The organism is Oricola indica (assembly GCF_019966595.1).
Lineage (GTDB): Bacteria > Pseudomonadota > Alphaproteobacteria > Rhizobiales > Rhizobiaceae > Oricola > Oricola indica.
The window spans coordinates 113,478-169,361 of the sequence record NZ_JAINFJ010000007.1; the positions used below are offsets into that span (position 1 = coordinate 113,478).

Annotated in this window: 60 protein-coding genes (1 of these 60 cut by a window edge); 18 read left to right on the top strand and 42 right to left on the bottom strand. The window is 62.8% G+C overall.

The features are described from left to right. The first annotated feature begins 226 nt into the window (after positions 1-226). The gene (locus LC343_RS17450) at positions 227-790 is read left to right on the top strand and encodes a DUF6101 family protein (RefSeq protein ID WP_223478446.1); all 564 of its coding nucleotides are present in this window, start codon (positions 227-229) and stop codon (positions 788-790) included. Between the two features lie 3 nt (positions 791-793). Here the strand turns inward: LC343_RS17450 and ubiA are convergent, their stop codons facing one another. Beyond that, the gene (gene ubiA / locus LC343_RS17455) at positions 794-1,762 is read right to left on the bottom strand and encodes a 4-hydroxybenzoate octaprenyltransferase (protein ID WP_223478447.1); all 969 of its coding nucleotides are present in this window, start codon (positions 1,760-1,762) and stop codon (positions 794-796) included. 107 nt (positions 1,763-1,869) lie between these two features. Here ubiA and purD point away from each other — a divergent pair, with 107 nt between their 5' ends. Both purD and LC343_RS25380 read left to right on the top strand, forming a co-directional pair. Next, on the top strand, positions 1,870-3,150 hold the full coding sequence (purD, locus tag LC343_RS17460; protein WP_223478448.1) for a phosphoribosylamine--glycine ligase: 1,281 nt from the start codon (positions 1,870-1,872) through the stop codon (positions 3,148-3,150). Between the two features lie 164 nt (positions 3,151-3,314). Further along, entirely contained in the window at positions 3,315-3,506 is a 192-nt protein-coding gene (locus tag LC343_RS25380) for a DUF6455 family protein (protein ID WP_428982601.1), read from the top strand. A gap of 1 nt (position 3,507) precedes the next feature. On the opposite strand, the gene LC343_RS17470 is transcribed toward LC343_RS25380, so the two are convergent. Beyond that, positions 3,508-4,302 carry a tRNA1(Val) (adenine(37)-N6)-methyltransferase gene (locus tag LC343_RS17470; protein WP_223478449.1) on the bottom strand — a complete coding sequence of 265 codons (795 nt, stop codon included), beginning with the start codon at positions 4,300-4,302 and terminating at the stop codon, positions 3,508-3,510. A 7-nt stretch (positions 4,303-4,309) separates the two neighbouring features. Then, entirely contained in the window at positions 4,310-4,531 is a 222-nt protein-coding gene (locus tag LC343_RS17475) for a putative signal transducing protein (protein ID WP_223478547.1), read from the bottom strand. Positions 4,532-4,673: 142 nt separating this feature from the next. Between LC343_RS17475 and LC343_RS17480 the strand changes: the two genes are divergently transcribed. The 4 genes from LC343_RS17480 to moaB all read left to right on the top strand — a co-directional run bounded on the left by LC343_RS17480 (position 4,674) and on the right by moaB (position 9,077). Beyond that, complete coding sequence (locus tag LC343_RS17480; protein ID WP_223478450.1) at positions 4,674-5,690, top strand: polyprenyl synthetase family protein; 1,017 nt, start codon at positions 4,674-4,676, stop codon at positions 5,688-5,690. Positions 5,691-5,803: 113 nt separating this feature from the next. Then, entirely contained in the window at positions 5,804-7,594 is a 1,791-nt protein-coding gene (locus tag LC343_RS17485; protein ID WP_223478451.1) for a tetratricopeptide repeat protein, read from the top strand. Between the two features lie 29 nt (positions 7,595-7,623). Further along, on the top strand, positions 7,624-8,523 hold the full coding sequence (locus LC343_RS17490) for a 4-(cytidine 5'-diphospho)-2-C-methyl-D-erythritol kinase (RefSeq protein ID WP_223478452.1): 900 nt from the start codon (positions 7,624-7,626) through the stop codon (positions 8,521-8,523). Further along, the gene (moaB, locus tag LC343_RS17495) at positions 8,520-9,077 is read left to right on the top strand and encodes a molybdenum cofactor biosynthesis protein B (protein WP_223478453.1); all 558 of its coding nucleotides are present in this window, start codon (positions 8,520-8,522) and stop codon (positions 9,075-9,077) included. Before LC343_RS17490 ends, moaB begins: the two co-directional genes overlap by 4 nt. On the opposite strand, the gene LC343_RS17500 is transcribed toward moaB, so the two are convergent. Further along, positions 9,074-9,601 carry a glycosyl transferase family 2 gene (locus tag LC343_RS17500; RefSeq protein ID WP_223478454.1) on the bottom strand — a complete coding sequence of 176 codons (528 nt, stop codon included), beginning with the start codon at positions 9,599-9,601 and terminating at the stop codon, positions 9,074-9,076. The two genes, moaB and LC343_RS17500, sit on opposite strands and share 4 nt — an antisense overlap. 142 nt (positions 9,602-9,743) lie before the next feature. Here LC343_RS17500 and LC343_RS17505 point away from each other — a divergent pair, with 142 nt between their 5' ends. Together LC343_RS17505 and rnhB are read left to right on the top strand one after the other, a co-directional pair. Beyond that, a complete protein-coding gene (locus tag LC343_RS17505; protein WP_223478455.1) occupies positions 9,744-10,907 on the top strand; it encodes a PA0069 family radical SAM protein in 1,164 nt (387 codons plus the stop codon). Positions 10,908-11,074: 167 nt separating this feature from the next. Beyond that, positions 11,075-11,755 carry a ribonuclease HII gene (gene rnhB, locus LC343_RS17510; RefSeq protein WP_223478456.1) on the top strand — a complete coding sequence of 227 codons (681 nt, stop codon included), beginning with the start codon at positions 11,075-11,077 and terminating at the stop codon, positions 11,753-11,755. A 55-nt stretch (positions 11,756-11,810) separates the two neighbouring features. Here rnhB and LC343_RS17515 read toward each other — a convergent pair whose 3' ends face one another. The 9 genes from LC343_RS17515 to LC343_RS17555 all read right to left on the bottom strand — a co-directional run bounded on the left by LC343_RS17515 (position 11,811) and on the right by LC343_RS17555 (position 18,732). Beyond that, entirely contained in the window at positions 11,811-12,293 is a 483-nt protein-coding gene (locus tag LC343_RS17515; RefSeq protein ID WP_223478457.1) for a F0F1 ATP synthase subunit B, read from the bottom strand. Between the two features lie 10 nt (positions 12,294-12,303). Continuing rightward, positions 12,304-12,873, bottom strand: a complete 570-nt coding sequence (locus LC343_RS17520) for a F0F1 ATP synthase subunit B (RefSeq protein WP_223478458.1) — start codon at positions 12,871-12,873, stop codon at positions 12,304-12,306. Between the two features lie 94 nt (positions 12,874-12,967). Continuing rightward, a complete protein-coding gene (locus LC343_RS17525) occupies positions 12,968-13,195 on the bottom strand; it encodes a F0F1 ATP synthase subunit C (RefSeq protein WP_133283461.1) in 228 nt (75 codons plus the stop codon). A gap of 61 nt (positions 13,196-13,256) precedes the next feature. Beyond that, complete coding sequence (locus LC343_RS17530; RefSeq protein WP_223478459.1) at positions 13,257-14,009, bottom strand: F0F1 ATP synthase subunit A; 753 nt, start codon at positions 14,007-14,009, stop codon at positions 13,257-13,259. 32 nt (positions 14,010-14,041) lie between these two features. Further along, a complete protein-coding gene (locus tag LC343_RS17535) occupies positions 14,042-14,452 on the bottom strand; it encodes an AtpZ/AtpI family protein (protein ID WP_223478460.1) in 411 nt (136 codons plus the stop codon). A gap of 220 nt (positions 14,453-14,672) precedes the next feature. Continuing rightward, on the bottom strand, positions 14,673-15,851 hold the full coding sequence (locus LC343_RS17540) for a cell wall hydrolase (RefSeq protein WP_223478461.1): 1,179 nt from the start codon (positions 15,849-15,851) through the stop codon (positions 14,673-14,675). Between the two features lie 126 nt (positions 15,852-15,977). Beyond that, positions 15,978-17,408 carry a ribosome biogenesis GTPase Der gene (gene der, locus LC343_RS17545; protein WP_223478462.1) on the bottom strand — a complete coding sequence of 477 codons (1,431 nt, stop codon included), beginning with the start codon at positions 17,406-17,408 and terminating at the stop codon, positions 15,978-15,980. Next, on the bottom strand, positions 17,405-18,076 hold the full coding sequence (locus LC343_RS17550; protein WP_223478463.1) for a tetratricopeptide repeat protein: 672 nt from the start codon (positions 18,074-18,076) through the stop codon (positions 17,405-17,407). The genes der and LC343_RS17550 overlap by 4 nt, the downstream gene beginning before the upstream one ends. A gap of 89 nt (positions 18,077-18,165) precedes the next feature. Then, positions 18,166-18,732, bottom strand: a complete 567-nt coding sequence (locus LC343_RS17555) for an NnrU family protein (protein WP_223478464.1) — start codon at positions 18,730-18,732, stop codon at positions 18,166-18,168. A gap of 49 nt (positions 18,733-18,781) precedes the next feature. On the opposite strand from LC343_RS17555, the gene LC343_RS17560 reads away from it, so the two are divergent. Then, positions 18,782-19,114 carry a TraR/DksA family transcriptional regulator gene (locus LC343_RS17560; protein ID WP_223478465.1) on the top strand — a complete coding sequence of 111 codons (333 nt, stop codon included), beginning with the start codon at positions 18,782-18,784 and terminating at the stop codon, positions 19,112-19,114. Positions 19,115-19,228: 114 nt separating this feature from the next. Continuing rightward, complete coding sequence (locus LC343_RS17565) at positions 19,229-20,077, top strand: YihY/virulence factor BrkB family protein (protein ID WP_338018597.1); 849 nt, start codon at positions 19,229-19,231, stop codon at positions 20,075-20,077. Here LC343_RS17565 and sbmA read toward each other — a convergent pair. After that, positions 20,066-21,361 carry a peptide antibiotic transporter SbmA gene (sbmA, locus tag LC343_RS17570; RefSeq protein WP_223478467.1) on the bottom strand — a complete coding sequence of 432 codons (1,296 nt, stop codon included), beginning with the start codon at positions 21,359-21,361 and terminating at the stop codon, positions 20,066-20,068. The genes LC343_RS17565 and sbmA overlap by 12 nt on opposite strands. Before the next feature lie 139 nt (positions 21,362-21,500). Continuing rightward, complete coding sequence (locus tag LC343_RS17575; protein WP_223478468.1) at positions 21,501-22,715, bottom strand: polyhydroxyalkanoate depolymerase; 1,215 nt, start codon at positions 22,713-22,715, stop codon at positions 21,501-21,503. 116 nt (positions 22,716-22,831) lie between these two features. Between LC343_RS17575 and LC343_RS17580 the strand changes: the two genes are divergently transcribed. Beyond that, on the top strand, positions 22,832-23,488 hold the full coding sequence (locus LC343_RS17580) for a glutathione S-transferase (RefSeq protein WP_223478469.1): 657 nt from the start codon (positions 22,832-22,834) through the stop codon (positions 23,486-23,488). Between the two features lie 17 nt (positions 23,489-23,505). Here the strand turns inward: LC343_RS17580 and pcaF are convergent, their stop codons facing one another. From pcaF to LC343_RS17605, 5 genes are all read right to left on the bottom strand, one after another. Continuing rightward, complete coding sequence (pcaF, locus tag LC343_RS17585) at positions 23,506-24,708, bottom strand: 3-oxoadipyl-CoA thiolase (RefSeq protein ID WP_223478470.1); 1,203 nt, start codon at positions 24,706-24,708, stop codon at positions 23,506-23,508. Positions 24,709-24,922: 214 nt separating this feature from the next. Next, on the bottom strand, positions 24,923-26,335 hold the full coding sequence (locus LC343_RS17590) for a sensor domain-containing diguanylate cyclase (protein ID WP_238484375.1): 1,413 nt from the start codon (positions 26,333-26,335) through the stop codon (positions 24,923-24,925). A gap of 209 nt (positions 26,336-26,544) precedes the next feature. After that, entirely contained in the window at positions 26,545-27,318 is a 774-nt protein-coding gene (locus LC343_RS17595; protein ID WP_223478471.1) for an ABC transporter ATP-binding protein, read from the bottom strand. A 36-nt stretch (positions 27,319-27,354) separates the two neighbouring features. Next, positions 27,355-28,161 carry an ABC transporter permease gene (locus LC343_RS17600; RefSeq protein ID WP_223478472.1) on the bottom strand — a complete coding sequence of 269 codons (807 nt, stop codon included), beginning with the start codon at positions 28,159-28,161 and terminating at the stop codon, positions 27,355-27,357. Continuing rightward, positions 28,158-29,141 (bottom strand): ABC transporter substrate-binding protein, encoded by a 984-nt coding sequence (locus LC343_RS17605; RefSeq protein ID WP_223478473.1) that lies wholly within the window; start codon positions 29,139-29,141, stop codon positions 28,158-28,160. The genes LC343_RS17600 and LC343_RS17605 overlap by 4 nt, the downstream gene beginning before the upstream one ends. Before the next feature lie 272 nt (positions 29,142-29,413). Here LC343_RS17605 and LC343_RS17610 point away from each other — a divergent pair, with 272 nt between their 5' ends. After that, the gene (locus LC343_RS17610) at positions 29,414-30,160 is read left to right on the top strand and encodes a sulfite exporter TauE/SafE family protein (RefSeq protein WP_223478474.1); all 747 of its coding nucleotides are present in this window, start codon (positions 29,414-29,416) and stop codon (positions 30,158-30,160) included. Between the two features lie 67 nt (positions 30,161-30,227). Here LC343_RS17610 and LC343_RS17615 read toward each other — a convergent pair whose 3' ends face one another. The 7 genes from LC343_RS17615 to LC343_RS17645 are packed head-to-tail and all read right to left on the bottom strand — an operon-like array spanning position 30,228 to position 36,616. Further along, positions 30,228-31,028, bottom strand: a complete 801-nt coding sequence (locus LC343_RS17615) for an alpha/beta fold hydrolase (protein ID WP_223478475.1) — start codon at positions 31,026-31,028, stop codon at positions 30,228-30,230. A gap of 35 nt (positions 31,029-31,063) precedes the next feature. After that, positions 31,064-31,525, bottom strand: a complete 462-nt coding sequence (locus LC343_RS17620; protein WP_223478476.1) for an SRPBCC family protein — start codon at positions 31,523-31,525, stop codon at positions 31,064-31,066. Beyond that, positions 31,522-32,508, bottom strand: a complete 987-nt coding sequence (locus LC343_RS17625; RefSeq protein ID WP_223478477.1) for an amidohydrolase family protein — start codon at positions 32,506-32,508, stop codon at positions 31,522-31,524. Before LC343_RS17625 ends, LC343_RS17620 begins: the two co-directional genes overlap by 4 nt. After that, on the bottom strand, positions 32,505-34,901 hold the full coding sequence (locus LC343_RS17630) for a xanthine dehydrogenase family protein molybdopterin-binding subunit (RefSeq protein ID WP_223478478.1): 2,397 nt from the start codon (positions 34,899-34,901) through the stop codon (positions 32,505-32,507). The genes LC343_RS17625 and LC343_RS17630 overlap by 4 nt, the downstream gene beginning before the upstream one ends. After that, positions 34,898-35,395, bottom strand: coding sequence for a (2Fe-2S)-binding protein (locus tag LC343_RS17635; protein ID WP_223478479.1), 498 nt, complete (start codon positions 35,393-35,395; stop codon positions 34,898-34,900). The genes LC343_RS17630 and LC343_RS17635 overlap by 4 nt, the downstream gene beginning before the upstream one ends. Further along, positions 35,392-36,264 (bottom strand): FAD binding domain-containing protein, encoded by an 873-nt coding sequence (locus LC343_RS17640; protein WP_223478480.1) that lies wholly within the window; start codon positions 36,262-36,264, stop codon positions 35,392-35,394. The genes LC343_RS17635 and LC343_RS17640 overlap by 4 nt, the downstream gene beginning before the upstream one ends. Before the next feature lie 31 nt (positions 36,265-36,295). After that, positions 36,296-36,616, bottom strand: a complete 321-nt coding sequence (locus LC343_RS17645; RefSeq protein ID WP_223478481.1) for an NIPSNAP family protein — start codon at positions 36,614-36,616, stop codon at positions 36,296-36,298. A 242-nt stretch (positions 36,617-36,858) separates the two neighbouring features. Between LC343_RS17645 and LC343_RS17650 the strand changes: the two genes are divergently transcribed. Further along, positions 36,859-38,229 (top strand): aminotransferase-like domain-containing protein, encoded by a 1,371-nt coding sequence (locus LC343_RS17650; protein WP_223478482.1) that lies wholly within the window; start codon positions 36,859-36,861, stop codon positions 38,227-38,229. Positions 38,230-38,302: 73 nt separating this feature from the next. Here LC343_RS17650 and guaA read toward each other — a convergent pair whose 3' ends face one another. After that, entirely contained in the window at positions 38,303-39,874 is a 1,572-nt protein-coding gene (gene guaA / locus LC343_RS17655; protein WP_223478483.1) for a glutamine-hydrolyzing GMP synthase, read from the bottom strand. A gap of 333 nt (positions 39,875-40,207) precedes the next feature. Then, positions 40,208-41,020, bottom strand: a complete 813-nt coding sequence (locus LC343_RS17660) for a hypothetical protein (protein WP_223478484.1) — start codon at positions 41,018-41,020, stop codon at positions 40,208-40,210. Positions 41,021-41,185: 165 nt separating this feature from the next. Here LC343_RS17660 and LC343_RS17665 point away from each other — a divergent pair, with 165 nt between their 5' ends. After that, a complete protein-coding gene (locus LC343_RS17665) occupies positions 41,186-41,476 on the top strand; it encodes a GIY-YIG nuclease family protein (RefSeq protein WP_223478485.1) in 291 nt (96 codons plus the stop codon). A gap of 304 nt (positions 41,477-41,780) precedes the next feature. Then, the gene (locus LC343_RS17670; protein ID WP_223478486.1) at positions 41,781-43,040 is read left to right on the top strand and encodes an MFS transporter; all 1,260 of its coding nucleotides are present in this window, start codon (positions 41,781-41,783) and stop codon (positions 43,038-43,040) included. A gap of 40 nt (positions 43,041-43,080) precedes the next feature. Here the strand turns inward: LC343_RS17670 and LC343_RS17675 are convergent, their stop codons facing one another. The 10 genes from LC343_RS17675 to katG all read right to left on the bottom strand — a co-directional run bounded on the left by LC343_RS17675 (position 43,081) and on the right by katG (position 51,657). Next, on the bottom strand, positions 43,081-43,587 hold the full coding sequence (locus tag LC343_RS17675; RefSeq protein WP_223478487.1) for a GNAT family N-acetyltransferase: 507 nt from the start codon (positions 43,585-43,587) through the stop codon (positions 43,081-43,083). After that, the gene (locus LC343_RS17680; RefSeq protein WP_223478488.1) at positions 43,584-44,192 is read right to left on the bottom strand and encodes a 5'-methylthioadenosine/S-adenosylhomocysteine nucleosidase; all 609 of its coding nucleotides are present in this window, start codon (positions 44,190-44,192) and stop codon (positions 43,584-43,586) included. Before LC343_RS17680 ends, LC343_RS17675 begins: the two co-directional genes overlap by 4 nt. Before the next feature lie 2 nt (positions 44,193-44,194). Beyond that, positions 44,195-44,641 (bottom strand): PaaI family thioesterase, encoded by a 447-nt coding sequence (locus LC343_RS17685; RefSeq protein WP_223478489.1) that lies wholly within the window; start codon positions 44,639-44,641, stop codon positions 44,195-44,197. A 31-nt stretch (positions 44,642-44,672) separates the two neighbouring features. Next, positions 44,673-45,380, bottom strand: a complete 708-nt coding sequence (locus tag LC343_RS17690) for a Crp/Fnr family transcriptional regulator (RefSeq protein WP_223478490.1) — start codon at positions 45,378-45,380, stop codon at positions 44,673-44,675. Between the two features lie 128 nt (positions 45,381-45,508). Further along, complete coding sequence (locus LC343_RS17695; RefSeq protein ID WP_223478491.1) at positions 45,509-45,988, bottom strand: TspO/MBR family protein; 480 nt, start codon at positions 45,986-45,988, stop codon at positions 45,509-45,511. A gap of 71 nt (positions 45,989-46,059) precedes the next feature. Further along, the gene (locus LC343_RS17700; RefSeq protein WP_223478492.1) at positions 46,060-47,346 is read right to left on the bottom strand and encodes an RsmB/NOP family class I SAM-dependent RNA methyltransferase; all 1,287 of its coding nucleotides are present in this window, start codon (positions 47,344-47,346) and stop codon (positions 46,060-46,062) included. A gap of 93 nt (positions 47,347-47,439) precedes the next feature. Then, positions 47,440-47,616: a hypothetical protein gene (locus LC343_RS17705; RefSeq protein WP_223478493.1), complete on the bottom strand. Its 177-nt coding sequence runs from the start codon at positions 47,614-47,616 to the stop codon at positions 47,440-47,442. Positions 47,617-47,705: 89 nt separating this feature from the next. Continuing rightward, the gene (locus LC343_RS17710) at positions 47,706-48,842 is read right to left on the bottom strand and encodes an MFS transporter (protein ID WP_223478494.1); all 1,137 of its coding nucleotides are present in this window, start codon (positions 48,840-48,842) and stop codon (positions 47,706-47,708) included. Beyond that, positions 48,839-49,363 (bottom strand): TetR/AcrR family transcriptional regulator, encoded by a 525-nt coding sequence (locus LC343_RS17715; RefSeq protein ID WP_223478495.1) that lies wholly within the window; start codon positions 49,361-49,363, stop codon positions 48,839-48,841. The genes LC343_RS17710 and LC343_RS17715 overlap by 4 nt, the downstream gene beginning before the upstream one ends. A 122-nt stretch (positions 49,364-49,485) precedes the next feature. Beyond that, entirely contained in the window at positions 49,486-51,657 is a 2,172-nt protein-coding gene (gene katG, locus LC343_RS17720) for a catalase/peroxidase HPI (RefSeq protein ID WP_223478496.1), read from the bottom strand. Between the two features lie 203 nt (positions 51,658-51,860). Here katG and LC343_RS17725 point away from each other — a divergent pair, with 203 nt between their 5' ends. After that, the gene (locus LC343_RS17725; protein WP_223478497.1) at positions 51,861-52,781 is read left to right on the top strand and encodes a hydrogen peroxide-inducible genes activator; all 921 of its coding nucleotides are present in this window, start codon (positions 51,861-51,863) and stop codon (positions 52,779-52,781) included. 82 nt (positions 52,782-52,863) lie between these two features. Here LC343_RS17725 and LC343_RS17730 read toward each other — a convergent pair whose 3' ends face one another. After that, positions 52,864-53,481, bottom strand: coding sequence for an MAPEG family protein (locus LC343_RS17730; RefSeq protein WP_223478498.1), 618 nt, complete (start codon positions 53,479-53,481; stop codon positions 52,864-52,866). Between LC343_RS17730 and LC343_RS17735 the strand changes: the two genes are divergently transcribed. Then, entirely contained in the window at positions 53,471-54,577 is a 1,107-nt protein-coding gene (locus LC343_RS17735; protein ID WP_223478499.1) for a hypothetical protein, read from the top strand. The genes LC343_RS17730 and LC343_RS17735 overlap by 11 nt on opposite strands. Before the next feature lie 24 nt (positions 54,578-54,601). Here LC343_RS17735 and LC343_RS17740 read toward each other — a convergent pair whose 3' ends face one another. After that, a complete protein-coding gene (locus LC343_RS17740; RefSeq protein WP_223478500.1) occupies positions 54,602-55,192 on the bottom strand; it encodes a hypothetical protein in 591 nt (196 codons plus the stop codon). A gap of 8 nt (positions 55,193-55,200) precedes the next feature. Further along, positions 55,201-55,884, bottom strand: partial view of an IMP dehydrogenase gene (gene guaB, locus LC343_RS17745; protein WP_223478501.1) — the 3' portion only. 819 nt of this gene lie beyond the right edge of the window; the window shows 684 of its 1,503 coding nt (coding positions 820-1,503); its start codon lies beyond the right edge, outside the window; its stop codon occupies positions 55,201-55,203.

Sequence of the window (55,884 nt, forward strand, 5' to 3'; positions counted from 1 at the left end):
CGTTGCGGGACTCGTCCGCATTTGAAACTGCATGATTCCAATTTGCTAACCATTTAAAAGATCAGCCTTTTTTAACGCTGTTTCTTAGCTCGTAGTCAGGGCACACCGTCTAGTGTGACATCCAAGCCGGCCGCCAGAACAACAATAATGGCCGGTGAACAGGGAACGAGGGACGCAGAGGCGAAAACGCCCGCAACTCTCAGGATGAACAGACGAGGCGTCAAACATGGCTACTGGTGCGCAACCGGTATGGGCCGGGCATGAATTCAGGCTCGACCCGGCAAAACTCCCGCAGAAACTGGTCTATGCGACCCGCAACGCCGCAGGCGATGTGGACATAACCGTGAACCAGAACGGCTGCGTGCTGAAACGCCAACTGGATGTCTCCGGCCTGCCGCTCAACATAGCCCTGCCGGTCAACGCCTTCTCCGGCGTCGCCGCGCGGGCCATGTATACCGGCCCGGAAAACGTTCTGGTCACGCTGGAACTGATGCATCACGATCCGGAACTTTGCGTGCCGCTCTTCGTCGGTCACGACCTCGAAGGCATCGCCAGGGACTGGCAGACATGGTCAGACCTTCTCGGCCTTCCGATGCTGATCGTCGACGAGGATGGCGTTACGCGTACGCTCGACGAAAGCGCGCGGAACGTCATCAAGGACAAGAGCCATGCGCGCCGGCACCACGCGATGTTCACCGAACGCCGCCCGCGCTTCCTCGCGCGTCGCCGCATGGGCACGCTCGGATGCCGTATGGTGCTCGACGGCGTCGAGATCATCGCGCGGGACTGAGCTTCAGGCGGCCAGTGCGCCGGCCAGGATGCCGGCAAAGATGAGCCAACCCACCACCGTGTTCGCCTTGAACAGTTTCAGGCACTGATCCGCATCGTCGATATCGAGGGTGCGGATCTGCCAGAGCATGTGCCCGGCTGCCGCCACGAGGCCGACAAAAGCGAGCAGCGGAAGGCCGGCCGCCCAAAAAGCTCCGCCGATCAGGAGGAGCGAGCCGGAATAGAGACCGAAGAGCCACGGCTTGGTGTTCTCGCCGAAAAGCCGCGCCGTCGAGCGGACGCCGACAAGCGCGTCGTCTTCCTTGTCCTGATGGGCATAGATCGTGTCGTAACCGATCACCCACAAAATCGAGCCGAGATAGAGCAGTGCCGGCGCCAGCGAAACCGAGCCGTAGATCGCGGCCCAGCCCATCCATGCGCCCCAGGAAAAGGCAAGTCCCAGAGTCAGTTGCGGCCAGTCGGTGATGCGCTTCATGAACGGGTAAACAGCGACCACGAGCAGCGAAAGAATGCCGAAGCCGATGGCAAAAAGGTTGAACTGGATCAGCACCAGGAAGCCGACAAGCGCCTGGCTCACGAGGAAAATCCAGGCCTGCCGGCGGGATACCTGTCCGGACGGCAGCGGGCGCGACCGGGTGCGCGCCACCTGGTCGTCGATCTTCTGGTCCACGAGATCGTTATAGGTGCAGCCCGCGCCGCGCATCGCGACCGCGCCGATCAAAAACAGGGCGAGATGCCAGGGGTCGGGAAACGGAGCGAAGGTCAGCGCCGTGTTTCCCGCGCCGGCAAGCCCCGCCATCGCCGCCGACCACCAGCATGGCCACAGCAACAGCCACCAGCCGATCGGACGGTCCCAGCGCGCCAGCTGGGCATAGGGCCAGTGGCGGCGCGGCAGCGCGCGATAGACCCAATGGCCCGACGGCGCATCGGCGACCCGGCCCTGACTTCCACGCGACTGGATGGTGTCCTGCATGGCCGCACTGGTGACAAGCCTGCGGACAAAGGTCAAGGGTCGGGCCCTGCGGCTTGACCGCGCGCGGCCCAGACCGTACCGCAACCGCATCGAAGACGGAGCGGACCATGAATGTTTTGCTGATCGGATCGGGCGGACGCGAACACGCGCTGGCGGCGAAACTGGCGGCCTCCCCTCTCCTCAAGACGCTGTTCTGCGCGCCGGGCAATCCGGGTATCGCGGACGTGGCCCAATGTGTCGTTCTAGACGTGACTGACCATGGCAAGGTGGTGGATTTCTGCCGCGTCAACGGCATCGGCCTCGTCGTCGTCGGCCCGGAGGCGCCGCTGGTGGACGGGCTCGCGGATTCATTGAAAGCGGTGGGCATCCCGGTTTTCGGTCCGAGCGCGGCCGCCGCTCAACTTGAGGGCTCCAAAGCCTTCACAAAGGCGCTGTGCGACCGGATGGACATCCCGACCGCGGCATACGGGCGGTTCAACAATGCGCCGAAGGCAAAGAACCACGTTCGCCAGCAAGGCGCCCCGATCGTCATCAAGGCCGACGGGCTCGCCGCCGGCAAGGGCGTGACCGTGGCCATGACGCTGGAGGAGGCCTTCGCGGCAATCGAGGATTGTTTCGAGGGCGCTTTCGGCGATGCGGGTGCGGAAGTCGTGGTCGAGGAGTTCCTGGAAGGCGAGGAAGCGTCCTTCTTCTGCATTTGCGACGGCGAGACCGCCCTGCCCCTGACGACCGCGCAGGACCACAAGCGCGTCGGCGAAGGCGATACGGGGCCGAATACCGGCGGCATGGGTGCCTACTCGCCGGCTTCGATCATGTCCGATGCGCTGATCGAGCAAACGATGGAGAGCATCATCCGGCCCACGATGCGCGGCATGGCGGAACAGGGCATGCCATTTACAGGCATTCTCTATGCCGGGCTGATGCTGACCGGTTCCGGCCCCAAGCTGATCGAATACAATGTCCGCTTCGGCGATCCGGAATGCCAGGTGATCATGCCGCGGCTGAAGGACGATCTGCTCGTCCTGATGAAAGCGGCCGCGGACGGCGTATTGTCATCGATGGGCGTGCATTGGCGCGACGAGGCGGCCGCCACCGTCGTGATGTGCGCACCGGGCTATCCCGCCTCGGCCAAAAAGGGATCCGTCATCTCGCTGCCCAGGGCGATCGACCTGCCGGAAGGCGTCACGATCTATCACGCCGGAACGGCAAAAAAGGGCGATGATCTCGTCGCCAATGGCGGCCGCGTCCTGAACGTCACCGCAACGGGCAAGACCGTTACCGCCGCTCTTGAAACGGCCTATCAGGCAGTCGACCTGATCGAGTGGCCGGAAGGCTTCTGCCGCCGCGATATCGGCTGGCGGGAGATCGCGCGGGAAAAGGAAGAGTAGGCAAGTCTCCGAACCGAATCCGCGATTTCCTTGTCTTAGATCAAAGAAGAACGCGCGAACGGCTGCAATTCTTTCGACATCGAATTCGAAAGGAATGTATTATGGGACTGTTGGCGAACATTGGCAAAAGAATGGACCGTCAGGCTCACCTGATGGGTGCGATGATGAAGCGCCTTGACGTTGATATTGAGTCGGTCGGCCTTGAGGGTGACGGCGCAAGGCTGCAATCCGCCGCCCGTTCCTGCCTTCTGTGCCGCAACAGCGATGTTTGCGAGCGCTGGCTTGAGGGCGCGGGAGATACCGCACCCGATTTTTGCCGAAACTCCCAGTTGTTCGCCCTGCACCGCAAATCGTGAACTACTGCCAGGGATTGAGCGCTGCCTTTCCATTCGTGATCGCATAGGCCCTCGCGGTGACCTTCCTGCCGCCGTCATCCTCATGCAGGAACAATGGCGGCGCCAACTCCATGGGCTTTCGGCTTCCCTTGATGCCGGAAACGACGATACGGATTGCCGGTTTCGATGCGCGGGGATGGATCGGCAGAACCGAAATCGCTCCGTAACGGCGCTTCATCGCCTCCAGTATCTCGACCACCGATTGCGGCCGCGCGATGATCGACAGTCCCGCGCCCGGCCGCGCGATGGCGCATGCGGTCTTGATCCAGCGGGTGAGAAGGTCCGGCCGCATGACATGCGCGCCGGCCTTTTCCGGATCAGGCGTGGCCCTGTCTCTCGGGTCGTTGAAGGGCGGATTGGCGATCACCCAGTCATGGCGTTCCCGCGGCAGGCCGGCGGCTTCCCGCGCCTTGCCGTCAAGCGAAACATCAGCCTCGATCACCTGCGCCCGGTCTCTCAGATGCTCGTTGCCTTCAAGCGCCAGCCCAGCGCGAGCGCATGCGGCCATCAGCGGAGATTTCTCGTAGAGCACCGCGGTCGCCCGAGGGTAGCGGTCGAGGGCGGCAAAGGCCGCCGCACCCGCCCCGGCGCCGAGATCGGCAAGCGTGCCGGAGAAGCCGTCAGGTAGGCTTGCCGCCAAGATCATCGCGTCGATGCCGGATCTGTGCGCGCCCTTTGCAGGCTGGACGAGGCGGAAGCCGTCGCGATGAAACGCATCGATGGTCGTCTCGATGCCGTCTATAACCGGCCCGGCCATATGCCGGTCAGCCTTTCAGTTCATTTTCGAGACCGGCATCGCGGAGAATTCGGCGCGCCTGCTCGATGCGATCGGCATCGACGAGAACGCGGCGCGGAAGGATGCCGAGCGAACCGTCCATGATCGACATGTTCTCATCGGCGACGAGAACCCCGATCCCCGCCTCGCGCATCAGCGACTCGACAAAAGACAGCGTGACGGGGTTGTTTGTACGCAACAGTTCTTCCATGACCCCCTGATAGGCCGCGCGGCGCGGCGCTACAAGATTTCTTCGCCGTTCTGTTGAAAACGAAGAGCCTAACGCGCCAATTCGCCGCTTGCCCGCCAAAAGCGGAATTCATAATGTGGCCCCGCAATCTGGAGACTTAGTTTTGGGCGTCGTCGTAGCACTGGGTGAAAACAAGAAGGAACCGGCGGGAATCAGTGATCTCGTCGATCTCGTCGCAAACGGCATGCAGCGGGTCAACGAACTGATCCTCTCCAAGGCCGGCTCCGATGTGGAGATGATTCCGGAAGTCGCCAACCACCTGATTTCGTCCGGCGGCAAGCGCCTTCGTCCGATGATCACTCTCGCCGCCGCCGACATGTTCGGCTACAGCGGCGAAGGCCATGTGAAGCTGGCGACCAGCGTCGAATTCATGCATACGGCGACACTCCTGCACGACGATGTCGTCGATGAGAGCGACATGCGCCGCTCCAAGCCGACCGCCCGCATGATCTGGGGCAACCAGGCGAGCGTCCTGGTGGGCGATTTCCTGCTCGGCCAGGCCTTCAAGATGATGGTGGAAGTCGGATCGCTCGACGCGCTGGACGTTCTTTCCTCCGCGGCTTCGGTGATCGCCGAAGGCGAGGTCATGCAGCTCGCCGCAGCCAAGAACCTCGAAACCACCGAGGACGAATATCTCGCGGTCATCAAGGCGAAGACGGCGGCACTTTTCTCGGCCGCGGCCGAGGTCGGCCCGATCATCGCCAATGCCTCCAAATCGGATCGTGCGGCACTGCGTTCCTACGGCCTCAATCTCGGCCTTGCTTTCCAGTTGGTGGACGATGCGCTCGACTATGGCGGCAACGCGAAAGACCTCGGCAAGAACACGGGCGACGACTTCCGCGAGGGCAAGATCACGCTTCCGGTGGTACTCGCCTACCGGCGCGGCACGGATACCGAGCGCGCATTCTGGAAGAACGCTATCGAGAACGGCGAGAACAACGACGCAGCCCTCGAGGAAGCCCGTGGCATGATGCTGAAATACGGTGCCTTGCCGGACACGATCCAGCGCGCGCGCCATTTCGGCGAGATCGCGCGCGACGCTCTGGCGCCGCTCAAACCGTCACCGCAGAAGAACGCACTTCTCGACGTGGTCGAGTTCTGCATCTCGCGGATCAACTGACCGGCGCGCCGGCCGATCCGGCCACGTTGCGCGGACACCATAAAAAGGCCATTCTCGCACGGTGATTTGGTGCGCGAACGCGCCATGAAACCGGCAACCCGGATTGGAATTCGATGAAACGGTCCTTCGCACTCCCCGCCCTTCTTCTCGCCGCCGGCCTCGCGGCCTTCCCGGCATCGGCCGAGCGGGGACCGAAAGACCAGCTTAGCCCGGCCGATTCGCTGTCAGGCGCCTTCCTTGCGGCGGCGACCGCACGTGCCGAAAACGACTTCGATGCCGCCGTCACCTACTATACCGAAGCGCTTCGCTACGACCCGGACAATGCCGCCCTCCAGCAGGAGTTGCTGCTCGCGCTTATCACCAATGGCGAGTTCGACGAGGCCCTGCCGATCGCGGAGAAACTCAAGAAGGATCCCCAGATCGAGCGCGTTTCGCGCGTTGTTCTCGGTATCGAGGCGATCCGCTCGCGGCGCCTCCTCCTCGCCGACAGCGCCCTGATCCTGACCTTCGAAAGCGATCTGGAACGGCTCCTGACCGGTGTGATGCGCTCCTGGGCGAAGCTCGGCGCGGGCGAACCCGACAATGCGCTCAAAACCATCGACTCACTCGAAGGGCCTGACTGGTTCGTTCTTTTCACCGCCTATCACGGGGCGCTCATCGCCGATGCGGCCGGGCGTGAGGATGACGCTATCGAGCGTTTCCGCTTCGGAATGGACAACACCGCCGGCGGCAGCGCCTCGCCGCAGACCTATATCCGGATGGCGGAAGCCTTTTCCGGTCTCCTCGCCCGTGAGGGCGAGATCGAGGAAGCCCGTTCCGTGCTCGACCGGGCTCTGGAGATCGCACCGGCCAATCCGGCGCTCCTGGCGCTGGCGCCGGAAGACGTCGATATCTCGCGCAAGGCATTGCGCATCGCCGATCCGGCATCCGGCGCCGCGGAGATTCTGTTCAATGTCGGCACCGCGATCAATCGCGACGGGGCCGAGAGTTTCGCAGCACTCTATCTGGAGATGGCGCGCGTGCTCGCGCCAAAAAATGCGCAGATCTATTTCGAACTCGGCGGAATTTCGGAGCGGCTCGGGCTGACCGAGCGCGCCATTTCCTACTACGAGCAAATTCCCGCGGATTCGTCCTACGGCCGGATCGCCCAATTGCAAAAGGGGCTGAACCTCGCGGATATCGACCGCAACGAGGAAGCAAAAGAAATCCTCGCGGCGGCCGTCGAGACCGACCCGGACGAATACAGGGGCTATCTCGCGCTGGGAGGCGTCTATGCCTCGCTCAAGGAGTACGAGGAAGCCGCAGCGCTCTACGAGCGCGCCATTGCCCATATCGACACCTCGGACTCGACCTTCTGGCCGCTCTATTACCGCATGGGCATCGCCTATGAGCGCATCAAGCAGTGGGACAAGGCCGAAGCCGCGTTCAAGCATGCGCTGGAACTGTCGCCCGACCAGCCGGATGTGCTCAACTATCTCGGCTATTCCTGGATCGACATGAACATCAATCTCGACGAAGGGCTCGAGATGATCCGCAAGGCGGTCGAGCGGCGACCGCGCGACGGCTATATCGTCGACTCCCTCGGATGGGTCTATTACCGGCTCGGACGCTTCGAGGAAGCGGTCACCGAACTGGAAAAGGCAACCGATCTGCGCCCCCGCGACGCCACGATCAACGATCACCTCGGTGATGCCTATTGGCGCGTCGGCCGGAAGCTGGAGGCCACCTATCAGTGGGAGCAGGCGCTCGGCATGGAGATCGAACCCGCCGATGCCGCGCACATCGAAGCGAAACTGGCCTCCAGCAAAACGCCGGGCGGCGAACCGCAGATCGCTGAGAGCCGTATCGACGATGGTGCGATGGGCAAGACCGCTGCGTCTCCTGATACCGGCAATGGCGGCTGACAACACCATTCCCCTGTCCGCCTGACGTCATGGGTGAACCTGTCTGGATTGACGCGCCGGCGAAGATCAATCTCGCCCTGCACGTTACGGGCCAACGCCCGGACGGCTATCACCTGATCGAAACGCTCGCCGTTTTCGCGGATATCCGCGACCGGATCGCGGTTGCGCTTGCGGAGAAGGACGGTTTCGTTGTCGAAGGCCCGGAAGCCTCGGCGCTCGCCGGAGAGGATCCGGCCAGCAATCTGGTGATCCGGGCACGCGATTTCCTGCGCGACATCGCAGACAAGGCCGGAATGACGGCCCCATCCGTCAATGTGCGGCTGGAAAAGAACCTGCCGACCGGTTCCGGAATAGGCGGAGGGTCCGCCGACGCGGCAGCGACATTGCGTGCCCTGTCGGCCTTGTGGTGCCTGGATGACCTCGAACAAACGATCCGGGACCAGGCGGTGAGCCTGGGGGCCGACGTGCCGATGTGCCTGGCGTCAACGCCCCTTGTCGCGCGCGGAATCGGTGAGGACCTGGAGCCGCTTTCCGGCATGCCGGCGCTGGACATCCTGCTCGTCAATCCGCGCCGCCACATATCCACGCCGGCAGTCTTCAAGGCGCTGGATCGGAAAGACAACGCGCCCCTTCCGCAGGCCAATATCGCGTACGGCCCTCATGGTCTCGCGGACTGGCTCGCGCGCGAAAGCCGAAACGACCTCGAAGCGCCGTCCGTCCGGCTGACGCCAGCCATTGGAGACTGCCTTGTTGCGCTGGACGCGACCAATCCTCTTCTGGCGCGCATGTCCGGTTCCGGAGCGACCTGTTTTGCAATCTATCCCGACGGCGATACAGCACGCGATGCGGCGTCACGTCTCTTGCGCGACCACCCGGATTGGTGGATCAAGACGGGCAGAACTGGCCCCTCAGGGAGAGAAGGCGAATGAGCCGCATCGACGAAAGCCGCCCATTCATACCGGTGCGCATCGCCGTACTGACGGTTTCCGACACACGTTCGCTGGAGGACGACAAGTCGGGAGCGACGCTTGCGGCACGTATCGAAAAGGCCGGCCACATCCTTGTGGACCGCGCCATTGTCACCGACGACCGCGACACGATAGCCGGCAAGGTTTCGGACTGGGCCTACAGCCCTGATATCGAGGCTATCATCACCACCGGCGGGACCGGTTTCACCGGCCGCGACGTGACCCCGGAAGCGCTGGAACCGCTTTTCGAGAAACGCATGGACGGATTTTCCGCCCTGTTTCACCGGATCTCCTTCGACAAGATCGGCACATCCACCATCCAGTCGCGGGCGACAGCCGGACTGATGCACCAGACCTTCGTCTTCGTGTTGCCCGGTTCCCCGGGCGCCTGCAAGGACGCCTGGGATGGTATTCTGGAGCCACAGTTCGACTATCGCCACATGCCCTGCAATTTCGTGGAGATCATGCCGCGCCTCGACGAGCACCTGCGGCGCGGCGGCGGAAAATCCGCCTAGGCTTTCGGCTTCGGCGGCATCGCGATTTCCGACTTGACCGGCCGAAGCGCCAGACCGCGCACGAGATCCTCGGCGTTTACCGCCCCGTCGGCCAGATTGGCCAGCGCCTGGGTTTTCGAGATCAGCAATCCACGTGACAGTGGGCCGCGCCTGCCCGTGATCGGGAAGAACACCCGCGACAGCCAATTGCCGGTTTTCGCCGGCGTAAAGCATGCGGCGGAAGCATCGGGTCGCATGATGTGATCCATCACGGCTCCGTTCCATCCATCCGCGAGCCGCGCGCCCGGCTCGATCACGATCAGCCAGTCGCCGCGGGCGCCGGATACGATGTCACGCAGAGGCGTCCCCGCCTCGACCGCGTTGCACCCGGCGGCATCCGCGATGGATGCCGTCGAATCGGTCGATGCGGCATCGACAACGATCACTTCCGAGATGTGCCCCTCGATCGCGTCATGCACCAATGGCGCCAGCGAATGCGCCAACAGATGTGCCTGATTGTGCGTGAAAAAAAGGATTGTGACCATCGTTCCCCCAATGCCGCTTGCTTAGAGCCTGTCGCGCCCGGAATGCAAGCGATCCGAATTTTGTTCTTGTATTGTTCTCTTTTTGCGAATAGGAATAAAGTCATCGAACGAAGCGATTCCATGACCCTCCGGGAGACATGAGATGGACGTGATTGCAGCAGCAGACAGGACGGCATTTTCGGGTTCGGCCGAACAGGGCACCGACAACGCGAATCGGTTGATCGCGCGGTCCGGATTGCGCGAACACGAGCACCGGACGCGCGGCCGTGCGAGCGCGGTCAATCCGTCGGGACGGTTCGAGCCGCTTTCCCGAAACGTCTTCGACGATGGCTGGAACAGCTTCGAGGATTTGCCGCCCTTCAAGACGGAGGTGCAGACCGAGCATGCGCGCACGATCATCACGCGCAACACCTCGCCGGACATTTCCTTCGACAGGTCGATCAATCCCTATCGCGGTTGCGAGCATGGCTGCGTCTACTGCTTCGCACGGCCGACCCATGCCTATATGGGGTTGTCGGCGGGCATCGATTTCGAGGCGAAACTGTTCGCCAAACCGGACGCGGCGAAGCTCCTGGAAAAGGAGATCACGAAGCCGGGCTACAAGGTGAAGTCGATCGCCATCGGCACCAACACCGATCCCTATCAGCCGATCGAGCGCGACTGGATGCTCATGCGCTCCATTCTCGAGGTCCTCGAGCGGCACAATCACCCCGTCGGCCTCGTCACCAAGTCGCATCTGGTCACCCGCGACGCGGACATACTGGCGCGTATGGCCGAAAAGGGCCTCGCCAAGGTGGCGCTATCGGTGACCACCATGGATCGAAGGCTGGCGCGCACGATGGAACCGCGGGCTTCGACACCGTCGAAGCGGCTAGAGGCGATCCGCATTCTCACGGATCAGGGCATTCCCACATCGGCGATGGTTGCGCCGATCATCCCGGGGCTCAACGACCATGAGATCGAGAAGATCCTCGATGCCGTCGCCGGCATGGGCGCACGCGAGGCTGGCTACGTGCTTTTGCGCCTGCCGCTGGAAGTGGCGCCCGTCTTCAAGGAATGGCTTCTGCGCCATTACCCGGAACGCTACCGGCACGTCCTGTCGCTGATTCGCTCGATGCGCGGCGGCAAGGATTACGACGCCGAGTGGGGAAAGCGCATGCGCGGGACCGGCCCCTATGCCTGGCAGATCGCCCGCCGCTTCGAACTGGCGAGCAAGCGTCTCGGGCTGAACGCCACCCGCCTGAAATTGCGCACCGACCTGTTCGAACCACCGAAACCGGAGAGTGAGCAACTCAGTCTCCTGTAATCTGTCGGTCGGGCCGACGTCCCCTCTCCATCCCCCGGCCCGCCCGACAGTGTGACCCCGAACCGATGCCTGCCTGATCCACCCCGCCCGGATCCAGTGCACAACGGGGTCAAGGCAAAGGGAATCGGGAGAGCGTGACAGAGTTTCGTGGTATGTGTCGCCGCACCATGACCACCACGAACACGCCTCCCGGTTCTCTCCTGCTTCCGCTCGATGGCATCGAACTGCCGCCGGTGCCGGATTTCCGAATCGAGACAGGCTACTGGAACGATGGCCACCGACATGTGGCCGGCGCGGACGAAGCCGGACGAGGCCCGTTGGCGGGGCCGGTCGTCGCGGCGGCCGTCATCCTCGACCCGGAGGACGTACCGGACGGGCTGAACGACTCCAAGAAACTAACGGCACGCGACCGGGACCGCCTGCATGACGAAATCATGCAGAAGGCCCTTGCGGTCAGCGTATCTAGCCGCTGTTCAAGTTCGATCGATGCGAGCAATATCCTGCAGGCGAGCCTCGCCGCGATGCACACCGCGGTCACGAGCCTGGCGCTCACGGCCGACAGCGCGCTGTTCGACGGGCGTGACATTCCACCCGGCCTGACGTTTCGCGCCCCGCCGCGCGCCGTGATCAAGGGCGACGGGCGGTCGCTGTCCATCGCCGCCGCCTCGATCATCGCCAAGGTAACGCGCGACCGCATGATGGTGCGGCTCGGCGCATACCATCCGCAATACGGGCTGGAACGGCATATGGGCTATGCCTCGAAGGCACATCGCGACCAGATCGCCGCGCATGGCGGCGTGGCCCGTGTCCACCGCTTCACCTTCGCACCGCTCAGGCACAACGCATAAAAAAGGCCGGGCTTTGCGCCCGGCCTGATCGATTTGCTGGAGAAGCTCCGGCGCGTCAGTTCATCCGCGTCTTGACCTCGTCGAGGGACTGCTTGAACAGATCGGTCGCTGCCTTGCCGGAAACCTTCTCGCCAAGGATCTGCGTCGCGGCGGCCAGCGCCATGTCGACAGCAGAGCCGCGGACTTCGTCCATGGCATCGGCTTCCGCCTGGGCGATCTTCTGCTCGGCCATTGCGGTACGACGGGTCACATATTCGTCCGTCTTCTGCTTCGCCTCGGCGGTGATCATCTCAGCCTCGCGCTTGGCCGCATCGACGATGTCGGAGGCTTCCTTCTCGGCTTCCTTGCGCTTCTTCTGGTATTCGGCCAGCAGGGCCTGCGCTTCTTCGCGCAGCTTGCGGGCTTCTTCCAGTTCGTTGCGGATCTTTTCCGCACGATTGTCGAGGGCAGTGGCGATCGTGCCCGGCACCTTCATGTAGATGACGATACCGAGGAAGATGACGAGAGCGATCAGCGCCCAGAATGTTGCGTCTGCCATGGTGCCTTCCTTAGCCTTCCGACGCTTTCAGCGCCTTGTCGATCTCGGCCTTGGTCACAGAGCCGCCGATCAGCTGTGAAACGATGGCTTCCGTGGTTTCGCCGGCGATCGAGCCGACATCGGCCATGGCCTTGTCCCGGATCTGGGCGATACGTGCCTCGGCTTCGGAAAGCTGCTCGGCCAGTTTCTTTTCGACCTTCTGGCGCTCCGCTTCCGCCGCGGATTTGGCGGTGTCACGGGCCTTGTTGCCGATCTCGTTGGCCGATGCCTTGGCTTCGGCGAGCTCCTGCTCGTAGGCGGCAATTGCAGCATCGGCCTCGGCCTTGAGCTCGTGCGCCTTGTCGAGATCCTGCGCGATCCGGTCCTGGCGCATCTCGAGAATGCCGCCAATACGCGGAACGATGACCTTGGACATGAACCAGTAGAGGAAGCCGAAGGTCAGCGCGAGCCAGAAGAGCTGCGATGCGAAAGTCGACGAGTCGAAAGGCGGGAAGCCTCCACCGTGACTTTCAGCGGCGCCGTGCGCCACTTCCGCAGCCCCGTGGGCGGCTTCCTGGGCTATTGCCTGGGTTACAAACATGGGCGTCCCTTAACGGAGATTGGCGCGGCAGTGCCGCGCTTTATCCTGGAGCGATCCGGCCGGGAGACCCGGCCGGTGTCATTGCGCGCTGCGATCAGACTGCGAAGAGCAGCAGGAGCGCGACGAGCAGGGAGAAGATGCCCAGAGCTTCCGTCACGGCGAAGCCGAAGATCAGGCGGCCGAACTGGCCGTCGGCAGCCGACGGGTTGCGCAGAGCGCCGGAGAGGTAGTTGCCGAAGATGGTGCCGAGGCCGATACCGGCTCCGCCCATGCCGAGGCATGCAATACCTGCACCGATGAACTTTGCTGCTTCCGCTTCCATGATGAACTCCTTTGGATGAGAAATTGCGGATGAACTTGGCGGCGCGCCGCCGGTTAACTGGTCAGTGGCTCGGGTGCAATGCGTCGTTGAGATACATGCAGGTGAGCACTGCGAAGACATAGGCCTGCAGGAATGCCACGAGGAATTCCAGGCCGGTAAGCGCGACCGTCATTGCCAGCGGCAGGATCGCCCCGCCAATGCCGAGCGCGCCCATGGCGGTCAGCGAGGTCACGAAGCCCGCGAAGACCTTCAGCGTGATGTGACCGGCAAGCATGTTGGCAAACAGACGGACCGAAAGGCTGATCGGGCGCGACAGGAAGGAGATGATCTCGATCATCACGACCAGCGGCACGAGGAGCCCCGGAACGCCTTCCGGCACGAACAGGCCGAGAAACTTGAGGCCGTGCTTCATGAAGCCGTAGACGACGACCGTACCGATCACGAGCATCGCCAGCGCGAAGGTCACGATGATCGAGGACGTCACGGTGAAGAAATAGGGGAACATGCCGAACAGGTTGGCGATCAGCACGAACATGAAGAGCGAGAAAACGAGTGGGAAAAAGCGCATTCCCTGCGTGCCCGCCGCGTCTCGTAGCATCGAGGCCACGAACTCGTAGGCCATCTCGGACATCGACTGCAGCCGGCCCGGCACGAGACCGCGATTGGCGGTGGTCAGATAGAGGAACGCCGAGGTCACGGCGACCGTGACGACCATGAACAGCGACACGTTGGTAAAGGACAGATCGAGACCGCCGACGTTTTCGATCGGAATGATCTTCGAGATCTGAAACTGGTGGATCGGATCGTTTGCCACCGAATACCCCTCGGTTGTCGCGCGTCGCGCGGCTATTCCTGATTCGAGCCCGGTTTGTCGCCGGACCGTGTGCTTTGCTCTGGATCTGCCACAAGACCGGCAGACCTCAGTACGTTCAATACGCCGGCGACGAAACCGAGGAGCAGAAACACGATCATGCCCCATGGCGCCGTTCCGGCCAGACGATCGATCAGGTATCCGATGCCCGCTCCGACCAGAATGCCGGCGATGAACTCGCTCGACAACCTGAGAGCGTTGGCGTAACCGGATCCGCCGCTCGTCCTGCTATCCCTTCTACCCTTGGCATCGGCTGCTGTCCTGGAGGCCAGTGCCGTATCCAACGCCTTTCGGCGGGTTTCGAGATCGCCAACCTCGCCGGCTTCGCGGTCCTCGTTATCCTGTGCGTTTCCGCCCGGCAGGTCTGGCGACTTATCGTGTGCCATCGGCCTTGTCGGGTTTGAACATCAGAATTACGGAGACCCCGGTGAAGTCGGGCGCAACATAGTTTCGCCACCTTGGCTAGTCAAGGCGCGTTTGCACATGCGAAAACAGTGTTTTTATGGTGTTTTTTCAGAGACTTACGACCATCATAGCAAATGGTCGCAGTCTCTTTTGCGGGCCATGGACGCCATATGACGCCGACTCCCGCGGCGCGAAGCGGTTTTAGCTCCAGCCGCCGCCATAGGTGCGGTAGAAGATATGCAGGCCGATACGTGTCTTTCGCTGCATCGAACGCGCCCAGCGCGGACGCACGTAAACCGCGTGATAATGAGTCGAAGATCCGACGTCCTCGAGCCAGATCTTGCCCGCGGACACGGCCATAGCGATGTCCTTCGCCGTTCTCCAGTGGCTCGGCGAGTTGATGCGTTCCTTCTTGCCGTCGCAGGCAAACGAGAACTGGCAACGATTGCGCCAGGTCACATTCTGGTAGACGACGCCGCACACGGTGTTGGGAAAAGTGGGGTTGCGCACGCGGTTGAGGATTACCTGCGCCACCGCGGCCTGCCCTTCCAGCTTCTCGCCGCGCGCCTCGAAGTAGATGCCCTCGGCGAGGCATTTCTGTTCCTTCGCGGTAAACACGACGGCGGGCAGCGGCGTACGCGCCCAGGGATGGTCGCTGCGCGGCACCGGCGGAATAAAGCGTCCGAGCTTGTCCGACTCAGGCTCTTTCAGCAGGCTTTGAAACGGCGACTGACGCGCGAAATCCGGCTTGGCCGGCGCATAGGCGGTCGCGAGCGAATCGGCTTGGTCGTTGGTAATCAGACTGGCGAGCATCACCGGCACTTGCGAATCGCGCGCCGGATCGGCGCGCTTGTGGAATGCTGTCGCTATCTGGATTTCCTTGCCGCCGATCTTCGGCTTGGCGAAGGCCATCAGGTTACTCCCGTCCGTGGGAGGACCGAACAGTCGGCTGTGGCGTTCCAGGACGGAACCCGCCGAGAAATCCCTGGGCGGTGCGCTCGGTGCGACGGTAACGATGCGTCCCGTCTTTTCGGCGCGGTTGATCCGCTCTTCGTCGGGGGTGGCGGCTTTCTCCGGCTTGAGCGGCGTCATGACAACGCGGCCGATGCCGGGCATGTCGATGCCGGATGACGCGATGGAACCCGTGACCGTCGGATCGACATCGAACATGGCTTCAGCCTGCTGAATGGACCCTGCCGCCGATTTGACCAGGAATGTACGCCAGCGCTCGCCGTTTCCGTCGCTACCCGCCAACAGGCCAGAAATATCCTGATAGGCGATCGTGGTCGGATTGGAGACAAAGAATGCGGTCGCCAGAACCACCGGCACCGAGAACCGGGCCATGAGGCGGCGGAGGCCGAAAGACGTCGATCTACCCACTGACAAACTCCGTGACTGACGCAACCCTACGTGAGGTTGGTCATCACAATGATGGATTAACCTTGATAGCGGGTTAATGGGCAGAACAAGGCGTCCGGATTCGGAACAGATCACCCGTGTTCGGGGTCAGCGCTTCTTCTTAGCGCGTCCCGCGAACGGGTTGTCGCTGGTGCGCGTCATCATGCGGATCGGCACGCCCGGCAGCTCGAAATCCTGCCGCAGCGTGTTGGTCAGATAGCGCAGATAAGAGGCGGGCATGGCGTCCGGCCTCGAGCAGGACAGGACGAATGCCGGTGGGCGCATCTTGACCTGCGTGATGTAACGAAGCTTGAGCCGGCGTCCCGCCACGGCGGGCGGCGGGTGGTGCGCGACCACGCCCTCGAGCCACCGGTTGAGACGGCCCGTGGAGATGCGTCGGTTCCAGACCTCGTGGGTGCTTGCGATCTCGGCCATCAGCTTGTCGAGACCGGCGCCCGTCTGACCGGAGATCGGGACCGCACGGATGCCGCGCACCTGCGGCAGCAGCCGATCGGTCTTCTCACGGAGATCGGCAAGCGCTTCCTGGCGGTTTTCGATCATGTCCCACTTGTTGAAGGCGATGACCGGCGCCCTGCCCTCGCGGATGATCAGATCGGCGATCTGGAGATCCTGTTTTTCGAAGGGGATCTGCGAATCCAGCACGACGACGACCACTTCGGCGAAGCGGATCGCACGCAGCGCATCGCCGACCGACAGCTTTTCCAGTTTTTCCTGAACGCGGGCCTTGCGGCGCAGGCCGGCCGTGTCGAAGAGCTTGATCTTGCGGCCCTTCCATTCCCAGTCGACGGAAATGGAGTCCCGGGTGATCCCGGCCTCCGGGCCGGTCAGCAGCCGGTCCTGGCCGATCAGCTTGTTGATCAGCGTCGACTTGCCCGCATTCGGCCGCCCGACGATGGCGATCCTGAGTGGCTTGGTGGCGTCGTAGGACGGGATTTCCTCATCGGTCTCGTCGGACACGTCCTCGCCGACAAGACCGCCTTCGGGGATATCTTCCTCGTCATCGTCGTCGGCCAGCGCGCGTTCTTCGCCGACAGCGGAAACAACGGCGTCACGCAAATCGGCGAGGCCAAGGCCGTGCTCGGCGGAAATGCCGACCGGTTCCCCAAGTCCGAGTTCGAACGCGTCGTAAAGGCCCGCCTCGGCTCCGCGCGCTTCCGCCTTGTTGGCGACCAGCACGACGGGTTTCCCCGACTTGCGCAGGATTTCGGCGAATGTCCGGTCGTCCGGGGTCAAGCCGGATTTCGCGTCGATGATGAAGAGCGCCACGTCCGCGTCATCGATGGCGTGCAACGTCTGCGAGCGCATGCGCCCCTGAAGCGTATCGGCATGCCCGACCTCGAGCCCCGCCGTGTCGATCACGTCGAAGACGAGATCATACAGCTTGGCGGAATGGAGGCGGCGGTCGCGCGTAACGCCAGGCGTGTCATCGACGATCGCGAGCTTTCGCCCGACGAGCCGGTTGAACAGCGTCGATTTGCCGACATTCGGCCGCCCCACGATGGCGACGGTAAAGCTCACCCTTCGGAGACCTCGCCAGAGGCAGTGATCAGGTCGAGCATGATGGCCGCGCGCTGCTGCGCATTGCGCGGCGCTGCCGGATCATCCGCGATCTGCTGGAACAGCACCTTGGCATCGGCGAGACGTCCTTCCTTCCAGGCTGCCAGACCAAGCGCCTCGCGGGCCGCGTGGCGCAATGGATTGTCATCGGAGGACAGGGCTTCGGCCCGTTGGGCCACGTCTGAAGCCGTGCCACTGTCGACGAGAATGAACGCGGCGCGAATATTCGCGATGTCGCGTACGGCAACAGGCGCAGAGCTATCCGCGGCAACGGCGTCGAACGCGGCGACGGCACCGGCTGAATCGCCCTTTTCCTGCAAGACCGTCGCTGCGCGCATGCGCGCAAGGACCGGATAGGCGCCGAACCCGTCGCCTTCCAACGCTTCGAGAGCGGCGAGCGCCTCGTCGGATTTGCCGTCATTTGCGAGATTGAGCGCTGCAAGGAACCGGTCGCCCGAGGCCGAGGCCTGGGTGTCGACATAATACTCATAGCCGCGCCATCCCGCCGTCGCGACCACGACCAGGATCGCTGCGCCAATGAGGATCGGGCCGAAGCGGTCCCAGAAACCCTTCAGGCGATCGGAGCGGAGTTCTTCCTCCACCTCGCGGATAAAACTGTCGTCGGACATGAATGCTGCCGTTTCTGTCTCTTGTCGTGCTGTGCGCTTTTATAAGTTTTGGCGGTAAAAGAAAGGGGTCGGAACGGACCGTGACGACCTCAAAGCGGAGAAACGCCGAACAGGTAGGCGTGAAGCTGCATGATGAACCAGACCGTGAGCACCGTGCCCACCGCGACCGCGATGATGTCATAGCGTGCCGATACTGTCCCGAAGACCGGATCGCCACGCCGCTTGACCGCGATCCGGTTCCACACCGCCCACGCCAGGAAGGACAGGAACAGGATCAGCGAAGCCGCGTCGCCATTGGCAAGCAGATGGGCGAAAGCCCAGACCTTCACGGCCGTTATCATCGGATGCTTGACCCGCTTCTTGATGTGTCCGGTCGGCAGATAGGCCGCGACGAGCAGGATCATGGCCACAAGCATGAACAGCATCACGATGTGCCGTATCCAGACGGGCGGCTCGTATAGAAACGCCGCATCGGGCCGTGCCTGGGCATATCCCCAGACGAGCAGGACGAAGCCCGCCAGGGAGACAAGCGAGTAGATGCCCTTCCAGGCATTTTCGCCGTATCGCGCGATCATCCGGTCGCGATATCCGGGGGCGACCATTCGCACGCTGTGAATGCCGAGAAACACGACAATGCCTGCAATCAACCAGATCACGAATTTGCTCTCCCTTGTTCCATGCACTTGATTTGCATAGCCTGTGCATATGGCAGTCGATCTGGCAAAGGCAAAGACACGACTGGCGGAAAAACAAGCCGAAATCGAGGCTTATTCCGCCCTGAGCGCCGACTCGCGCCAACCCGTGGAACTTGATCAGGTGGCCGTCGGCCGTCTTTCACGCATGGATGCGATGCAACAGCAGGCCATGGCCGAAGCGGCGGAGCGCGCCCGCAAGCGCGACATGATCCGTATCGAGATGGCGGAACGACGCATTGCTTCCGGCGACTACGGCTATTGCGAGGAATGCGGCAACGAAATCCCCGACGGCCGGCTCGCCATCGACCCGATGGCAACGCATTGCGTGAAGTGCGCGACATAGAAAGAGGGAACCGAACGCGCGCGCGCGAATTCTCCTCTCATGCATGGACGCGGTCATGGCGCCAATTCGCCTCTCGAAATCCCCCCACGCGGCTGGTTCGATATAGGAACCAGCGTGTTCCAGAAGGTCGGAGAAGACAATATCAGCCTGATAGCGGCCGGCATCGCTTTTTACGGCTTGCTTGCGGTTTTTCCCGGCATCACCGCCTGTATGGCGATCGCCGGGCTGGTGGCCGAGCCATCGACGATCGTTCACCAACTCGAGAGCTTCGGGCAGTTGCTGCCCCAGCAGGCGGCCGCAATCATCGTCGGACAGGCGACTGAGGTCGCCGGATCGCGCGAAGGCGGTCTGGGACTTGCCGCGCTGGCTGGTGTGCTGATCGCGATCTACTCGTCGTCCAAGGGCATTCGCAGCATTATCGCGGGGCTGAACGTCGCTTTCGACGTGAAGGAGCGCCGCAACATCATCAGCCAGTATTGGCTGACATTTGTCATGACGCTTTTCCTGATCGTCGGCTTTCTCGTCGCCATTGCAGCCACGATTGTCCTGCCGGCGATCTTCGCGGTGCTTCCGCTGGCGCGCGGGACCGAGACATTCGTCTCGTTCCTTCCCTGGCCGATCCTGCTGGCATTCGCGGTCCTTGGACTGTCGCTGATCTATCGCTTCGGGCCGAACCGTCCGAAGACGCGCTGGCGCTGGATCACGCCCGGCGCCGCCATCGCCTGTCTTCTGTGGCTCGGCGCGTCGGTGATGTTTTCCGTCTATGTGCGCAATTTCGCCAGCTACAACGAAACCTTCGGGTCTCTGGGCGGGGTGGTGATCCTGCTGATGTGGCTCTGGCTTTCGGCTTTCGTCATTCTGCTCGGCGCGGAGATCGACTCGGAAATGGAATCCCATGCCAAGACCGACCCCGTTGAGGGATCGGCCCCGTCGACCGGAAAGAGCGTGGGATCAGACGCCTGATCCCATGGTCTCCGTACCGTCGCCGTCCGGCGCGCCATGCATCTTCAGCCATTCCTTGTCGATGTCCGGCAGATCCTCGCCGGTGATGGCCGCCTCGAAGGCTTTCAGGCGTTTGTAGATCGACAGAAGTTCGACGATCGTCGTCCAGGAATTGACGAGATACTGGAACGAGTTCGAGACCTGATTGAATGCGGTCAGGACCTGCTGCATGATGCCGAACGTGAAGCCGACCGTGCCCGCTGCGACGATGGTGGGGATCAGCAGGAAATAGGCGAAAATGTTGTCGGCCTGCAGATAGAGCGAGCGGAACACGTTGAAATACATGTAGTGGAAATAGAGCCGGAAATAGTTCCGGCGGACGTGGCCGAACAGTTCGCTGACCGTCATTGGCTGCGCGCGATCGAAATCGTCCTCGCCGTAGACGAGTTCCTTGCGGTAGGCCGCCTCGACGCGCTGGTTGCGAAACTCCAGCCCCGGCAGCTTGATGCCGACCGCGGCAAGCAGCACCGTGCCAAAGGTCGACCAGAAGATCACAGCGATGAAGAGCGGTGCCGGAATGTCACCGACAATCGGCAATTCCGTGATGTAGCTGGACAAGGACCAGAGCAGCGGAAGGAACGCGATCAGTGTCATGACGGAATCGATCATCGACACGCCGAGCCCCTCCATGATGCCGGCAAACCGCATCGTGTCTTCCTGCACGCGCTGCGAGGCGCCCTCGATGTGGCGCAGCTGTTTCCAGCGGGCCATGTAATAGTCGTTCATCGCGGTGCGCCATCGGAAGATCCAGTGGCTGACGAGGAAGCGGGTCGCGACGAATACGAAAATCGCCATGAAGGCGATCGCCGCGAAAACCCCGATCAGATCGTAAAGCTGAACCGCCGTGACCGTCGAATCGTCCTCGAAGGCGTTTTGCACGAGGTCGAAGAACGGCCGGCGCCAGTTGTTCAGGGCAACCGATATCTGGACGCCGAAATAGGTGGTGAACAGGATCACCGACGAACCGATAATCGACCACCATTGCCAGGGATGCGGCGACCACTTGAACCAGAAGGCGGCGAAGATCACGACCGCGATTACGTAATAGAGGTAAAGCCAGAGGAAGGATGGCGACCAGAAGTACTGGATGCCGACAATGGTCTCGTCTTCCGGGGAGGCCACGCCGAGGCCGAGATACTGCCCCCAGTTATGCGCCCCTGCATACCAGAGCGTCATGGCGACGGCGGTCCAGAGAATGACCGACAGGAAGAACAGTTTCGGCTTCGGGAAAAAGGATTGGAACACGGAGCTGATCCTCAGTGTGCGGGAATGCGTTGATTCCGATAGTTAAAGCAAATCACGCGAAAAGCCATGTGGCATTGATCACGCGCTATCACGCTACGGTGTGGCGGGAGAATGGCAGCGGTCCCGATCGACGCGTTCGTCAGTCGGTGGCCAGGATCATGTTGCGCACGACAGGATAGATTTCGCGCTCCCAACGCTTTCCGTTGAAGACCCCGTAATGGCCGACATTGGCCTGCAGGTGATGGCGCTTGAGATGCGGCCGCAACGTGTTGCACAGATCATGGGCGGCGGATGTCTGGCCAAGCGCGCAGATGTCGTCTCGTCCGCCCTCGACCGTCAGCAGCGCGGTGTGGCGGATCGCGCCGGGATCGACCTTTTTCCCGCGATAGGTGAAGTCGCCGGTGGCGAGTTCGGCCTTGTGAAAAATCCGGTCGATCGTTTCGATATAGAACTCCTCGGTCATGTCGAGGACGGCAAAATACTCGTCGTAGAACGTCTTTATCTTCTCGGCTTCCTCCGTTTCACCCGCCGCAAGGTGATCGTACAGCTTGCGATGCGCGGAGGAGTGCCGGTCGATATTCATCGCCACGAACGCGGAGAGTTGGAGAAAACCCGGATAGACTCCCCGGCCACCACCCGCAAACCGCGCGGGGACCCGCGAAATGACCGAGGTTTCGAACCAGTCGAGCGACTTCGAAACCGCGAATTCGTTGACCTCGGTGGGGCTTTCGCGCGGATCGATCGGGCCTGCCATCAATGTCATCGAATGCGGCGTTGCCGGGTTCTTCTCCTCCGACATCACCGCGACGGCTACGAGCGCCTGAACGCAGGGCTGACAGACGGCGAGGATGTGCGCGCCGGGACCGATCTCCTCCAGAAAGCGGATGAGATAGTCCACATAGTCCTCGACACCGAAATCCCCGGCATCCAGCGGCACGTCGCGGGCATTCGTCCAGTCGGTGATATAGACTTCGTGATCCTGGAGAAGCGTCTTCACCGTGCCGCGCAGAAGCGTTGCGAAATGGCCGGACAAGGGTGCGACGACAAGCACGCGCGGCTGGCGGGTATCGACGTCCTTGGAGAATTTCAGCAGCTTGCCGAAAGGAAGGTCCAGCGCGACCTCCTCGGTCACCGGCACGTCCCTGTTGCCGACACGAACGCTCGTTATGCCGAATTCCGGGCGCTCATGGGTCAACCGGTAGCGCGAGATCAGTTCCCAGGCCGCAGCGAACCCGCGTATGGGCGAGCCCGGCGGCGCCGGTATGTGGCGATAGAGCCCGCCTGTCATGAAGTTCGCGAAATCGCGTATCGGAGTGAGGAAATCATCCTGCAACTGATAGGTCTGGTACAGCATTCGCGGCTTCCGGTCCTCGCCGATTATGTGCGCTGCAAAAAAGCTAGTGCAAATTCGTGTGCGATGCGAGAAGATTATGCCAGCACGGAATTGTCACAAAGGCTTACGGATAATCGATGAGCGGAACCGTCCTCACCATATCCTCCAAGAATTATTCCTCATGGTCTTTGCGCGGCTGGTTGCTGTGCAAGATGGCCGGCCTCGACTTCGAGGAGGAACATGCAGACCTCGACAGTCCGGAAATGCGCCAGGAGCTGCTGCTGCTTTCGCCTTCGGTGCTGGTGCCGCGGCTGAAAAATGAAGGCGTGACCGTGTGGGATACGCTGGCGATCGCAGAATATCTCGCCGAAATTCGCCCCAAGGCGGGCCTCTGGCCGTCCGACATGGTGGCGCGGGCGCATTGCCGGGCCATATCCGGCGAGATGCATTCGGGCTTCGCAAATCTGCGATCCGCCCTGCCGATGAACCTCAAGGCGCGGCACAAGTCCTTCAAGATATTCTCCGGCGCGCGGCCCGACGTGGAGCGCATCAAGGCGATCTGGCGCGAATGCCTGACGACATTTGGCGGACCGTTCCTGTTCGGCGTGAACCCGACCGTCGCCGACGCGATGTACGCGCCGGTCTGCACGCGGTTCCGGACCTATGCGGTGGACCTCGAGCCACCGCTGGACGCTTATTGCGAGACCATCTTCGACTGGCCGCTGATGAAGGAATGGGAAGACGGCGCCCTGGCCGAACCGGACGAGATCGTCGAACTCGAAGTGGAATTCTAGGCGCCGGACCGGACTGCCTAGATCGCCTCCAGCGCGACGGCGATGCCCTGCCCCACGCCCACGCACATCGTCGCCAGCGCGCGCTTTGCGCCGCGTTCGCGCATCTCGATCGCCGCCGTGCCGGTTATTCGCGCGCCGGACATGCCGAGCGGGTGGCCAAGCGCGATCGCGCCGCCATTCGGGTTGACGTGTTCGGCGTCTGTGGCGATGCCAAGTTCGCGCAGGACCGCGATGCCCTGGCTGGCAAAGGCCTCGTTCAGTTCGATGATATCGAAGTCCTGCGGCGTCAGGCCCAGCCGGGCGCACAGTTTCCGCGTCGCAGGCGCAGGGCCGATACCCATGATACGCGGCGGAACGCCGGCCGTCGCGCCGCCGACAATGCGCGCGATCGGCGTCAGCCCATGCTTTTTCGCTGCAGCCTCGGAGGCGATGATCATAGCCGCCGCACCGTCGTTGACGCCCGATGCATTGCCGGCGGTCACGGTGCCGTTGTCGCGAAAAGGTGTGCGCAGCCTGGCCAGCGCTTCCATGGATGTTTCGCGCGGATGTTCGTCGCGATCGACAAGAACCGGATCGCCCTTGCGCTGGGGAATTTCGACCGGGACGATCTCCATGGCAAGGCGGCCATTCTTCTGCGCGGCGGCGGCCTTGGCCTGCGATCGCAGGGCGAAGGCATCCTGATCCTCGCGTGACACGCTGAATTCCTCGGCGACGTTCTCACCAGTCTCCGGCATGGAATCGACGCCGTATTGCTTCTTCATGACAGGGTTGACGAAGCGCCAGCCGATCGTCGTGTCGTGGATCTCGGCATGACGCGAAAATGCGGCGTCGGCCTTCGGCATGACGAAGGGTGCGCGGCTCATGCTTTCCACGCCACCGGCGATGGCTAGGTCCATCTCGCCGGCCCGGATCGCCCGCGCGGCCATGATGACGGCGTCCATGCCCGACCCGCACAACCGGTTGACGCTGGTCCCCGGCACCGCGACCGGCAGGCCGGCAAGCAGGGAACACATGCGTGCGACGTTGCGGTTGTCCTCGCCCGCCTGATTGGCGCAGCCGTAATAGACATCCTCGACGGCCTCCCAATCGACGCCCGTGTTGCGCTCCATCAGCGACCGGATGGGCACCGCGCCAAGATCGTCGGTGCGAACCGAAGACAAAACGCCACCGAAGCGGCCGATCGGTGTGCGGACATAATCGCAGATAAAGGCGTCAGCCATTCGGGTCCTCCCTGGACGTTGATGCAACAGGCCATCGACCCGATAGCCCCGCAGCGTGCGACTTCCAATACCGGCTGAAATGCAACAAGTGAATGCTTGGAATTGTATTTTTTGTAACAGAACAATCGGCTACATTACGCGACACCGTTTAAGGTCCGAATTTGCCCGATAGCGCAGTCACCGGGTGGCCCGGGTTCCCTGGCGCGCTTCCGTTTCAGGCCGCGTTGACGTTGCGGGCTGCTTCTTTCCGCTTGGCGGAATAGTATTCCCGCTTCTCCGCATACATCAGTGAATCCGCACGCCGGATGACCGATTCCATGTTTTCGCCGGCTTCGCTGACAGCGGCGCCCAGTGCGATTTCCAGCGGCGCGTCGGAATAGAACTGGTTGTTGATCTTGCGGAGCTTCTGGATGTTTTCCACCATCACCGCAACTTCCAGCCAGCCGCTTCCGGGCATGAGAATCGCAAATTCGTCGCCGCCGATCCGGGCAGCGCAATTTGGTTGCGAAACCGCTTCGTTCAACACCTCGCCAAGCCTGCGCAACATGTTGTCGCCGGCCTCGTGACCGAGGCTGTCATTGGTTTCCTTCAGCCCGTTCAAGTCGATCAGGATCGCCGCAACCGGACGCAGCGGCTTTCTCTCGAGCCTGTTCAGTTCATCCGTATAGAAAGCGCGATTGTGCAGTTTCGTCAGGACGTCGTGCTTGCCGAGATATTCCAGATAGGCTTCCGCCTTCTTGCGGGCCGTGATGTCGGTCAGCGACACCTGGACGAGGGACCAGTCGTCTTCGTGACCGGGAAATACGGAAAACTGCAGCAGGACGTGGCGCTCCGTCCCGTCCAGAGCGTAGTTCACCACCTCCCTGCCGTGCAGCAGGTTGCCGTTCCACAACTCGATCAGTTGCTCGCGGAAATGTTGCTCCGTGTTGTCGCCGAAAATCTCTTGCTGCCGCTGAAGCAGCGTCTTGCGATCGGGCGCGCGGAAAAGTTCGAGCGTGGCATTGTTGACCCCGATGACCCGGACCTCGCTCATGCATTGGCGCACGAACTCCGGGTGTACATCCGTAAAGACACGGAAATCGGTGATCCCGCGTTCCCGGATTTCTTCCAGGAGCGTCTTGATCGCGCTGAAATCCTCGACCCAGAGCGAAACCGGGGAATGTTCGAAAATCCCTTCCGCGTATCGGCGCTGTTCTTCCGCGCGGCGACGCGCTTCCTCGCGCGCCGTCACGTCTTCGGTGGTCAGCAGGAGCCGGTCCATCGTCTCCTCGTGGCCGGGCAGAACGGAGCCGCGCAGCTGGATATCGAGACGACGCCCGGAGAGGGTGTAGTTGACGGCGTTGCTGGAAAACTCGCGCGCGCCATCCCAAAGCTGTGCCAGTTCCTCGATATGCGTGGTCAGCATGTCATCCCGGAACACCGAGTCGAGATTGGAGACCAGATGGTCCTGGTCCCTCGCCTCGAAGAGTTCGAGTGTCCGGCGGTTGACCTGCAGCACGCGGATTGCGCTGGAACAGTCGGCGACGCGGGAGAGATCTTCCTTCAGATAGGCACGAAGATCCTGCACGCCTTCAGCGCGCCATTTATCGAAGAAGGCCTTAACGCCGCTGAAATCCTCGATCCACATGGCGACAGGAGCAAGGTCGAAGACCTGCTCTTCATGAATGGCGCTGTTCACGTCGAAATCCCGTAGTTTCTGGTCAATGCAATCGTGACGGGAAAAGGTATCCAAGCCTTTAATTTATCGACTTCAGACAGCGGGAACTCACAGCAATATCTTGTCGCCATCCACATCACCAGGTGAACCGCTGCCACGCCGTCAATCCTGCCGATGGGTCAGGCGTCCAGCGTGTCGTGTATCGTGTCGCGAATCCTTTCGCGATCCACGTCACTGACGTCCGCAGACATCCTGAGATCGAGCGCGATCTCGGCTGGACGTTTCAGCACGACGATCCGGTCACCGATATCGAAAGCTTCGTCGATCGAGTGGGTAATGAAGACTGCGGTCTTGTTGTTTTCGCGGACGAGGCGCGCGAACTCGGTGCGAAGGCGTCTCGACGTGATTTCGTCGAGCGCCGAAAATGGCTCGTCGCACAACAGGAGCGGCGCATCGGTCGCGAAGGCCCTGCTGATGGAAACGCGTTGGCGCATGCCGCCGGAGAGGGCATGCGGATAGTCGTTTTCGTGTCCCTTGAGGCCAAGCGCATTCAGCCAGTAGAGCGCACGTTCCGTACGCTCGGCGGCCGATAGCCCCAGCGTCTCAAGCCCGAGTTCCACATTCTTCACGGCACTTCGCCACGGAAGCAGCCTGTCGGACTGGAAGACGATCGCCATCTTCCCGCGATACCAGTCGAATTCGCGGAATGGGGAGTGCCCCATGACCTCGACCCGGCCATCGGTGGGAGCCATCAGCCCGGAGATCATGTTGAACATGGTCGACTTGCCGCAACCGGTCTTGCCGAGCAGGGCGACGAGCGCGCCCTTATGGATATCGAGCGAGAGATCGTCTACCGCAACCAGATCGCCGAAGCGCTTCGTCACATTCTGGAACGCGATCTCAACTTCCGCACCCTCAGGCGCGCTGAAACGCATGTCGTCGAGGGATAACATATTGTCTACCTTCGCCAAATTCATGAAACCGGCCCCTTAGCTACGTTCGGATTTTGAACGATAGCGGAAAGCGAACTGCTCGAACTGCGACAGGATCCACTGGAACAGAAGCACGAAAAAGACCAATTGCAACGTCCAGGCCAGGGCGCCGGCCATGTCGAAAAGTTGCTGTTGCTGCAGCAGTTGATAGCCAACGCCGCCGGAAGACCCGACGAGTTCGGCGACGACAACGACGCGTGACGCGTTGCCCAGATTGACCTTCCATGCCGTGATGACTTCCGGAAGCACGGCCGGCAGCACCATCGCGGTGAAAAATTTCCAGCGCGACGGACGGAAGCTCATGACCATTTCCAGAAGGTCCTTGTCCATTCCGCGCAGCGCGCCAACGACCTGAAACGTGAAAGCCGGCAGCGTCGTCATCACCATGATGAAAATGATGCGGAATTCGACCCCGTGAAACCAGATAATCGCGAAAACGACCCATGAGAGCGCCGGGATACCCTGGAAAAAGGTCAGCGTCGGCGTCAAAAGCCGATCGGCCATTCGGGAGTTCGTGATAGCGACACCGAGAACCGCCCCGAGCAGGAAAGCGCCCGCTAGGCCGCCGAGGATACGCATCGCGGTCGCCAGAACCGACGAAAACTGGGACCAGGTCGTCAGGATATCCCACACCCTCGCAAAAACGTCGATCAGCGAGGGAAACAGGAAGGGCGGGAAAAACAGCGAGGCGACTTGCCACGCAGCGGCAATCAGAACAAAGGGTGCGGCGAGCCAGAAGGCCCACCGCACGGTATCGAATACCGAATCGGCATAGGATTGCCGATCGGAAGCAATGTCACTCATTCGCCGGATGCTCCGTAGATCGTGGCGTCTGTCGGCATCGCGGGCAGGTAATCCAGTTCAACGCCAACCTTGTACACGCTGCGGATTTCTTCCTGCATGTCCGCAGCCATCGCGACATTGAGCCCGAGCCGGTCATTCTGTTTGATCAGCGTGGTGTAGTTCTTGCGAACGTCGTCCGTCCCGTCACCCGCGATGATGGCCGCAGCCTCCTCGGGGTTTTCCATGACGAATTTGGCGGCATCCGAATAGGCGGCGTAGAGCGCCTCGACGGCTTCCGGGTTCTCAGCAACCCAATCGCGATGCGCGGCGACGCCGAGATACGGGATCTTTTCGGAGCCGGCGAACTCGGACCAGGCACCCTTGATGTTCAGGTCGATCGACCGGATGGCGTCATTCTGTGCAGACAGCGACGTGAAAGCCGGTTCCCACAGCTGGACGGCAGCGGCACGGTCCGCCATCGCATAACCGACGAGGCCGGGAGGCGCGGTGTTGACTGCAGTCACGGAAGAGAGATCGACGCCCTGCTGAGCGGCAAGCCACCTGAACATCTGGTAGTTGGTGGTTCCTGTCGCAGCGGCCAGATCCTTGCCGGCCAGATCCCCGAGAGACTGGACATCGTCACGCGTGGTCACCACGGCGCCCCAGTAATCGAAGAGGTTGAAGAGGTAAGTCGCCTCGACACCGCGCGCTTCGGCCAGGCCCACGGTCAACAGGGCGGCCGAACCGCCGACCTTGAACTCGCCAGAGTTGAACTGCGCGGCATAGGCGTCGGGCGTGCGCTGCTCGAAAGTGATCGAAAGACCATGCGCTTCATCGAAATTCTGGCTTTCGATGATCGGCGGCAGGAAGGCCCCCAGCGACGGCGGCCCGAACACCACGATGGAGACATCGGTGAGCGCGTCCTGAGCCGCTGCCGGGCCACAAATTGCAAGGCTCGCCGCGATTGCGGTGGCGGACATCAGGTGTTGAATGCTTTTCATATCTTCCTCCCTTTGCCACGCATTCGAAGGCCATGAAAGCGACCCGTCGCGCGTGATGATGAGAAACGTTACAGTCCGATTGCGCAAATTGTCAAATTAATTATAGTTCATTCCAGAAATTGGATCACAAAAATGATACAATCATGCTGCACATGCGAAGGTCAATTGAATCGAATTCCGATTTATCCAACTATTTCAAAGCCTGCGCTGTTCGCACGTGCCACATCACCTGCGTGGATAAATCAGATTGTCCTATCCCGGAATGATGCACAATGAGCGTCGGCATCGCCATCGCGGGCTTCGTTCTGCTGGCGATCGGGGCTGCGGTGAAGGGAATTCTCGGCATAGGCCTGCCGATGATCGCCATCCCCGGCCTCGCGCTTCTCGTGGGCTTGCCAAAGGCGCTGGCCATCGTCGCGTTGCCCGTGGCCGCGGCCAATCTGGTTCAAATCTGGCAGTTTCGCCGCGCCATGCCCGATCGAAAAATTCTCCTGCCGTTCATTGTCGCGGGCGGGATCGGAACGGCACTGGGCACGTCTCTTCTCATCAGCGTTCCCGAAGTCCTGCTCGAGGTCGGGCTCGCGGCCATCCTGGCCATCTATATCGCGATGCGGCTCATGGCGCCGACGCTGACGCTGCAATCACAGGTCGCGCGACGCCTCGCCGCTCCGGTCGGGTTCGCCGCAGGCCTCTTGCACGGGTTCACCGGCATCTCGGGCCCGATTGGAATCACCTATTTCCACGCACAGCGACCGACGCGGCCGGAATTTATCTTTTCAACCGGTGCCATGTTTTTCGTTTTCACCGCCGTACAGGTTCCGGTGCTCGGCATGACGGGACTTTATTCGGGCGGCATTCTCACGACCGGGCTTCTCGCGCTGCCTGCGGTTGCCTTCGGCCTTTGGGTCGGCAATGTCCTGGCGCGCCGAATTCCGATCAAGCTCTTCGACAATCTGGTGCTTGGGGTTTTGGGCTGGACCGCCCTCGCGCTGCTGTGGCGCGCGTATCATGGCGGTTAGGTCGCCGCGCGGGACCTTCCGGGATCAGCCGCGCTGCCCCGGAGATCTCACAGTAACGGCGCGCGGGTCAGCCTTTTTGCGCCTCGCATTTTGCGACGAAGGTTTCCAGCGCAGCCGCGAAGGCGTCGGATGCCTCGATGGCGGAAACATGCGCCGCATCGAGGACCACCATATCCGCGCCTGACGCCAGCGTCACCATCGCTTCCGACCGGGAGACGGGGGCGGATTGGTCATGTGCTCCGGCAATGACAAGCGTGGGACCAGCCCAGGCCGAAAGGGCCGCCGTCGTGTCCCCGCTCTCCAGTGCATGACATGCCGCCGCATAGCCCTCGGGCGGCATTGCTTCCAGCATGGCGCGCACGCGCGCGGTCTCCTGCGGATTCGAATCGCGCCATCCCTTGGTGAGCCAGCGCTCGAGCGTCGGCGAAACGAGATCGGCGTACCTCCCCTCGCGGGCCGCAAGCGCACGCTCGCGCCACATATCGGCAGGAGGGAAATTGACGGCGGTATTGGCAAGCACCAGCCCGGCCACGCGTTCCGGTGCCTGATCGGCGAGATGCATCGCGGTCATGCCGCCAAGCGAGAGGCCGCACAGCACCGCGCTTTCGATGTTTTCCGCGTCCATCACCGCCAGCGCATCCGCTGCGAGGTCTTCGACCGTAAGCGGCGATGCAGGGATATCGGAAACACCGTGTCCGCGCGCATCAAAGGCGACCGTCAACCGGTCAAGCCGCGCCCGCACTGCGTCCCACATGGTGTGATCGGCGGCAAACGAATTGAGGAACAATACCGGCAGCCCGTCGCCGTCGCTGCGCGAAACAGCCAGCCCGTGGCCCTCCGGCGTCGTTATCCTGTGTGTTTCTCCCACCGCTCGTCTCCTCTCGGCTTCGATTGCGGCCGTGCTCAACCGGCCGCTTTTTCAGCGCCGAAATGCTTTTTGAGCGCAGTGAAGAATTGTTTTGTCAGGTGCTTGGCGACAGATTTCAGGACTCGTTGCCCCACTCCGGCCACGAGGCCGCCAATCTCGCCTTCACCTTCGTAGTCCAGCCGCGACTTGCCGGGCTCCAGTTCGGAGATCGTGAACTTCGCGGTACCGTCGCCGGTGCCCAAAGTGCCGCCACCGGATACCGTGATATGGCAGCTTTCCGGTTCATCCTTGTCGAAAAGGCGAACCTTGCCATCGAAAGACCCGCCGACAGCCGCGACCTTCAACTGCATCTTGACCTCGTAATCGTCCGGGGCGATTTCTGTCATTTCCTTGCAGCCGGGAATGCACTCCGTCAGCACCGCCGGCTCCTGCAGCGCATCCCACAGGTCCTGACGGCTGGCGGCGATTTCTTCGCTGCCGGAGAGTTCCATCTTCATCGGGTTTCTCCCATCAGTTCGAGAGCAAGACCGGATTCGATACGGAGGCGCTGTTCCGGGGTCAGCTGAACGCCATCCAGGATTTCACGCGGCTTCGGATCGCCAATCGGAAACGGCATGTCGGACCCCAGCATGATGCGGTCGGCGCCGACGCAGTCGATCAGCAATTGCAGTGCACGGGGGTCATGCAGAAGCGTGTCGTAATAGAGCAGTGACATCGCCTTGACCGGGTCTGCCATGTCTTCGGGATGAAGCGCATGGTTGTGGCGCAGCCGGCCGATAACATACGGCAACGCGGCACCGCCGATTCCAACGACGATCTTGGCATTCGAGTATTTCTCGACGTGACCGGAATATATGATCCGCGTTACCGCGATCAGGCTGTCGGTGATACGTCCCAGCGCGTTCGGCATGCCGAAGTCATGCACCCTGTCGTCGCCCGCATCGAACACGGGATGGATGGCAACAATGGAGCCGAGATCGTGGGCCGCCTGCCAGAAGGCATCCAGCGCGGGATCGTCGAGCTCGCCACCGCCATTGTTCGGTTGCGTGCCGATCATCGTCCCTGAAAATCCGGCTTCATGCGCCTCGCGGAGCACTTCCGCCGCCGCCGCCCCATCCTGGGTCGGCGTTACGGAGAGACCGACGAAACGACCGCCGTTTTCCTTTCCGGCGGCCAGAAGATGGGCGTTGATGGTGCGCGCCCAGGCCTTGCCTTCCTCGGTGGGCAGGTCATTTCCGAACATGTCGAGCCATCCGGCGACGACCTGCCGATCGATTCCCTGCTCATCCATCCAGCCAAGGCGTTTCTCGATATTCGTGAGGCCGGGCGAAACCGGACGCGTCGCCTTCTTGCCGGAGAAGGAAAAGCTCACGCTCCCGTCCTTCGGCGTGATCGCGACGCTCGGGAACTCCGATGCGCGATCCTGAAGTTCCTCCAGAAGCTTCGGCGGTACCAGATGGGCGTGGGCGTCGATGATCATGTGTTCTCCTTGGCCGAAGCGATGGCATCGCTGATTGCGCTCATCCGGATCGGCAGTTTGTTCAGGTGGATATTCCAGGGGCGGAGCGCATCGTGGATCGCGCCGGAGATCGCCGCCGGCGCACCCAGATATCCGCTTTCGCCCGAACCCTTCTGACCGAATTCGGTGAAGGGCGACGGGGTGCAATGGTGCACAATCTCGACCTCTGGCACCTCGTTTGACGAAGGCATCAGATAGTCGAGGAAGCTCTGGGTCATCAGATGACCCTCCGCGTCATAGGAAAATTCCTCGAGCAGGGCCGCGCCGATCCCGTGAGCGATACCGCCCAGCGTCATGCCCTTGACGATGTGCGGATTGATGACCGTGCCGCAGTCGTGACCGATGATGTAGCGCCGGATCTCAGGCTTCGCGAGCACCGGGTCGAATGCCATCAGCACGACATGAAACTCGAAGGAGTAGCAGGGGTACATCTGAGCCTTACCGTCCTTCGGAAGAGCAACGCCCGTGGGAACCTGCTGGATGAAACTGGCGGTCAGGCCCGGATTGGTGCCTTCCGGCAGGTCGTGGAAACGCCGGTGCGCTATGTCCACCACCTCACTCCATTCGACCGTCCGTCCGTCCGGCCCCCGCACGACGCCCTCGGCATAGGTCACGGCGTCGGGCGCCACGCCCATCGAATGGGCGGCGATGGCGGAAATCTGGCGCTTGATATCGCGCGCGGCATTTGCCGCCGCGCCGCCAAGCATGATCGCCATGCGGCTGCCAACCGGCGAGTTGCCGGGCAGAGAACCGAGACTGTCCGGCCTCACGACACGAATGCGGTCGGGGTCGATTTCGAGCACTTCACCGACAACGGTCGCCGCCAGCGTCTCGTGCCCCTGCCCCGAACTCGTGGTGTGGATTGTCACCGTGACGTCGCCGAGCGCATCGACATTCACGCGGCTGCCTTCCATCCAGGTGGATGTGCGGTTCTTGGGATTGAGAAGCGGTTCGAAAGATGAGTTGCCGCCGGACGGCTCGAGGCAGGCGGCTATTCCGATTCCCGCGCAGAGGCCGTCCGCACGCAGTCGGTCGCGTTCGGCGACGATGTCCTCATAGCCCGATTGCGCCAATACCTTGTCGACCACCGCATGATAGTCGCCGCTGTCGTACTTGCTGCCGGATGGGATCTCCCACGGAAACTCGTCCGACCGGATGAAGTTCTTGCGCCTCAGCGCGATCCGATCCATGCCGAGGTGCTCGGCAACCCGGTCCATCATGGTTTCCAGCGCATAATTGGTCGGAGACTGGCCGAAGCCGCGCACCGCCTCCTGGACCGCCTTGTTCGTGGTCACCGATTGCGCGCGATACTGCACCGAGTTGATGCGATAGGGGCCAACGATCGCTCCGATCGGCTTGCCGAGCTGGAATGGCGCACGACCAGCGTAGGCGCCGGCATTGTCGAGCGCACGCATCTTCATCGCGTTGATCGTGCCATCGCGGTCAAAGGCAACCCCGATGTCGAAAATCCGTTCCGGACCGTGCGCGTCGCCCGAGCGCATGTTTTCGAGGCGATCCTCGATAAGGCGAACCGGGCGTCCGAGCTTGCGCGCCAGATAAGCGGCCAGAACCGTGTGCTTGATCCCGCGCTTCACTCCGTAGGAACCGCCGACATCGACATCGTAATACACGCGAACGTCATTGCCGCGCAGGCCAAGCGCGCGGGCAATCTGGTCGGCGTATTTCGGCATCTGGATCGAGGCCCAGACTTCCAGCACGTTTTCCCAGGCGTTCCACTCACAGATCACGCCGAATGTCTCGATCGGCACGGTGGAGTTGCGACCCCAGGTCACGCGCAGTTTGAGCGTTTCGTCGCTCCTGGCGAAATCGTCCTCGACAGGGCCCCAGTCGAAGGTACGGTCGAGCAGGACATTGGAACCGTGCGACGGATGGACCGGGGTGGAATCCGCTTCCATCGCCTTTTCGGGATCCATCACGTAGCCGAGCTTCTCGCCCTTGACCTTGACCTTTTCCGCCGCGTCTTCGGCGAGCGCCCGGCTGGTCGCGACCACGGCCGCAACCCATTCCCCGGCATATCGGTTCTGCCCGACGGCAAGCGGGAAACGGCGCACTTCCGGGGTATCGAGGCCATTCATCAGCGGATTGACGGCGTTGGAAAGTTCGTTTCCGTCCACGACAGCGACCACGCCTTCCATCGCCAGCGCCTCTGACGCATCGATGTCCTCTATGGTCGCTGCGGGATGCTGGCTGGCGACGAGCGCCACGTGCAGCATGCCCGGACGCTCGATGTCCTGCACGAAATGGCCTGCACCGGCAACAAAGCGGGTGTCCTCGCGGACACGACGATCCGACGAAACGTAACGGCCGGAAAATGGTTTGGCGTGCTCGTTCATTGGCCTGCCTCCACCGCCGCAGCGTTGCTTTCACGCAACCGCCTGGCCGCGAGCCGCACCGCTTCGACGATCTGCCCGTAGCCGGTGCAACGGCAGATATTGCCCGAGATCGCTTCGCGGATCTCTTCGTCTGACGGGTCGCGATTCTTGGCCAGCAAGGTCTTTGCAGCGAGGATCATGCCCGGCGTGCAATAGCCGCATTGCAGGCCGTGGGTGGCACAGAAGCTGTCCTGTATGATGTCCATTTCGCCAGGCGCCGGCGCGACGCCTTCGATGGTCGTCACCTCCGTCCCGTCGCACTGAACGCCGAGTATGAGGCAGGAGCGCACGGCTTCCCCGTCAATTTCCACGGTACAGGCACCGCATACACCATGCTCGCACCCGGCATGCGTGCCCTTGAGACCGAGTTCATCGCGCAGCGCATCAAGCAGCGTCACGCGTGGCTCGACATCGATTTGGACCTGCTGGCCGTTGACTGTGAGGTTTGTTTTCATGCCGCCTCTCCCATTGCGGCCACGCGCGCGTCTTCCAGCGCCTGCCCGGCGAGACGCGCGGCGGCACGGCGGCGATAGCTCGCCGTGGCGTGAAGATCCTCGACGCATTCGAGATCCTCGAGCGCCGTTTCGACCGCGTCCTGAATATCCTTCTCGCCGAGACCGGTTCCCGCGAGACCCGACACATCGACAGCAACCGGGACATCGCCGACTGCGCCGATGCCCAGCAAGGCCTCGATGCATTTTCCCTCTGCATCCAGCACGACCTGCGCGCCGGCGGAGGCAAAGGCATAGTCACTGCGCCGGGACGCCACTTCACGGAACCCGGCTCCGACGCGACCGGACGGCCGTTTCGGGAAGATGACGCGTGTCAGGAGACCGCCCATCGGGGCCATTGTGACAGTGGGACCGATGAAGAAGTCTTCGGGCGTCATCACCTCTTCCTCACCGTCGGCGAGGAAGACGATCCGGGCATCCAGTATGGTTGCGGCGAGCGCGATCTCCGCGGACGGATCACCATGGGCAACGGATCCACCCACAGTGCCGCGTGCGCGGGTCGGCGGGTGGCCGACGTTCGGAAGCGCCGCCGCGAGCAGCGGCACCTCACGGGCGATCAAATCCGAGCGCAAGGCGACCGCCTGACGCACGGCCGCACCGATGGCGATGCCTTCGCCGGAATCCTCTATGGCGCCCAATTCGTCGAGCCGAGTGATGTCCACCAGCAACGACGGACGGGCGAGCCGCATGGCGAGCATGGGCACGAGCGTCTGGCCACCGGCCAGCACACGCGCCTCCGCGTCGTCCGCCAGCGCTTCGCAAGCCTCCGTCACGGAGGCCGGGCGCAGATAGTTGAATGGGGCCGCTTTCACGACATACTCCTCCAGAGGCCTCCCGGGACGGTCAGCTGTTCGGCAGTCCGGGAACCAGCGGCTTCAGCACCGTTTTGTGCTGCTTGGCGATCAGAGGACCATTGGCCTCGGAAGCCGCCTTCGCAGCCTTCCAGCCCTCGTCGCCTCCGAACGACGCCCAAGCCTTGTCACGGGCTTCCTCGTCTTCGTAACGCGTCAGGTAGGTCAGCATGCCACTGTCGGCATCGGTGAACACACCAAGCAGTTCAATGCCGTGCCCCGGCAGGCGCGGCACCACTTCCTCGATGAAACGCTGCCGCACTTTGTCCGCACATCCTTCGACGTGCTCATAGACACGCATTTCATATAGCATTGGAATGACCCACTAACACAATGTTTCTCAATTTGCCCAACGGTACAATGACAATGCGATATGTCAAACGGAAAGTTATACAATTAGTGGTTTAATTTCCAGATTCCTTTGGACGCAATGCAACAATCCATATGCGGCAGCGCAAAAAAGACGGCGAACACGTGCGGATACCGTCTCCGGGAAGGAAAATGTTGCGACAATCCGAAAATTGTCCTATTCGTCGAAAAAGCGCAGAGGATGCAATGGACTGGTACCCGACACTCCCTTTCGGCGAGGGCCCACGCTACGTTCAGATCGTCGCCGCCCTGAAAAGCGACATCGCGAGTGGCCGGGTTGCCGGCGGCCAACGCCTGCCCACCCACAGGGAGATGGCGTCCCAGCTCGGATTGAGCGTGGGAACGATTTCCAAAGCCTACGCGCTTGCCGAACGTCAACGCCTTATTTCGGGGCAAGTCGGGCGCGGCACATTCGTGCTGCCGCCTGCAAACAATATCGGCGTCGTCGAATCGACGACTGGCGCGGAGCAGGTCAATATGGCCCTGAACGCGCCTCCGGCCACCGGTGAGGCCGCGATCTTTGCGAAGGTCCTCACCGAGATCGCGGCGGATGACGATTTTCCGTCGTTGCTGAGCTACCTGCCGCACCAGGGTATAAGACGGCACCGCGCGGCGGTTGCCGGGTGGCTCGGACGGCATGGAACCGCCGTTGAGCAGAGCGACATCTACATTACCAACGGCGCGCAGCATGCCATCTCCGTTTCGCTCCGTCTTCTGGCGCGGCCCGGAACACCGGTCCTGGCCGAGAACCTCCCCTATTCGGGGCTGACCGCTCTCGCACTCATGGAAGATTATGTGCTGCACGGCGTGGCGATGGATAACCACGGGCTCGTTCCCGACGCCCTGGATGCCGCGTTGCGAGAAACGGGCTCCAAGGTTCTGTGCTGCACGCCCACGATCCAGACCGCGACCGGTTCGATCATGCCGACGGAGCGCCGTCGCGAGATCGCCGAGATCATTCGTCGCCATGACGCGTGGATCATCGAGGACGACGTGTACAGTTTCCTCTGTCCCAATCCGCCGCCAACGCTTTCGTCCTTCCTGCCCGAGCGATCATTCTACGTGATCAGTTTCGCGAAATGTCTGATGCCCGGGCTCAGGATCGGCGCATTGCACGCGCCCGCCGCGTTCCGCGACAGGATTGTCAATGCCATCCGCTCCACCGGCTGGATGGCGAACGCGATCATGAGCGAAGCCGTTGTGAGGATGATCGAAAGCGGCGCGCTCGAAAGCCAGATCCGGCTGAAGCGCAATGCGGCCGCGGAAAGAACGATGCTGGCGCAGAGCATTCTGGGCAGCTATCTGCACTCGACGGCGGTGCCCGCTTTCCACGCATGGCTCACCATGCCCGCGGGGCGAACCACGACAAGTCTCGCCGCTCAGGCCGCGTTCCGCGGCATTACGCTGGCAACGCCGAGCCCGCTGAGCGCCGCATCAGGCGTCGCGCCGGGCATTCGCGTGTGCCTCGGCGCGGCACAAACGCCCGAGAAACTCAGCTCGGCCCTGCACGTTCTGGGATCGATTCTTCGGGAGTCTGAGGAAATGGCGTTCGTCTGAACGCGCCAATCCAATGCGGCCGGACTGAAACTCGCCCGCGCCGGAATTTCTCCAAAGCCGACGCCTACGTCCCTCACTCCCACTCGATGGTTCCCGGCGGCTTCGAGGTGACGTCGTAGACGACGCGGTTGATGCCGCGGACCTCGTTGATGATGCGGGTGGCCGTATTGCCGAGGAAGCTCATGTCGTAGTGGTAGAAATCCGCGGTCATGCCGTCGACGGAGGTGACGGCGCGGAGCGCGCAGACGAATTCGTAGGTGCGGTAGTCGCCCATCACGCCGACGGTCTGCACCGGAAGCAGGACCGCGAAGGCCTGCCAGATGTGGTCGTAGAGGCCGGCGGCGCGGATTTCCTCGAGATAGATCGCGTCGGCTTCCTGCAGGATGCGGATCTTCTCGCGCGTGACGCCGCCCGGGCAGCGGATGGCGAGGCCTGGGCCGGGGAACGGGTGGCGGCCGATGAAATGTTCGGGAAGCCCCAGTTCGCGGCCCAGCAGGCGGACCTCGTCCTTGAAGAGTTCGCGCAGCGGCTCGACCAGCTGCATGTTCATGCGCTCGGGCAGGCCGCCGACATTGTGGTGCGACTTGATGGTGACCGACGGACCGCCGGAAAAGGAAACGCTCTCGATCACGTCGGGATAGAGCGTGCCCTGGGCGAGGAAATCGGCGCCGCCGATCTTGTTCGCCTCCTCCTCGAAGACGTCGATGAAGAGCCGGCCGATGGTCTTGCGCTTCTTCTCGGGGTCGGCCTCGCCTTCCAGCGCGTCGATGAACAGGTCCGCCGCGTCCACATGGACCAGCGGGATGTTATAATATTCGCGGAACATCGAGACGACCTCGGCCGCCTCGTTTTTGCGCATCAGGCCATGGTCGACGAGGATGCAGGTCAGCTGGTCGCCGATCGCCTCGTGGATCAGCACGGCGGCGACGGAGGAATCGACGCCGCCCGACAGGCCGCAAATGACCTTTCGGTCACCGACCTGCTCGCGGATCGCGGCGATGGCCTGTTCCTTGTAGGCGGCCATGGTCCAGTCGCCCTTCAATCCGGCGATGCGGTGGACGAAATTGGCGAGCAGCTTGGCGCCGTCGGGCGTGTGCACCACCTCCGGGTGGAACATCGTCGTATAGTATTTGCGGCTCTCGTCGGCGGCGATAGCAAAGGGCGCGTTGGGCGAGGTGCCGATCACCTCGAAGCCGTCGGGCAGTTCGGTGACGCGGTCGCCATGGCTCATCCAGACCGGATATTTCGAGCCCTTGGTCCAGAAGCCGTCGAAGAGCGGGCTTTCCTTGAGGATCTCGACATCGGCGCGGCCGAACTCGCGGTGATGGCCGCCCTCGACCGTGCCGCCAAGCTGGTGGCAGAGCGTCTGCTGGCCATAGCAGATGGCGAGGATCGGCACGCCGGAATCGAGAACCGCCTGCGGCGCGCGCGGGCTGCCCTCGTCGGGCACGGAGGACGGGCCGCCGGAGAAAATCACCGCCTTGGGCTTGAGGCGTTCGAAGCCTTCCTCGGCGGACTGAAACGGCACGATCTCGGAATAGACACCGGCTTCGCGGACGCGGCGCGCGATGAGCTGGGTCACCTGACTGCCGAAGTCGATGATGAGGACGTTTTCGGGATGGATGGTCAAGTCGGGAGCGTTCATGAAGCGGCTTTAATGCGAGTCCGCCCGGCTTTCAATTGCTGCGCTGCAATGCCCACCGGGATTTGAGGTAGTGGGGCGGCTTGAGTTCTGCGCTTCCTTCTCCCCGCGAGCGGGGAGAAGGTGGTCCGAAGGACCGGATGAGGGGCTCGCTCGGTGGATGGACACAGGACACAATACCGTGCTCTTCCCCCTCACCCAGCTGCGGCTAACGCTCGCTTTGCTCGCGAAGCCTCGCATCCCTCTCCCCGCAAGCGGGGCGAGGAAGGACGCGCCAACGCCTCCGCGCTTCCTTTCGGAAACCGGTCACATAGAACCTGGCTGTCCCCTCCCCATTCACGACGTGTTCCAGGCCTCGAGCCCGAGATAGTTGCATTCCTTCAGCACCTCCTCGATCTCGGTCTTGGGCCGTTTCCTCCAGCCGGGCGGGAAGCCGGGGCGGAAGGGGCTGAAACGGATTGGCCGGCCGGAACCGGCGGCGCGGCGTGCGCGCCAGCGGGCCAGCCGCAGCGCCTGGCCGTCCAGATCGTCCAGCGCATTGGCGAGCGCGCGGATGCGCCGGCCGAGCGCCCTTGCATCGACCGGTTCGTTCGGCCGCGAGGCCGGGACGAACACTCCGTCGGAAGGATTGTCGAGCGCGGCGATTTCCGCCTCTGTCAGCCACGGCTCGGCGAAGGGCTTGAACGGGTCGAAAAGGACGAAGGCGGGTTGCGGGGTGTCGGCGGCTTTTCGCGGCGTCTTATTGCGGACGCCATCCTCGTGATTGACCCGAGGATTCACTCCGCCGAGCCGGAGAACGCCGGCGATGACCGAAGATGGCTCCTCGTTCTCGGTCTTCGAAGCGGTGGCAGCGTCTCCGGAATGGGTCCTCGGCTCAAGGCCGAGGATGACGGAGTTTCGTGGCGGCCTCCGGCGCTCTGTAACGGGCCGAACGGTGATCATCACCAGCTTGCAGGCGGCCATGGCGATGAGGCGACGCGCGGCGAATTCTGCGGGGCGGAGAAGCGCGAGGATGCGCAGATAGAGAAAGCGCGGCAGGGTATCGGCAGTGCGTCCTGCCTGAATCCCGGCCATGACGATCAGCCGCCCGGCGATGGTGCAGAGTATCTCGCAATTGCGATCGACCGCCCCGCGCCAGTTGAACTCCATGCCTCATGCGCCTCCGTTTGGTGCGGGGACAGTGTCGGGGAGGTTTGGGGGTGGTGGACGAGATTGTAGCGAATCGCCAGAAATCCGGCGTTTTGCCGCGACGGCCATCCTACGCGCCGTCATCCTCGGGCTTGACCCGAGGACCCATTCCGTGAAGCTCGAGCGATGGGCGGCTATGTCTACATGCTGGCGAGCAGGAAGGGCGGCACGATCTATATCGGCGTCACCGCCGACCTGTCGCAGCGCGTCTACGACCACAAGCAGCGCATCAACGCGAAGGCCTTCACCTCGCAATACGGGGCAGTCCGGCTCGTCTGGTACGAGGAATATGATGACATCACCGACGCGATCCAGCGCGAGAAGTCGCTCAAGCGCTGGCGGCGACAGTGGAAGATCGAACTGATCGAATCCATGAATCCGGATTGGTCTGAACTATACGGGGGAATGGGGTGGTGAGTGTTCTGCATCATCGGGTCCGGCGCGAGCGCTACGGAATGGGTCCTCGGGTCAAGCCCGAGGATGACGACCTTGTTTGGCTTGCCAGCTAATCTCGAACACCCCGCCCCCAACCTTTGGCTCACCGGCACTCCGCGTTCAGCACTCGACACGGTTCACCGGATCGTTTCGCCCGCCAAGGCCCCATTTCAGGCCCTGTGTCGTAAACAAACGCCCAAGCGGCGCTGGAACGGGGGTTGCGGCGGGCGGTCTGGGTGAAGTTGACTACGGGGAATGAATTACCCGGTGCGTGAAGGGACGTCGCATGTTCAAGACATTGTCCGGGGTGTGGGCGCTTCTGCTCGGCATCTTGCTGATCATGCTGGGCAACGGCATGCAATTCACGCTGATCGGCATGCGCGGCGGCATCGAGGGGTTCTCGGCGACCGCGCTGGCGGTCGTCACCTCGGCCTATTTCGCCGGCTTCCTGTCGGGGGCGCGCTTTACGCCGGTGCTGATCCGGCGTGTCGGCCATGTCCGGGTTTTCGCGGCGCTGGGCAGTTTCATGTCGGCGGCGTTGATCAGTTTTCCTCTGGTGACCGAACCCTGGGCGTGGACGCTGCTGCGGCTGCTGGTTGGGTTTTGCATGTCGGGCATCTACGTCACTGCCGAAAGCTGGCTCAACGATGCGTCCACCAACGAGACACGGGGCCAGGTGCTGGCGGCCTACATGATCGCGCAGACACTGGGCATTATCGGCGCGCAATGGCTACTGACATTCGGCGACGCCGGCACGTCGGTGCTGTTCATCGGCGCGTCCATCCTGGTCTCGATCTCGTTTGCGCCAATCCTGCTGTCGGCCAGCCGGACGCCGACGACCGAGGTGGCGCGGCCGATGCCGCTGCGCGAACTCTTCGGTGAATCGCCGCTCGGCACGGTCGGGATCTTCCTGCTCGGCAGCATCTACGCCACCCAGTCGGGCATGGGGGCCGTGTTCGGCTCGCAGATCGGCATGGCGGCGGACCAGATCGCGCTGTTCGTCGCGATGCTGTTCGCGGGCGCGCTGGTGCTGCAATATCCGATCGGCTGGCTGTCGGACCGGGTCGACCGGCGCCAATTGATCTTCGGGGCGTCGGCGGGCGGTGTCATCTTCTGCGCGGTCGGGTTCCTCTCCGGCGGGCAGGTGTGGTTCCTGATGCTCTCCGCCTTCATCGCCGGCGGCGTGACCACGCCGCTCTATGCGCTGTTCCTGGCCTATACGAACGATTTCCTGACCACCGAGCAGATGCCGGCGGCGTCCGGCGGTCTCGTCTTCACCTTCGGGCTGGGGGCCATCGCCGGCCCGCTGGCGACCGGCTTCGGGATGGAGCGGTTCGGCCCCTTCACCTTCTGGGTGGTGCTGGGCACGACATTCGCGGCCATCGCGCTCTACGCGCTCTACCGCATGACACGGCGCGCGCCCGTCCCGGTCGCGGACACCGAGAGCTATCTCGGCGTCCTGCCGACCGCGACGCCCGTGGCGGTGGAGGCGGCGGGAACATGGGCGGCCGAAAATGCCGAGGCAGGCTCGGACGCGGAAGAGTGAACGCAGTCGCGAACGGACGGGCATCGCCGAGGCGTGCGGCCTAATCGGAGATGACGCGGTAGCCCTTGGAGATGCGGTCGACGCGGTGGCCGGATTTCAGCGGCACTTTCTCGTCGACCTTGTAGGTCACGAAGCCCATCCGGTCGTAATAGGCCAGGCCACCGGCATTGTCCGCGCGGATGGTGGCGTTGATGGCCGCGAGTTCGAAACGGCGGGCCTGGGTCAGCGTCTCCGCGAAGAGCGCGCTTCCGACGCCGGACGTTTGCGAACCGACGCGTGCGAAGGTGGCGATGTCGGCCCAGTCCTCCGGCAGCTTTTCATGGGCGGCGAGGACCTGGAACCCCAGCAGGTCGCCGCCCGAAGCTTCGGCGACCATGAAGGATATCTGGATCTGCGACCGGAAGAAGGTGTCGAGAAAGCTCTCGATCGTCATCGGCGTTTCCATCGCCGTGGTGCCGCCGATGCGGATAATATCGTTCAGCAACGCGCACAGGTCCGGTATGTCGGCTGGACCGACGGGCCGGACCGCGAATTCTCCAGCGCTCATTCCAGCAGGCCGGCCTCGATCGCCGCCTCGACGCGGTCGACGGCATCGGCGAGTTTCTCGTCGATGACGTGGAGATATTGCGTCCAGTCGTCGTAGTGATGCAGGTCGCCGGCACCGTCGGAAACGCCGCGCAGGCCGATCAGCGGTATGTCATGTCCCATGCAGGCGCGCAGGAGCGCGAATGTCTCCATGTCGACCATGTCGGCATCGATTCCGTCATAGGCCGCGCCCGACACGATGTTGCCGCCGGTCGAAAGGCGCACCGCGGGCAATCCCTCGATGCGGTGCGGAAGCTCCAGCTCGACCGGCAGGTCCAGAAACGGGGTCTTCCCCTTTTCGAAGCCGAGCGGCGACGCGTCCATGTCCCGATAGGAAACCGAGGCAACCTGGAACACTTCGGCCTGTTCGAGCGAGCGCGAACCGGCGGAGCCGAGCGATACGACGACGTCCGGCTTGCCGGCGGCGAGCGCACGGGCGAGGTTGACCGCCGCCTCGACAGGGCCGACGCCGCAGATCAGCGGCTCGAAACGCGCCTTGAGATGCGGCCCGTATTCGGGGTCCGCCGCCATCACGTAGAGCACCTTGGCGTTTCCGACTGTCTTCATCTTCAATCCTTCACATCGTCGCGGCCATGCACGCACATCATGGTGGCCGTCATCGTCGCTATGCGTTTCGTCGTTTCCCCGGTCACGGCATAAGCGGTGCCGTCCACCACCGTGATCGTGCGGCCCGGCTTGACGACGGTCCCCTCGAAACGGAACCGCTCTCCCCTGGCGGGCGCCAGCAAATTCACCTTGAACTCGATGGTGAGAATTCCCGCGTCCTCCGGCAACAGCGTCAAGGCGGCAAATCCACAGGCCGAATCCAGTGCCGCCGAGATCATGCCGCCATGGATGAAACCGTGCTGTTGCGTGAGTTTGCGATCGTGGGGCATGACGATTTCGACGTGCCCCTCGCGCACGGCCGACAAGGTTGCGCCCATGGTTTGCATGGCGGGCTGGCGGGCGAAGGAGTCGCGGACGCGACGCTCGAAATGAAGCATGGCGCCTGTCATCCGGTCACGCCGCTCTGGCCTGTCGCGGTCGTCATGCCGTTTCCGGTGCGTTTGCGCTCACGGAAAAGGCGTTCATGCGCGCGATCTTTTCGAGCAGGTTGCGGGATATTCCCGCATGCAGCGCATGTCGGACCGGCTCCACCCTGGCGACAAGCTTTTCCAGCGCGGCGCGCTCGAAGACGAGCATCTCGCAAAGCTCGAGCGTGGACGCGGTGGCGTTGGCTTCTCCTCGCGAGAGCAGGCTCATCTCGCCCAGAAAGTCTCCCTTCCCGCAGGTTCCGATGACGACGCCATGCTGGACGATCTGAACCTTGCCGGACACGACGAAATAGAGCTTGTCCGGAACGGTGCCCTCGGTGACGATCACCTGCCCGCCGGGCACCGTTTCGTGGCGCGCCTGATGCACCATCTTGGCGGCATGGACCGGCTTCAGATCCATCAGCGCGCGGGTGACGAAGTCGCGCTCGGCTCCGTCGAACTGGCCGGGGCGGTTTTCGTACCAAAGCAGGAACAGTTGCGCGACATTGACCGTCACGTAGCAGGCTTCCCAGAACGCGCTGACATAATCGCCGCGCACGAGACCGAAATAGACGAGCGCGGTCAGACCGGACAGGATCGCGAAAAAACGCAGCCATGACATGGTGCGCATGATCATGGAGACGATTGCCAGGACGTAGGTCAGATGCCCGAAAATGTTTTCGTAGGCGGTAAAATCATCGAGAAACTGCGCAAATTGCATCGGGACAGACCGGGTCGGGAATAGGGATTTCGCCGGACGTCCGGCATCGACCGCGAAATACTCGCGCGGTCAGCCGCGAAATCCAATCGAAAAAGTCATCTATCCCTATCCGGCCGTACCCGGTGGCGTCAGTTCAGCCACCAGATCGACAGGTTCAACAGACCGGCAAACGTGACCCAGCAGGCGTAGGGCACGAACAGGAGAGCGGAGATCCGGTCCGGTTTCCAGGTCAATTGAATGAACAGAACGATCAGCGCGAGCATGACGGTGAGGACCAGCAGGGCAAGACCTGTCGTGTGCATGCCGAAAAAGGCGGGTGTCCAGATGAAATTGAACAGGAGCTGTCCGAACCACAATTGCATCGGAAGGCCGGCCGGGCCGCGCCGCCAGGTGCGCCAACCCGCGATCGCGATCATCAGGTAGAGCAGGGTCCAGACCGGCCCGAAAATCGCGTTCGGCGGATTGAACCAGGGTTTTTCGAGGCCGGCATACCATTCGCCCGGCGTGAAGGTGATGCCGATCAGGGTGCCTCCCGCCATGACGAAGAATACGAACAGGACGAGGGTAACCCACTTCCAACCGTTGTCGCGGGCATGAACATGCTGCATCGAAACCTCCAGCAAATCGCTATTATGACAGTACTACGCAGAACACCGGCTTCGGGTTCACATTTCCGGCGTTATTTACGCCGCTGCATCACGGCGAAGAAGAAGCCATCGGTTCCCGTGGAGCGCGGTGTCAGCGTGATGCACTTCATGTCCGCCGACCAGGGTTGCGGCTTGTCGAAGCCGAAAAGATCCTGCCAGACCTCGCCGGCCGACAGCAGGTCGTAATCGCCGTGCCGGTCGCCGAATGCATAGACCTGGTACTCGTTTTCCTGCGGGAACACGGAACAGGTGACGTAGACCAGGAAGCCACCGGGCTTCACATAGGCTGACGCCTTGTCGAGCACGTCGGCCTGCTCCTCGATCCGCTTTTCCAGCGCCGAAGGCTGCAGCCGCCATTTCGCGTCCGGATTGCGCCGCCAGGTTCCCGAACCGGTGCATGGGGCGTCGACGAGCACACGATCCATCTTGCCCGCGAGCGGGGACAGATCGGCATCGGCGGCATGGACCTGCACATTGCGCGTGCCGGCGCGCTTCAGCCGCTCGAAGATGGGTGCCAGCCTGTTCCTGTCGGCGTCCCAGGCGTGGACCTGGCCCTTGTTGTCGAGCGCAGCCGAAAGCGCGAGCGTCTTGCCGCCGCCGCCCGCGCAATAGTCGAGCACCTGCTCGCCAGGCTGGGGGAAAACGAGATCGGCGACGATCTGGCTACCCTCGTCCTGTATCTCGAACCACCCCTTCTGGAAGGCGGGCTCCGACTGGACATTGGGCATCCGGGCAGCGCCCCTGCCCGCCGCGATGCGCAGGCCCTGCCGGGCGATGGCGGTCGGCTTGGCGCCGAACTTCGCGAGTTGCTTCTGCACCTTGTCGCGATCCGCCTTCAGGGTGTTCACGCGCATGTCGAGCGGCGCGCGCTCCGACAGGGCGGATGCCTCGGCGATCCATTCGTCGTCGAAATTCTCCTCGAAATAGTCGGCGCACCAGTCGGGAATATCCGCCTCGACATGCGGCTTGGCGAAGGCGAAGTCCCGCTTGGCTGCGGCTTCGAGGCTCTGTTCCGGTATCTCGGGTGCGAATTTGTCGTCGGCGAAGGCCTCGCGCATCTGATCGAGCGACACGTTCCACTGTCGCCACAAGGTGCCGAAGGCGAGCGCCCTGCCCTCGTCGTCATTCATCAGGTGGGCGGTGGACAGCTTCTTGCGCAAAGCGTCATGGACCAGATTGCCGATCGCGGCGCGATCTCCAGATCCCGCGAAGCGATGCGAAAGGCCCCAATCCTTCAGCGCATCCGCCGCCGGACGTTTGCGGCCCGCAATGTCCTGCAGCACTTCGATGGCCGCGCCGACTCGTCCGCCAAGACGCATGGTTTTCGCTCCGTTGGAAATTGGAGCGTGGTTACAGAGCGGCCGGACGCTTGGCAAGCATGCGGGGCGATTTGCCCTTGGGATCGGGCTTATTCAGCCGGTTACAGCCGGGACGGCCATCTGGACGCCGAGATAGTAGGGCCAGATCAGAAGCGCGAGAGCGCCCTTGCCCCAGCCGAGATGCAGGTAGCCGAGCGTGAAGAGCCAGCCGCCAAGCCAGACAAGCCCCGCTCCGCCATGCTGCTCGATCCTGATGCGCTGCTTTTCCATGATGGTCTCCCGTCGGTGAGGAAGGTGTCAGGCTGCGCGAACGCATCTGAAAACGCATTGTCGGCGGTCAAGGAAACCGGCGAGATCAGCTAGTGCGCGTGAGCCGGCGTCCACCCGGTTCTCGCCATCCCTGCCGCCAGGCCGAGCGCCGCGAAGGTGGTCACGGCGAATCCGGCGCCAAGATTGTCCATGAGGAGCCCGAAAACCGGGGCTCCCGCGGTCTGGCCGACCGCGATAGTGAGGAAGCCGACCATGAGGCCGGTGGCGGGGCGGTCGGGAACTGCCGCGACACCCCAGACCAGATAGACACCGGTCAGCATCACGTAGGACGCGCCGAAAAGGGCGCCGCCGGCAAGCGCCGCAGCGGGCGTGGCGAAGGCCGAGCCTACCGCGAGGATGCCGGCGGACATGGCGCAGAGAAACGCCCAGTGGACGCGACCGATGCCGAACCGTCCGACCAGTGCCCCCGCACAGGCGCCGGCGATCCCGCCGACGCCGATGGCTGTCCACAGCATGCCGACGCCGGCGGCGCCCCAGCCCAGTTGCGCCATTGCCAGCTTGCCGCCGAAAGACCATAGCGCGGTGCTCGCAGCGCCCATGAGGAACGTGGCACCGACCAGCCGCAGAAGAGCGCCCGAAACCGGCGGCAAACCGTGCGTGACCGCCGTGGCGCTTCCGGCTTTCGGCATGACGAAGGCCGCCGCCACCGCGAGAACGACCGCAACAGCGGCGAATCCGGCGAAGGCGAGGCGCCATTGGCCGCCGATCGCCAGGGCGATGGGGCCGGAAAGCGCGACGCCCGCGCCGGTGCCGGCGTTGATGACCGTATTGGTAGCGTCCTGCCGATCCCGCCGCACGGCGGCCGCGACCGCGGTGGCCATGGGCGGCGAGGCAAGGCCGGTGCTCGACCCGGCCAGCAGCACGGCAGCGGCAAGGACCTGTGGGTTCGGAGCCACTGCGATGCCGGCCATCCCGACGGCCGCGACGAGCGCGGCGCCGACGGCCACGGCGCGCGGCCCGACCCGTTCGGTCATCGAGGCGGAGGCAACGATGGCGATGCAGTAGCCGAAGAACGACCCGCCCGAAATGACGCCGGCCTGCGTCGATCCGAGCGACAAATCGGCATCGACTTCCGCAAGGAAGAGGCCGAAGGCGAAGCGCGCGAAACCATAGCAGACGGCGATCATGCCGAAGCCGAGCACGCCAAGGCGAAGCGCCGGGCTCACGGGCGCGCCCTCCCGACCAGGACGGCGGCGGCCGCGCGCGCGGCGCTCACTGCTTCCTGACCGCGATAGATCGCCGCCGCCGTCGCTCCCTCGTAGAGAACCAGAATCTGCTCGGCGAGCGCCGGCGCATCCTCGCCGATGTCGGCCGCGACGATTTCCGCGATCCGCTCGCGAAACGCCTCCTTGTGCGCGACGACGACGGCTTCGACCTCGGGCGTCTCGCCGCCAGTCTCGCCATGGGCGCGCAGGAACAGGCATCCCCGGGCGCCCTCAACACGAACCCACTCTTCCAGTTCCGCAAAGAGCGCGTCAACGCTCGAGACATCGAGGCGGCGCATGAAGCGCTTTTCGCGTTCGGCAAGAACCGTGGCCATGAGGGCCGTCTTGCTTCCGGCGTGCTTGTAGAGCGTGCGGCTCGACATGCCCGCAGCTTGCGTCAGCCGGTCCATGCCGGTGGCGGTGAAACCGTGCCTGTCGAACAGCCTTTCGGCGGCGGCGATGAGCTTTTTTCTCGTATCCATGGAGGCCATTGTAAAACGATCGTTTTACACTTCAAGCCCGCGGGACCGAATTCATCGGGCCAGCATGAAAAAAGCCGACGCGGAGACCGCGCCGGCTTTTCTCGTTTGTGCTTTCGCCGTGGTCAGGCGACGTCGAAACGGTCTGCGTTCATGACCTTGGTCCAGGCGGCGACGAAGTCCTTGACGAACTTCTGCTCGCCATCGTCCTGGGCGTAGACCTCGGCATAGGCGCGCAGCACCGAGTTGGAGCCGAAGACCAGGTCCATGCGGGTCGCGGTCCACTTGGCCGTGCCGCTCTTGCGGTCGCGGATTTCGTAGATGCCGCCATCCACAGGCGCCCAGCTGTTGGCCATGTCGGTCAGGTTGACGAAGAAATCCGTCGTCAGCGCGCCTTCGCGATCGGTGAAGACACCGTGCTTGGTGCCGGCATAGTTGGCGCCCATGGCGCGCATGCCGCCGACCAGAACGGTCATCTCGTTGGCCGTCAGACCCATGAGCTGGGTGCGGTCGAGCATCAGTTCCTCAGGGCTGACCGCATAGTCTTTCTTCAGCCAGTTGCGGTAGCCGTCGGCGAGCGGTTCCAGCACGTCGAAGGAGTCGGCATCCGTCATCTCGTCGGTCGCGTCGCCGCGGCCCGGCTTGAAGGGAACCGTGACGTCATAACCGGCGGCCTTGGCGGCCTTCTCGACGCCGACACTGCCGGCAAGGACGATCACGTCGGCCACGCTGGCACCGTATTCCGCCGCGATCGGCTCAAGAACGCCGAGAACCTTGGCGAGACGGGCCGGCTCGTTGCCTTCCCAATCCTTCTGCGGCGCGAGACGGATGCGCGCACCATTGGCGCCGCCCCGCATGTCGGAGCCGCGGAACGTGCGGGCGCTGTCCCATGCGGTCGAAACCAGTTCCGCCACGGACAGTCCGGAAGCGGCGATCTTCGACTTGATGGCGCCGACATCGTAGTTGGTCGGGCCGGCCGGGATCGGGTCCTGCCAGATCAGGTCTTCCGCAGGCACATCCGGACCGACATAGCGCGCCTTCGGGCCCATGTCGCGGTGGGTCAGCTTGAACCATGCACGGGCGAAAGCGTCCTTGAAGTACTCCGGATCGGCCATGAATTTCTGGCAGATCGCGTTGTAGGCCGGGTCCATTTTCATGGCCATGTCGGCGTCGGTCATGATCGGGTTGTGACGTTTGGAGGGATCGGTCGCGTCGAGCGGCTTGTCCTCTTCCTTGATGTTCACGGGTTCCCACTGGTTGGCGCCGGCGGGGCTCTTCTTCAGTTCCCACTCGTAGCCGAACAGCAGGTCGAAATAGCCCATGTCGAACTGCGTCGGGTTCGTCGTCCATGCGCCTTCGATGCCGGACGTCACCGCATTGGCCGCCTTGCCGCCCATGTTCGGGTTCGCCCAGCCGAGACCCTGCATTTCGGGGCCCGCGGATTCCGGGTCGGGACCGAGCGCTGACGCGTCACCGTTACCATGCGTCTTGCCGACGGTATGGCCGCCTGCGGTCAGTGCGACGGTTTCCTCGTCATTCATCGCCATGCGGGCGAAGGTCTCACGCACCTGAGCGGCCGTCTTGAGCGGATCCGGCGTGCCGTTCACGCCTTCCGGGTTGACGTAGATGAGGCCCATCTGAACAGCAGCCAGCGGGTTTTCCATCGTCGACGGATCGTCGACGTCCTCGTAACGGCCGTCGCTGGGAGCCAGCCATTCCTTCTCGGCGCCCCAGTAGACGTCTTTTTCGGGATGCCAGATGTCCTCGCGGCCGAAGCCGAAGCCGAACGTCTTAAAGCCCATGGATTCATAGGCGATATTGCCCGCCAGGACGATCAGGTCGGCCCAGGAGACCGCGTTGCCGTATTTTTTCTTGATCGGCCACAGCAGACGGCGGGCCTTGTCGAGGCTGACATTGTCCGGCCAGGAATTGAGCGGAGCAAAACGCTGATTGCCGGTGCCGGCGCCGCCACGGCCGTCGGCCAGGCGATACGAACCGGCAGCGTGCCACGCCATGCGGATCATCAGGCCACCATAGTGACCCCAATCAGCCGGCCACCAGTCCTGGCTGTCGGTCATCAGGGCGTGGAGATCTTTCTTGAGCGCCTCGATATCGAGGGTCTTGAGCTCTTCGCGATAGTCGAAGTCCAGCCCCATCGGGTTGGTCTTGGAGTCGTGCTGGTGGAGAATGTCGAGATTGAGCGAATTCGGCCACCAATCCATCACCGAACTGCCGGTATGCGTGTTGCCGCCATGCATTACGGGGCAACCGCCCGCCTTATCAACTTTCGCGTCCATTACTGTCTCCCGTTGTGACCGCATTTATCTGGGTTTGTTCCGTACATGATGATCATGTCTTCCGGGTGTCGTTACCCGACGTGCAATTTGCCGCGCATTCGCACGGCACGCCTCCCTTCACTGGAACAGTTCCAAATTACAGATGCGCCAGCCCGGCCATAATTTCAAATTGTAATTTCCAATCTCGATGATAAGAAAAACCTATGAAGCTCACGCTCAAGCAAATGCACTATTTCGACGCCCTGGCGCGCAGCCTACACTTCGGAAAAGCGGCGGCGTCGGTCAATATTTCGCAGCCCGCGCTGTCGGCCCAGATCATGGATATGGAGGCACGGCTGGAGCGCAAGCTGGTTGAACGCCGCCATGGCAAGGTGGTGCTCACGGAGGCCGGCCAGCGGCTCCTGCCGCATATCCGCCGCATCCTCGGCGACGTCCAGTCGCTGGAGGAAATGGTCTCGCAGGATCGCGGCCTGCTGGTGGGAAATCTTCGCGTCGGCATGATCCCGACCATCGCGCCGTACTTGTTGCCGAAGCTGATCCCGCATCTTCAGGCGCGCTTTCCGAAACTGGACCTGAAGGTGCGCGAGGCGATTACCGACACGCTGACCCGCGAACTCGTCGAAGGACAGCTCGACGCGATCGTCGCCGCCGAACCGATCGCCGAAGCCGGGCTTCATACCGAACACCTCTTTCGTGACCGGTTCTTCATCGCCAGCGCCGCGAACGGCGCCGACGTCCTGCATTCGCCCTTGGCGGAGGACCAGGTCGCGCTCGACCGGTTGCTCCTGCTCGACGAAGGCCACTGCCTGCGCGACCAGGCGCTGGCGGTCTGCGCCAAGGACAAGGAGCGCCGGCTCGTCAATTTCGGCGCCACCTCGATGACGACCCTGCTGCAACTGGTTTCAAACGGCCTCGGCCTGACCCTGCTGCCGGAAATCGCAATTCCGGTCGAAACCGCGCATCTGCACAGCCTGACAATCACGCCGTTCGCCGATCCCGTGCCGCATCGCGACATCGCCTTGTTCTGGCGCAAATCCTCCCGGCGGCTTCCCGATTTCGGCGCGCTGGCCGGCGCGATCACGACGGTGGCGGGCGAAATCCTGCCCGAGGCGGAAGCGGCCTAGAGCACTTCAGGTTGCAGTAGAATCAAGAAGCGCTGCCTCTCGACTTCGTCTCGAACGCGCATCTTGATGCAGATGTTTCGATCTAAACCTGAATTGCACCACCGCCCGCGAGCATGATGCGGATGGCGAACCATCCCCACATCGCGATGACGATCACGAAGCCCAGGATGAACAGCCGACGGCGCATCAGAACGATGTTCGACGTCATGTGGACCCATGCATGGGCGATACGCGCGGCAACGAACAACCAGGCAAGGACCAAAGCGACGAGGTCCGCTCCGCCGGTCTGCTGGAAAGCGAGGCACACGACATAGAACAGAACCGGCAGCTCGAACTGGCTCGACACATTGCGCGCGGCGCTGGCGCTCGATTCCGGATCGCTGGGGATGCGGAAATCACGGGCCCGCGCCTCGCCCGATTTGACGGCGGCGATGCGGCGCGCGCTCATGATGGCATAGGCGGCGATGGTCAGGGCGATCTGTACGATCATCGGCCAGAAAATAGCGGTGGATTGCATGTGGAAAGCACCTCCCCTCCGCAGCAAAGCCGCCGGTGCGCGATCTTGCAAGCCCGCCACCGCTCCGTGCACCGGCTTTGCGTTCGCGGCAATTCTTAACGGGCCGTAAACCATATTGATGCAACCTGAGATAGTCAGCCTCGAGTGGTGATTCTCGTCTCCGGAGATCAACGTGACCGCCATCGGTACATTCCATCTTCAGCCCGCCCTTGCCGTGATGAAGGGCATTGCAACGCCGCAGAACGCAATGCGGGGGCAAGGCGAAGACACGCCCATGGCAGCCGCGGCACTCGGGCAAACCCAATCCGCGGAAACCACCGAGGCGAGTGAGGATATCTACTTCGGCACGCAGATGACCGTGACCAAGCTGATGTTCCTCATGATGGAAAAGATCACCGGCTATCTGAACGGCAAGCTGGAGGTCGGGCGCGACGGCGACCTGAAATCCGTCGAAGCCGGAAACCAGTGGCGCAAGCAGGCATTGCTCAAAGAGATTCCCGTCGATTCGGAAAAGGACTTCACGATCCCGAAGCCGGGCGAGAACGGCGTCACGTTCCGCGAGGTGGCGGGCACGATCAAGAAGCAATTCAGTATGGGTTTTCTCGCCGGTGACCGCGATCTGCTTCAGATGCTGGAGAAGTTCGTCGGCTTCCGGCTCTACGGCACAAACGCCGCCGACATCATCGAATCGTTCACCGATCCCGACGGTCCGGCCGCGCGACGGGTCCGCGCGGTTCTGGAGAACGGTCTGGCGGGCCAGGAAGGCAGCAAGGTTTCCCAGCGTCTCGAACGCGCAGCCGAAGGGCCGCGATCCGTGTCGGACGTCCTGACGGAAAAGCGGTCCGCCGCGGATGTCGTCGATGAGGAAACGATCGAGGAAGACCGGGAAGCGCTGGAAACCGCGCGGATGCAGGAGCGTCTGCAATCGGTCGAAGAAATGCAGGACAAGCTCGCCGAGGCATTGGAGACAGACCGCAGTTCCGCCTCGCAACCCGACCGCGACACGGCCATGCGCGCTTATGAACGGCCGATGGAGATCATCCAGCAGCTCGCGGCGATGCCGGCCGGCGAGGAAACGGACGACGCGGAGGCCCCTCCCGCGCCAGAGGTTTACGGCACTGTCGAGACGACCGAACAGCGCCTCGAAGGGCTTGAAGAAGAGCAGCAGGAAATCGAGGACTCGGGCAAATCCTATGCCGCGCTGGCCGAAGCCTACGATATGGGTCCCGAGCGGGAGCGCGAGGAAGACGAGGACGTCAGGACGCGTTTCCTGATCTAGAGGCTGGACGCCGTCAGAAGTCGATCAGGCCCGCGCCGAACGAAGCTTCAGAAAGACCCTTGCCCAGATCGCGATGACGATCAGGATCGCCGCGCCGAGTGTCGCGAACTTCCACGACGTGAAGGCGGGCAGCATTCTTGCAAGACCGAGCGGAACGTCGCCGGACAGCGACGGCGCGGAAAAGAGCGCCTGCGCCAGGCCGTTCTCACGCAGATCGATAACCAGATAAGGCACCGCGATCGCTCCGGATGCGATGCGCGCGAGCGGCGTCGAGATCTTCGAGCCGAGCTTCGCCAATGCCGCGAAACCCGAAGCGGCAAGCATGGTGATCGAAAGCGCCAGTAGCGCCGGAAAAGCGAAATCGAATGTGCGATAGGTGCGATTGGCGATCGCGGCTGCCTCCGGGTTTGCCTTCACGCGGGCATGCAGATCCGCGACATCGGCCGGCGTGTAGCCGAAGACCCGGCCATCGAGCATCGGCGCACCGGCCGCGCGCTCGAAGGCAGGCCCGGTCACGAACGCCATCCAGAGAAAGACCGCCGCCGTCGCCACGAAGAGCGCAGTCACGGCAGGATTTCGAAGTGGATTGCCCGCGCCGGGATTGTCTTCAGTCATAGGGCCGCTCACATATTTCCGGGATAGTTGGGGCTTTCGCGTGTGATCGTCACGTCATGGGCGTGGCTCTCGCGCTGGCCGGCGCCGGTGATCCGCACGAAGGTCGCCTTTTCGTGGAACTCCGGCAAGGTCTTCGCCCCGGTGTAACCCATGGCGGCGCGCAGGCCGCCTGCGAGCTGGTGCAGGACGCCCGAGACGGGCCCCTTGTAGGGCACCTGCCCCTCAATGCCTTCGGGTACGAGTTTCAGCTCGTCGCGCACTTCGGCCTGGAAATAGCGGTCGGCGGATCCGCGCGCCATGGCGCCGACGGACCCCATGCCACGATAGGCCTTGTAGGAGCGGCCCTGGTGCAAATAGACCTCGCCCGGGCTCTCTTCCGTGCCGGCGAGCAGCGAGCCGACCATGGCGGCCTTGGCTCCGGCGGCGAGCGCCTTGGCGAGATCGCCCGAAAACTTGATGCCGCCATCGGCGATAACCGGGATACCCTGCTTGTCGGCTTCCTCGGCGGAGGCCATGACGGCGGCCAGCTGCGGCACGCCGACACCGGCGACGATGCGGGTGGTGCAGATCGAGCCGGGGCCGATGCCGACCTTGACGGCGTCCGCGCCGGCATCGATCAGCGCCTTGGTGCCGTCCACGGTGGCGACGTTGCCGGCGATGATGCGCACCGAGTTGGACATTTTCTTCACGAC

Coding starts and splice junctions, on each gene's coding strand:
- LC343_RS17450 (WP_223478446.1), top strand. CDS start 227: ATGGCTACTGGTGCGCAACCGGTATGGGCCGGGCATGAATTCAGGCTC.
- ubiA (WP_223478447.1), bottom strand. CDS start 1,762: ATGCAGGACACCATCCAGTCGCGTGGAAGTCAGGGCCGGGTCGCCGAT.
- purD (WP_223478448.1), top strand. CDS start 1,870: ATGAATGTTTTGCTGATCGGATCGGGCGGACGCGAACACGCGCTGGCG.
- LC343_RS25380 (WP_428982601.1), top strand. CDS start 3,315: ATGAAGCGCCTTGACGTTGATATTGAGTCGGTCGGCCTTGAGGGTGAC.
- LC343_RS17470 (WP_223478449.1), bottom strand. CDS start 4,302: ATGGCCGGGCCGGTTATAGACGGCATCGAGACGACCATCGATGCGTTT.
- LC343_RS17475 (WP_223478547.1), bottom strand. CDS start 4,531: ATGGAAGAACTGTTGCGTACAAACAACCCCGTCACGCTGTCTTTTGTC.
- LC343_RS17485 (WP_223478451.1), top strand. CDS start 5,804: ATGAAACGGTCCTTCGCACTCCCCGCCCTTCTTCTCGCCGCCGGCCTC.
- LC343_RS17490 (WP_223478452.1), top strand. CDS start 7,624: ATGGGTGAACCTGTCTGGATTGACGCGCCGGCGAAGATCAATCTCGCC.
- moaB (WP_223478453.1), top strand. CDS start 8,520: ATGAGCCGCATCGACGAAAGCCGCCCATTCATACCGGTGCGCATCGCC.
- LC343_RS17500 (WP_223478454.1), bottom strand. CDS start 9,601: ATGGTCACAATCCTTTTTTTCACGCACAATCAGGCACATCTGTTGGCG.
- LC343_RS17505 (WP_223478455.1), top strand. CDS start 9,744: ATGGACGTGATTGCAGCAGCAGACAGGACGGCATTTTCGGGTTCGGCC.
- rnhB (WP_223478456.1), top strand. CDS start 11,075: ATGACCACCACGAACACGCCTCCCGGTTCTCTCCTGCTTCCGCTCGAT.
- LC343_RS17515 (WP_223478457.1), bottom strand. CDS start 12,293: ATGGCAGACGCAACATTCTGGGCGCTGATCGCTCTCGTCATCTTCCTC.
- LC343_RS17520 (WP_223478458.1), bottom strand. CDS start 12,873: ATGTTTGTAACCCAGGCAATAGCCCAGGAAGCCGCCCACGGGGCTGCG.
- LC343_RS17525 (WP_133283461.1), bottom strand. CDS start 13,195: ATGGAAGCGGAAGCAGCAAAGTTCATCGGTGCAGGTATTGCATGCCTC.
- LC343_RS17535 (WP_223478460.1), bottom strand. CDS start 14,452: ATGGCACACGATAAGTCGCCAGACCTGCCGGGCGGAAACGCACAGGAT.
- LC343_RS17550 (WP_223478463.1), bottom strand. CDS start 18,076: ATGTCCGACGACAGTTTTATCCGCGAGGTGGAGGAAGAACTCCGCTCC.
- LC343_RS17560 (WP_223478465.1), top strand. CDS start 18,782: ATGGCAGTCGATCTGGCAAAGGCAAAGACACGACTGGCGGAAAAACAA.
- LC343_RS17575 (WP_223478468.1), bottom strand. CDS start 22,715: ATGCTGTACCAGACCTATCAGTTGCAGGATGATTTCCTCACTCCGATA.
- LC343_RS17580 (WP_223478469.1), top strand. CDS start 22,832: ATGAGCGGAACCGTCCTCACCATATCCTCCAAGAATTATTCCTCATGG.
- pcaF (WP_223478470.1), bottom strand. CDS start 24,708: ATGGCTGACGCCTTTATCTGCGATTATGTCCGCACACCGATCGGCCGC.
- LC343_RS17590 (WP_238484375.1), bottom strand. CDS start 26,335: ATGTGGATCGAGGATTTCAGCGGCGTTAAGGCCTTCTTCGATAAATGG.
- LC343_RS17595 (WP_223478471.1), bottom strand. CDS start 27,318: ATGTTATCCCTCGACGACATGCGTTTCAGCGCGCCTGAGGGTGCGGAA.
- LC343_RS17600 (WP_223478472.1), bottom strand. CDS start 28,161: ATGAGTGACATTGCTTCCGATCGGCAATCCTATGCCGATTCGGTATTC.
- LC343_RS17605 (WP_223478473.1), bottom strand. CDS start 29,141: ATGAAAAGCATTCAACACCTGATGTCCGCCACCGCAATCGCGGCGAGC.
- LC343_RS17610 (WP_223478474.1), top strand. CDS start 29,414: ATGAGCGTCGGCATCGCCATCGCGGGCTTCGTTCTGCTGGCGATCGGG.
- LC343_RS17620 (WP_223478476.1), bottom strand. CDS start 31,525: ATGAAGATGGAACTCTCCGGCAGCGAAGAAATCGCCGCCAGCCGTCAG.
- LC343_RS17625 (WP_223478477.1), bottom strand. CDS start 32,508: ATGATCATCGACGCCCACGCCCATCTGGTACCGCCGAAGCTTCTGGAG.
- LC343_RS17630 (WP_223478478.1), bottom strand. CDS start 34,901: ATGAACGAGCACGCCAAACCATTTTCCGGCCGTTACGTTTCGTCGGAT.
- LC343_RS17635 (WP_223478479.1), bottom strand. CDS start 35,395: ATGAAAACAAACCTCACAGTCAACGGCCAGCAGGTCCAAATCGATGTC.
- LC343_RS17645 (WP_223478481.1), bottom strand. CDS start 36,616: ATGCTATATGAAATGCGTGTCTATGAGCACGTCGAAGGATGTGCGGAC.
- LC343_RS17650 (WP_223478482.1), top strand. CDS start 36,859: ATGGACTGGTACCCGACACTCCCTTTCGGCGAGGGCCCACGCTACGTT.
- guaA (WP_223478483.1), bottom strand. CDS start 39,874: ATGAACGCTCCCGACTTGACCATCCATCCCGAAAACGTCCTCATCATC.
- LC343_RS17660 (WP_223478484.1), bottom strand. CDS start 41,020: ATGGAGTTCAACTGGCGCGGGGCGGTCGATCGCAATTGCGAGATACTC.
- LC343_RS17665 (WP_223478485.1), top strand. CDS start 41,186: ATGGGCGGCTATGTCTACATGCTGGCGAGCAGGAAGGGCGGCACGATC.
- LC343_RS17670 (WP_223478486.1), top strand. CDS start 41,781: ATGTTCAAGACATTGTCCGGGGTGTGGGCGCTTCTGCTCGGCATCTTG.
- LC343_RS17675 (WP_223478487.1), bottom strand. CDS start 43,587: ATGAGCGCTGGAGAATTCGCGGTCCGGCCCGTCGGTCCAGCCGACATA.
- LC343_RS17680 (WP_223478488.1), bottom strand. CDS start 44,192: ATGAAGACAGTCGGAAACGCCAAGGTGCTCTACGTGATGGCGGCGGAC.
- LC343_RS17685 (WP_223478489.1), bottom strand. CDS start 44,641: ATGACAGGCGCCATGCTTCATTTCGAGCGTCGCGTCCGCGACTCCTTC.
- LC343_RS17690 (WP_223478490.1), bottom strand. CDS start 45,380: ATGCAATTTGCGCAGTTTCTCGATGATTTTACCGCCTACGAAAACATT.
- LC343_RS17695 (WP_223478491.1), bottom strand. CDS start 45,988: ATGCAGCATGTTCATGCCCGCGACAACGGTTGGAAGTGGGTTACCCTC.
- LC343_RS17700 (WP_223478492.1), bottom strand. CDS start 47,346: ATGCGTCTTGGCGGACGAGTCGGCGCGGCCATCGAAGTGCTGCAGGAC.
- LC343_RS17705 (WP_223478493.1), bottom strand. CDS start 47,616: ATGGAAAAGCAGCGCATCAGGATCGAGCAGCATGGCGGAGCGGGGCTT.
- LC343_RS17715 (WP_223478495.1), bottom strand. CDS start 49,363: ATGGATACGAGAAAAAAGCTCATCGCCGCCGCCGAAAGGCTGTTCGAC.
- katG (WP_223478496.1), bottom strand. CDS start 51,657: ATGGACGCGAAAGTTGATAAGGCGGGCGGTTGCCCCGTAATGCATGGC.
- LC343_RS17725 (WP_223478497.1), top strand. CDS start 51,861: ATGAAGCTCACGCTCAAGCAAATGCACTATTTCGACGCCCTGGCGCGC.
- LC343_RS17730 (WP_223478498.1), bottom strand. CDS start 53,481: ATGGCGGTCACGTTGATCTCCGGAGACGAGAATCACCACTCGAGGCTG.
- LC343_RS17740 (WP_223478500.1), bottom strand. CDS start 55,192: ATGACTGAAGACAATCCCGGCGCGGGCAATCCACTTCGAAATCCTGCC.